The 54277-nt window shown below is 66.8% G+C and carries 59 protein-coding genes, 1 tRNA gene and 1 pseudogene (1 of these 61 cut by a window edge); 24 read left to right on the top strand and 37 right to left on the bottom strand.

Going from position 1 to position 54277, the window contains the following annotated elements; translation table 11 throughout:
• Positions 1-115, top strand: partial view of a hypothetical protein gene (locus tag WOA58_RS00300; RefSeq protein WP_340602127.1) — the 3' portion only. The gene continues 77 nt to the left of window position 1, outside the view; only the last 115 of its 192 coding nucleotides appear in the window; the start codon falls outside the window, past its left edge; its stop codon occupies positions 113-115.
• Here WOA58_RS00300 and WOA58_RS00295 read toward each other — a convergent pair whose 3' ends face one another.
• The 7 genes from WOA58_RS00295 to radB all read right to left on the bottom strand — a co-directional run bounded on the left by WOA58_RS00295 (position 116) and on the right by radB (position 4606).
• Positions 116-646, bottom strand: a complete 531-nt coding sequence (locus tag WOA58_RS00295; RefSeq protein WP_340602126.1) for an XTP/dITP diphosphatase — start codon at positions 644-646, stop codon at positions 116-118.
• A gap of 43 nt (positions 647-689) precedes the next feature.
• The gene (locus WOA58_RS00290; RefSeq protein ID WP_340602125.1) at positions 690-968 is read right to left on the bottom strand and encodes a DUF5808 domain-containing protein; all 279 of its coding nucleotides are present in this window, start codon (positions 966-968) and stop codon (positions 690-692) included.
• 46 nt (positions 969-1014) lie between these two features.
• Positions 1015-2628, bottom strand: coding sequence for a bifunctional N(6)-L-threonylcarbamoyladenine synthase/serine/threonine protein kinase (locus WOA58_RS00285; RefSeq protein WP_340602124.1), 1614 nt, complete (start codon positions 2626-2628; stop codon positions 1015-1017).
• A 20-nt stretch (positions 2629-2648) separates the two neighbouring features.
• Positions 2649-2783: a 30S ribosomal protein S27ae gene (locus tag WOA58_RS00280; RefSeq protein WP_340602123.1), complete on the bottom strand. Its 135-nt coding sequence runs from the start codon at positions 2781-2783 to the stop codon at positions 2649-2651.
• Positions 2783-3106: a 30S ribosomal protein S24e gene (locus WOA58_RS00275; protein WP_340602122.1), complete on the bottom strand. Its 324-nt coding sequence runs from the start codon at positions 3104-3106 to the stop codon at positions 2783-2785. Before WOA58_RS00275 ends, WOA58_RS00280 begins: the two co-directional genes overlap by 1 nt.
• A gap of 349 nt (positions 3107-3455) precedes the next feature.
• Positions 3456-3851, bottom strand: a complete 396-nt coding sequence (locus WOA58_RS00270; RefSeq protein WP_340602121.1) for an SHOCT domain-containing protein — start codon at positions 3849-3851, stop codon at positions 3456-3458.
• A 50-nt stretch (positions 3852-3901) separates the two neighbouring features.
• Positions 3902-4606: a DNA repair and recombination protein RadB gene (gene radB, locus WOA58_RS00265; protein ID WP_340602120.1), complete on the bottom strand. Its 705-nt coding sequence runs from the start codon at positions 4604-4606 to the stop codon at positions 3902-3904.
• Between the two features lie 77 nt (positions 4607-4683).
• Between radB and WOA58_RS00260 the strand changes: the two genes are divergently transcribed.
• Positions 4684-5409 (top strand): hypothetical protein, encoded by a 726-nt coding sequence (locus WOA58_RS00260; RefSeq protein WP_340602119.1) that lies wholly within the window; start codon positions 4684-4686, stop codon positions 5407-5409.
• A gap of 2 nt (positions 5410-5411) precedes the next feature.
• Here WOA58_RS00260 and WOA58_RS00255 read toward each other — a convergent pair whose 3' ends face one another.
• Complete coding sequence (locus tag WOA58_RS00255; protein ID WP_340602118.1) at positions 5412-5540, bottom strand: hypothetical protein; 129 nt, start codon at positions 5538-5540, stop codon at positions 5412-5414.
• Positions 5541-5617: 77 nt separating this feature from the next.
• The gene (larC, locus tag WOA58_RS00250) at positions 5618-6892 is read right to left on the bottom strand and encodes a nickel pincer cofactor biosynthesis protein LarC (RefSeq protein ID WP_340602117.1); all 1275 of its coding nucleotides are present in this window, start codon (positions 6890-6892) and stop codon (positions 5618-5620) included.
• Between the two features lie 173 nt (positions 6893-7065).
• Between larC and WOA58_RS00245 the strand changes: the two genes are divergently transcribed.
• The 6 genes from WOA58_RS00245 to WOA58_RS00220 all read left to right on the top strand — a co-directional run bounded on the left by WOA58_RS00245 (position 7066) and on the right by WOA58_RS00220 (position 13134).
• The gene (locus WOA58_RS00245) at positions 7066-9291 is read left to right on the top strand and encodes a CDC48 family AAA ATPase (RefSeq protein WP_340602116.1); all 2226 of its coding nucleotides are present in this window, start codon (positions 7066-7068) and stop codon (positions 9289-9291) included.
• An 88-nt stretch (positions 9292-9379) separates the two neighbouring features.
• Positions 9380-9727: a P-loop NTPase family protein gene (locus WOA58_RS00240; protein ID WP_340602115.1), complete on the top strand. Its 348-nt coding sequence runs from the start codon at positions 9380-9382 to the stop codon at positions 9725-9727.
• On the top strand, positions 9728-11296 hold the full coding sequence (locus WOA58_RS00235) for a bacterio-opsin activator domain-containing protein (RefSeq protein WP_340602114.1): 1569 nt from the start codon (positions 9728-9730) through the stop codon (positions 11294-11296). It begins immediately after the preceding gene.
• A 73-nt stretch (positions 11297-11369) separates the two neighbouring features.
• Positions 11370-11678, top strand: a complete 309-nt coding sequence (locus WOA58_RS00230) for an MTH1187 family thiamine-binding protein (RefSeq protein WP_340602113.1) — start codon at positions 11370-11372, stop codon at positions 11676-11678.
• Between the two features lie 41 nt (positions 11679-11719).
• Entirely contained in the window at positions 11720-12652 is a 933-nt protein-coding gene (gene mch, locus WOA58_RS00225; protein WP_340602112.1) for a methenyltetrahydromethanopterin cyclohydrolase, read from the top strand.
• Entirely contained in the window at positions 12649-13134 is a 486-nt protein-coding gene (locus WOA58_RS00220; RefSeq protein ID WP_340602111.1) for a hypothetical protein, read from the top strand. Before mch ends, WOA58_RS00220 begins: the two co-directional genes overlap by 4 nt.
• Here WOA58_RS00220 and WOA58_RS00215 read toward each other — a convergent pair.
• The 6 genes from WOA58_RS00215 to WOA58_RS00190 form a co-directional block, all read right to left on the bottom strand.
• The gene (locus WOA58_RS00215; RefSeq protein WP_340602110.1) at positions 13109-14725 is read right to left on the bottom strand and encodes a GTPBP1 family GTP-binding protein; all 1617 of its coding nucleotides are present in this window, start codon (positions 14723-14725) and stop codon (positions 13109-13111) included. The genes WOA58_RS00220 and WOA58_RS00215 overlap by 26 nt on opposite strands.
• 83 nt (positions 14726-14808) lie before the next feature.
• Positions 14809-15291: a J domain-containing protein gene (locus tag WOA58_RS00210; RefSeq protein WP_340602109.1), complete on the bottom strand. Its 483-nt coding sequence runs from the start codon at positions 15289-15291 to the stop codon at positions 14809-14811.
• A 214-nt stretch (positions 15292-15505) separates the two neighbouring features.
• Positions 15506-16480, bottom strand: coding sequence for a phosphonate ABC transporter, permease protein PhnE (gene phnE / locus WOA58_RS00205; protein ID WP_340602108.1), 975 nt, complete (start codon positions 16478-16480; stop codon positions 15506-15508).
• A complete protein-coding gene (locus WOA58_RS00200; RefSeq protein WP_340602107.1) occupies positions 16477-17247 on the bottom strand; it encodes a phosphonate ABC transporter ATP-binding protein in 771 nt (256 codons plus the stop codon). Before WOA58_RS00200 ends, phnE begins: the two co-directional genes overlap by 4 nt.
• A gap of 49 nt (positions 17248-17296) precedes the next feature.
• Complete coding sequence (locus tag WOA58_RS00195; RefSeq protein ID WP_340602106.1) at positions 17297-18319, bottom strand: PhnD/SsuA/transferrin family substrate-binding protein; 1023 nt, start codon at positions 18317-18319, stop codon at positions 17297-17299.
• A 78-nt stretch (positions 18320-18397) separates the two neighbouring features.
• The gene (locus WOA58_RS00190) at positions 18398-19195 is read right to left on the bottom strand and encodes an inositol monophosphatase family protein (protein WP_340602105.1); all 798 of its coding nucleotides are present in this window, start codon (positions 19193-19195) and stop codon (positions 18398-18400) included.
• 65 nt (positions 19196-19260) lie between these two features.
• Here WOA58_RS00190 and WOA58_RS00185 point away from each other — a divergent pair, with 65 nt between their 5' ends.
• Complete coding sequence (locus WOA58_RS00185; protein ID WP_340602104.1) at positions 19261-20451, top strand: HD domain-containing protein; 1191 nt, start codon at positions 19261-19263, stop codon at positions 20449-20451.
• On the opposite strand, the gene pyrF is transcribed toward WOA58_RS00185, so the two are convergent.
• Positions 20423-21247 carry an orotidine-5'-phosphate decarboxylase gene (pyrF, locus tag WOA58_RS00180; RefSeq protein ID WP_340602103.1) on the bottom strand — a complete coding sequence of 275 codons (825 nt, stop codon included), beginning with the start codon at positions 21245-21247 and terminating at the stop codon, positions 20423-20425. The two genes, WOA58_RS00185 and pyrF, sit on opposite strands and share 29 nt — an antisense overlap.
• 77 nt (positions 21248-21324) lie before the next feature.
• On the opposite strand from pyrF, the gene WOA58_RS00175 reads away from it, so the two are divergent.
• On the top strand, positions 21325-21981 hold the full coding sequence (locus WOA58_RS00175; RefSeq protein ID WP_340602102.1) for an HAD family hydrolase: 657 nt from the start codon (positions 21325-21327) through the stop codon (positions 21979-21981).
• Here WOA58_RS00175 and WOA58_RS00170 read toward each other — a convergent pair.
• On the bottom strand, positions 21969-22367 hold the full coding sequence (locus WOA58_RS00170; protein ID WP_340602101.1) for a hypothetical protein: 399 nt from the start codon (positions 22365-22367) through the stop codon (positions 21969-21971). The two genes, WOA58_RS00175 and WOA58_RS00170, sit on opposite strands and share 13 nt — an antisense overlap.
• A 24-nt stretch (positions 22368-22391) precedes the next feature.
• The gene (locus tag WOA58_RS00165; protein ID WP_340602100.1) at positions 22392-22844 is read right to left on the bottom strand and encodes a DUF2240 family protein; all 453 of its coding nucleotides are present in this window, start codon (positions 22842-22844) and stop codon (positions 22392-22394) included.
• A gap of 79 nt (positions 22845-22923) precedes the next feature.
• Here WOA58_RS00165 and WOA58_RS00160 point away from each other — a divergent pair, with 79 nt between their 5' ends.
• Positions 22924-23295 carry a 30S ribosomal protein S8e gene (locus tag WOA58_RS00160; protein ID WP_340602099.1) on the top strand — a complete coding sequence of 124 codons (372 nt, stop codon included), beginning with the start codon at positions 22924-22926 and terminating at the stop codon, positions 23293-23295.
• Between the two features lie 39 nt (positions 23296-23334).
• On the opposite strand, the gene WOA58_RS00155 is transcribed toward WOA58_RS00160, so the two are convergent.
• Positions 23335-24333 (bottom strand): PhoU domain-containing protein, encoded by a 999-nt coding sequence (locus WOA58_RS00155; protein ID WP_340602098.1) that lies wholly within the window; start codon positions 24331-24333, stop codon positions 23335-23337.
• Between the two features lie 184 nt (positions 24334-24517).
• Here WOA58_RS00155 and WOA58_RS00150 point away from each other — a divergent pair, with 184 nt between their 5' ends.
• Genes WOA58_RS00150 through phoU form a run of 5 tightly spaced genes read left to right on the top strand, consistent with a single transcriptional unit; the run spans position 24518 to position 28889 of the window.
• Positions 24518-25513 carry a PstS family phosphate ABC transporter substrate-binding protein gene (locus WOA58_RS00150; protein ID WP_340602097.1) on the top strand — a complete coding sequence of 332 codons (996 nt, stop codon included), beginning with the start codon at positions 24518-24520 and terminating at the stop codon, positions 25511-25513.
• The gene (pstC, locus tag WOA58_RS00145) at positions 25510-26424 is read left to right on the top strand and encodes a phosphate ABC transporter permease subunit PstC (protein WP_340602096.1); all 915 of its coding nucleotides are present in this window, start codon (positions 25510-25512) and stop codon (positions 26422-26424) included. Before WOA58_RS00150 ends, pstC begins: the two co-directional genes overlap by 4 nt.
• A gap of 55 nt (positions 26425-26479) precedes the next feature.
• A complete protein-coding gene (gene pstA, locus WOA58_RS00140) occupies positions 26480-27391 on the top strand; it encodes a phosphate ABC transporter permease PstA (RefSeq protein ID WP_340602095.1) in 912 nt (303 codons plus the stop codon).
• The gene (gene pstB / locus WOA58_RS00135) at positions 27388-28206 is read left to right on the top strand and encodes a phosphate ABC transporter ATP-binding protein PstB (protein WP_340602094.1); all 819 of its coding nucleotides are present in this window, start codon (positions 27388-27390) and stop codon (positions 28204-28206) included. Before pstA ends, pstB begins: the two co-directional genes overlap by 4 nt.
• A gap of 2 nt (positions 28207-28208) precedes the next feature.
• Complete coding sequence (phoU, locus tag WOA58_RS00130) at positions 28209-28889, top strand: phosphate signaling complex protein PhoU (protein WP_340602093.1); 681 nt, start codon at positions 28209-28211, stop codon at positions 28887-28889.
• Positions 28890-28990: 101 nt separating this feature from the next.
• Here phoU and WOA58_RS00125 read toward each other — a convergent pair whose 3' ends face one another.
• The 7 genes from WOA58_RS00125 to WOA58_RS00095 all read right to left on the bottom strand — a co-directional run bounded on the left by WOA58_RS00125 (position 28991) and on the right by WOA58_RS00095 (position 34186).
• On the bottom strand, positions 28991-29218 hold the full coding sequence (locus WOA58_RS00125) for a hypothetical protein (protein ID WP_340602092.1): 228 nt from the start codon (positions 29216-29218) through the stop codon (positions 28991-28993).
• Between the two features lie 243 nt (positions 29219-29461).
• Positions 29462-31042 carry a hypothetical protein gene (locus WOA58_RS00120; protein ID WP_340602091.1) on the bottom strand — a complete coding sequence of 527 codons (1581 nt, stop codon included), beginning with the start codon at positions 31040-31042 and terminating at the stop codon, positions 29462-29464.
• Positions 31043-31127: 85 nt separating this feature from the next.
• Positions 31128-31212: transfer RNA gene (locus WOA58_RS00115), tRNA-Leu, on the bottom strand.
• Positions 31213-31506: 294 nt separating this feature from the next.
• Positions 31507-31656, bottom strand: coding sequence for a 50S ribosomal protein L40e (locus WOA58_RS00110; RefSeq protein ID WP_340602090.1), 150 nt, complete (start codon positions 31654-31656; stop codon positions 31507-31509).
• A 70-nt stretch (positions 31657-31726) separates the two neighbouring features.
• Positions 31727-33187: a sodium:solute symporter family protein gene (locus WOA58_RS00105; RefSeq protein WP_340602089.1), complete on the bottom strand. Its 1461-nt coding sequence runs from the start codon at positions 33185-33187 to the stop codon at positions 31727-31729.
• Entirely contained in the window at positions 33184-33396 is a 213-nt protein-coding gene (locus WOA58_RS00100) for a DUF3311 domain-containing protein (protein ID WP_340602088.1), read from the bottom strand. Before WOA58_RS00100 ends, WOA58_RS00105 begins: the two co-directional genes overlap by 4 nt.
• Before the next feature lie 283 nt (positions 33397-33679).
• The gene (locus tag WOA58_RS00095; protein WP_340602087.1) at positions 33680-34186 is read right to left on the bottom strand and encodes a DUF367 family protein; all 507 of its coding nucleotides are present in this window, start codon (positions 34184-34186) and stop codon (positions 33680-33682) included.
• A 76-nt stretch (positions 34187-34262) separates the two neighbouring features.
• Between WOA58_RS00095 and WOA58_RS00090 the strand changes: the two genes are divergently transcribed.
• A complete protein-coding gene (locus tag WOA58_RS00090; RefSeq protein WP_340602086.1) occupies positions 34263-34580 on the top strand; it encodes a nuclear transport factor 2 family protein in 318 nt (105 codons plus the stop codon).
• Here WOA58_RS00090 and WOA58_RS00085 read toward each other — a convergent pair.
• Both WOA58_RS00085 and serS read right to left on the bottom strand, forming a co-directional pair.
• Positions 34568-35716, bottom strand: a complete 1149-nt coding sequence (locus tag WOA58_RS00085; RefSeq protein WP_340602085.1) for an MFS transporter — start codon at positions 35714-35716, stop codon at positions 34568-34570. The genes WOA58_RS00090 and WOA58_RS00085 overlap by 13 nt on opposite strands.
• A 68-nt stretch (positions 35717-35784) precedes the next feature.
• Positions 35785-37164 carry a serine--tRNA ligase gene (gene serS / locus WOA58_RS00080; protein ID WP_340602084.1) on the bottom strand — a complete coding sequence of 460 codons (1380 nt, stop codon included), beginning with the start codon at positions 37162-37164 and terminating at the stop codon, positions 35785-35787.
• 93 nt (positions 37165-37257) lie between these two features.
• Between serS and WOA58_RS00075 the strand changes: the two genes are divergently transcribed.
• The 6 genes from WOA58_RS00075 to WOA58_RS00050 all read left to right on the top strand — a co-directional run bounded on the left by WOA58_RS00075 (position 37258) and on the right by WOA58_RS00050 (position 43452).
• The gene (locus WOA58_RS00075; RefSeq protein ID WP_340602083.1) at positions 37258-38157 is read left to right on the top strand and encodes an MBL fold metallo-hydrolase; all 900 of its coding nucleotides are present in this window, start codon (positions 37258-37260) and stop codon (positions 38155-38157) included.
• Between the two features lie 81 nt (positions 38158-38238).
• Positions 38239-38610, top strand: coding sequence for a sensory rhodopsin transducer (locus tag WOA58_RS00070; RefSeq protein WP_340602082.1), 372 nt, complete (start codon positions 38239-38241; stop codon positions 38608-38610).
• Between the two features lie 51 nt (positions 38611-38661).
• The gene (locus WOA58_RS00065) at positions 38662-39930 is read left to right on the top strand and encodes a D-arabinono-1,4-lactone oxidase (protein WP_340602081.1); all 1269 of its coding nucleotides are present in this window, start codon (positions 38662-38664) and stop codon (positions 39928-39930) included.
• On the top strand, positions 39927-40334 hold the full coding sequence (locus tag WOA58_RS00060; protein ID WP_340602080.1) for a sensory rhodopsin transducer: 408 nt from the start codon (positions 39927-39929) through the stop codon (positions 40332-40334). The genes WOA58_RS00065 and WOA58_RS00060 overlap by 4 nt, the downstream gene beginning before the upstream one ends.
• Positions 40335-40412: 78 nt before the next feature.
• Complete coding sequence (locus WOA58_RS00055; protein WP_340602079.1) at positions 40413-41321, top strand: AEC family transporter; 909 nt, start codon at positions 40413-40415, stop codon at positions 41319-41321.
• 130 nt (positions 41322-41451) lie between these two features.
• Positions 41452-43452: an AMP-dependent synthetase/ligase gene (locus tag WOA58_RS00050; RefSeq protein ID WP_340602078.1), complete on the top strand. Its 2001-nt coding sequence runs from the start codon at positions 41452-41454 to the stop codon at positions 43450-43452.
• 133 nt (positions 43453-43585) lie between these two features.
• Here the strand turns inward: WOA58_RS00050 and WOA58_RS00045 are convergent, their stop codons facing one another.
• The 6 genes and pseudogenes from WOA58_RS00045 to WOA58_RS00025 form a co-directional block, all read right to left on the bottom strand.
• Entirely contained in the window at positions 43586-44077 is a 492-nt protein-coding gene (locus WOA58_RS00045) for a hypothetical protein (RefSeq protein WP_340602077.1), read from the bottom strand.
• The gene (locus WOA58_RS00040) at positions 44074-44733 is read right to left on the bottom strand and encodes a nucleotidyltransferase domain-containing protein (protein ID WP_340602076.1); all 660 of its coding nucleotides are present in this window, start codon (positions 44731-44733) and stop codon (positions 44074-44076) included. The genes WOA58_RS00045 and WOA58_RS00040 overlap by 4 nt, the downstream gene beginning before the upstream one ends.
• A gap of 111 nt (positions 44734-44844) precedes the next feature.
• A pseudogene (locus WOA58_RS19035) lies at positions 44845-45036 on the bottom strand (hypothetical protein); the annotation flags it as partial.
• Between the two features lie 5 nt (positions 45037-45041).
• Complete coding sequence (locus tag WOA58_RS00035) at positions 45042-46385, bottom strand: hypothetical protein (protein ID WP_340602075.1); 1344 nt, start codon at positions 46383-46385, stop codon at positions 45042-45044.
• Positions 46386-46391: 6 nt separating this feature from the next.
• Complete coding sequence (locus tag WOA58_RS00030; protein WP_340602074.1) at positions 46392-47918, bottom strand: AAA family ATPase; 1527 nt, start codon at positions 47916-47918, stop codon at positions 46392-46394.
• Between the two features lie 318 nt (positions 47919-48236).
• Positions 48237-49235 carry an agmatinase family protein gene (locus WOA58_RS00025; RefSeq protein WP_340602073.1) on the bottom strand — a complete coding sequence of 333 codons (999 nt, stop codon included), beginning with the start codon at positions 49233-49235 and terminating at the stop codon, positions 48237-48239.
• Positions 49236-49475: 240 nt separating this feature from the next.
• Between WOA58_RS00025 and WOA58_RS00020 the strand changes: the two genes are divergently transcribed.
• Entirely contained in the window at positions 49476-51146 is a 1671-nt protein-coding gene (locus WOA58_RS00020; RefSeq protein WP_340602072.1) for an aldehyde ferredoxin oxidoreductase family protein, read from the top strand.
• Positions 51147-51194: 48 nt separating this feature from the next.
• Here the strand turns inward: WOA58_RS00020 and WOA58_RS00015 are convergent, their stop codons facing one another.
• Genes WOA58_RS00015 through WOA58_RS00005 form a run of 3 tightly spaced genes read right to left on the bottom strand, consistent with a single transcriptional unit; the run spans position 51195 to position 54041 of the window.
• A complete protein-coding gene (locus tag WOA58_RS00015) occupies positions 51195-52493 on the bottom strand; it encodes a TRAP transporter large permease (protein ID WP_390220488.1) in 1299 nt (432 codons plus the stop codon).
• Positions 52490-53038 (bottom strand): TRAP transporter small permease, encoded by a 549-nt coding sequence (locus tag WOA58_RS00010; RefSeq protein WP_340602070.1) that lies wholly within the window; start codon positions 53036-53038, stop codon positions 52490-52492. Before WOA58_RS00010 ends, WOA58_RS00015 begins: the two co-directional genes overlap by 4 nt.
• Positions 53031-54041, bottom strand: coding sequence for a TRAP transporter substrate-binding protein (locus tag WOA58_RS00005; protein ID WP_340602069.1), 1011 nt, complete (start codon positions 54039-54041; stop codon positions 53031-53033). The genes WOA58_RS00010 and WOA58_RS00005 overlap by 8 nt, the downstream gene beginning before the upstream one ends.
• Positions 54042-54277: the final 236 nt, after the last annotated feature.

Here is a 54277-nt window from a genome sequence, read left to right as displayed (position 1 = left end):
GCTCGTGGCCGTCGCGATCGTCGGGCTGATCGGCATCGGGATCGGGAGTTACGCCGGCCCGCCCATCGCCATGGGCGGCGCGCTGATCGCCGCGTTCGCGCTGACGCTGGAGTGATCAGCGCTCGGCGAGCCAGTCGCCGAACTTCGCGAGCGCCCGCCCCCGGTGGGAGACGGCGTTCTTCTCCTCGGTGTCCATCTCCGCGAACGTGCTCCCGCGGTGTTCGAAGATCGGGTCGTAGCCGAAGCCACCCGAGCCGCGGGCGGGGACGATCCGGCCCCGGACGGCGCCCTCGAACGTTTCGATCCCCTCGCTATCGGCGTACGCGACGACCGCCCGGAAGCGCGCCCGCTGGCTCTCCTCGCGCTCGGCGAGCGCCTGGACGCGCTCGATCCCGAGCTTCCCCTCGACGTACGAGGAGTAGGGCCCCGGGAAGCCGTCGAAGGCGTCGATGAACAGGCCGGCGTCGTCGACGAACACCGGCTCGCCGAGCTCGCGGTAGGCGTCGCGCGCGCCCGCCGCGGCGACCTCCGCGAGGCTCTCCGATTGGATCTCGGGGTAGTCGTAGTCGACCCGTTCGACCTCGCTGGGGAGATACTCGCGGGCCTCGCGGGCCTTGCCGGGGTTGCTCGTCACGAAGCGCAACATACCGAAACGGGGCGGCGAGAACGGAAATCGGCGTCGATCGGGCTCAGTCGTCGACGACGACTTCGACGGGTTCTTCCTCCTCGTCGGCCTCCTCGACCTCCTCGGTGCCGCTTCGCTCGTTCATGAGCAGGGCTGCGGCGACCAGGAGGACGATCCACGAGCGCCAGCTCGCGAGGTTCAGCGTGTAACCGACGCCGAAGGGCTTCTCGACGAGCATTCCCTTGCCGGGCTGCCAGTACGCCGCCAGCAGTCGGCCGACGCTCGGTCGCTCGAAGTTGTACGGCAGTCCGAACAGCGTTCCGGAATCCGGTTTCTCAGCCATGTCTCGACAAACGGTCGCCTATCTTATAAAGCCTCAGGCCGCGCCGCTACCGATAGCGGCCCCGCCCCTCGATCTCCCGGAGGCGCTCGAGGACCGCCGGCTCGCCGTCCTCGCGGTAGCCGGCCTCGACGGCCTCCCGGCAGGCCTCGAAGTCGGCCGCGGTGCCCGCGAGCGAGCGCTCGAAGACGTGGAGGTCCATCGCGTGGTCCTCGGCCTCGTCGGTGTGATAGCCGAGCCCGAAGTCGATGCAGTAGAGCCGATCCTCTGAAAGGCGGGCGTTGCGCGGCGTCGGGTCGCCGTGGACGAACCCCGCCCGGTGGAGGGTCGCGAGGTGGCGCCCGAGCTCGCGGACCCGCTCGGGGGTGAGCTCCGCGCTCAGATCCGCCCGCCCTACCCGTTCGAGAGTGAGGGTCCCCTCCCGGGGATCGACGTCCCGGACGACCGGCGTCGGAACCCCCTCGCGGCGCGCGAGGCTCGTCAGGCGCGCCTCGCTCGCGGTGCGCTCGCGGCGCAGCCGCTCGTCGAGCGCGGGGTGGCGATACTCCTTCGCGAGCCGGCGCTTTCGAACGACGTCGCCGATCTCGACGACGGCCTCCGCGCCGACCACCTCGCCGTCGCCCGCGGGCCGGGAGACCGACTCCTCGCCGCGCCAGGTCACGTCGACCTGGTCGGGCCGGAAGTTCGAGTCCACGCGCGAGTCCTCGATCGCGAGGGTGTCGCCCGCGGCGGCCATCTTCGCGCCCAGCACCGCGATCATGCCCGCGTTGTCCCGCAGGAAGCGGGGCTCGGGGGCGAAAAAGGACGCCCCGCGGGCCTCGCACATCGTTTCGAGCATCCCGCGCAGCCGGGCGTTCTGGCCGACCCCGCCACCCAGAACGAGCTCGTCGCTTCCGGTCAGCGAGAGGGCGCGCTCGGCCACTTCGGTGAGCATCGCGAAGACGGTCTCCTGCAGCGAGAAACAGACGTCCTCAACGCGCTCGCCCGAGTCGACGGCGTCACCGGAACTCTTCGAGTCCCGGTTGCCAGTCGAAGGAGCTTCGACGGCGGCCTTCGCGGCGCTCATGATCCCCGAAAAGGAGAAGTCCATCCCCTTGACGACGTACGGCAGTTCGACGTACTCGCCCTCGCGAGCCGCCTCCTCGACCTTCGGCCCGCCCGGATGCGACCAGTCGAGGTGCCGGGCGAACTTATCGAGGGCGTTACCGACCCCGGTGTCCATCGTCTCGCCGAGCACCTGATACCGGCCGTCGTGATAGCCAAGCACGTGGGCGTTCGCACCGCTCGCGTTCAGACAGACCGGGTTCGCGAACCCCGACCGGTGGCGCCCGATCTCGAGATGGGCGACCATGTGGTTCACCCCCACCAGCGGCACGTCGAGGCTCTGGGCCAGCGCGCGGGCGGCGCTGGCGACGATCCGCAGGCAGGGACCCAACCCGGGTCCACGGGAGAACGCGACCGCGTCGACCGACTCGGCCTCCACGAGCGCCCGCTCGATCACCTCGGGGATCGCCCCGGCCATGTGTTCGGCGGCCTCGCGGGGGTGGATGCCGCCGCTTGCGGGCTGATAGGGGTCGGACTCGATGAACACCTCGTCGGTTTCGGAGTCGAAATACGCGGCGCTGGCTGCCCAGGCGGTGCCTTCGATTCCGAGAACGCGCATTTCGTGGTTCTACCGCGGCGTTACTGCCACTCGGTGTAGCTACAGCGCCCGCAGTGCATGCGGTCGCCGTAGTCGCCGAGGAACGCGTCGCCACAGCGGGGACACTGCTCGCGCTCGGTCGAGCCGTCCTCGCCGTAGAGCTCGTGTCGGGCCATTATGCCCCCTCACCCTCGTCGGCGCCCTCGCCCTCGGCGTCGCCGGCGGTGATCTTGTTGCGCTCGAGCATGTGCTCCTGCTCGACGTCGCGCGCGAAGTCGGGGCTCTCGTAGACCTTCGCGTAGCCGACGGTCGTGCGCATCCCGAACTTGGTGTTCATCTCGCGGATGACGACCTCCTCGGCGTCCTTGTTGAGCTTCGCCGCGAGGCTGTCGCGCACGGAGAGGCGCTCGGGGGTGGCCTCGTCGTGGGTGATATCGAAGGTCACGTCGGTGCGGTGCAACATCGGGTTCTCCTCCTCCGAAACGATTTCGATGTCCATGATACTCAGTTACCTCATACTTCCCGCTGAAGCGCGTAAAAGGATTTCGGGACGCACCTTTTGCGCTGTCGTTCGAGAGATGCGGAGCATCTCTCGTAATGACGAGATGGCTTTGCCATCTCGAACCACGTTCGCGGTCCTTCGGACCGCTCACTCGGCAAAAGCTGTCTTGCGGGACCGTAGGTCCCGCGCGTGCCGCAGGACGCGAGGCGTCCTGCGAGCCACCAAAAGCGCGCATCGCTCCTTACAGTCGCTCCGCGCTACCGCTCGCAGCTTCGCTGCTCGCGGTCCGCACCATCTATCTGGCCGACACTTCGCCGCGGAACGCTCGCTCGCGGTTCGCTTCTCCTCACCAGCGCTCACGCTCGAACTCGTGGTCCTCGTCCGGCTCCGAAGCCGCCCCGACGTAGCGCTCGGCATCCGCGGTCGTCTCAGTTTCGAGCAGCGTTTCGAGCTTCCGTTCGAACTCCGCCTCCGTGATCTCGTCGCGGGCGTATCGCAGCCGGAGCGTCTCGAGGGCGTCCTCGGCGACGGAGTCGGGGTCCGCGTCGCGACCGAGGGCTTCCTCGAGCTGGTGGTAGATGCTCTCGTAGGCTATCGCGACGACGAACAGGACCACGAAGAGGGCCATGGCCGCGCTCCCGGTCCCGAAGGCGGCGGCCAGAGCCGCGAACGCGACGCCGAGGACGAGCGTGGCGGCGACGGCACCGCCGAAGCTGAGGGCGCGCAGTCGGGCCTCGTCCATGGTCGAACTGGTCGAACGGTCCACAAAAACGTTCGCCCCTGGACGACCGATCAGTCCCCGACCATCTCGTCGATCTCCTCCAGCCCGTCGTCGGTGATCCGGAACTGGACGCTCTCGCCGGCGGGCTTCGCGCGGTGTTTCTCCAGCGTCGCGCGTCGCTTGCCTCCCCGGAACCGGTCGATTCGCAGCACCGTTCCGGTCCAGTGTTCGAGCGTGTTGCCCCCCAGCGCGCGGGTCATGTCCGCGTCGGGGTCCGAGAAGACCTGGTTGGTGATCGCGACGGCCAGATCGTGTTTCCGGGCGAGCGCGAGCAGGTGGGTGATCTGGCGGGCGACCGCCCGCAGGGCGTCACCCTCGCGCTCGTCCTCGGTGCGCTGGAGCCTGTAGAAGCCGGTGGCGCTGTCGAGGACGATCAGCGAGACCCCGCTCGCGAGCTCCTCGACGTCCCGCACCGCTTCCTCCTGTTCGTCGAACGTGTGGGCCTCGCTGATCACGATCCGCGAGGAGAGGCTCTCGATCTCCTCGTCGCCGGCGTTCGCACGAAGCAGCTGCTCGAAGCGGTCGGGCGAGAGCCCCTCGGTGTCGATGTAGGCGACGCGCTCGCCGGCCGCGGCGCACTCGACGGCCGCACACAGCGCGAGGTTCGTCTTGCCGGCGGCGGGGGGGCCGTAGAGCTGGGTGACGGCCCCGCGCTCGAGACCGCCGCCGAGCAGCTCGTCGATCGGGGGGCAGCCGACGGGGATGGCGTCGTTCACGCCGGGGAGTCGGACGATGGGGCCAAAAACGCCCCGGTCCGCGAAAGCGTTTAGCGAGCCGGCCGCGAACCCCCGGCGTGATCGTCGTCGCCACGGGGGACTTCGAGGTCTATCACGGCGTCGTGGGCGAGCTCCGCGAGCGCGGGGTCGCGTTCACGACGGTCGAGCCCGACGATGAGCTGCCCGAGGGTACCGAGACCGTCATCACCGGGCCCGAGGACGACCCGCCGACGGGCGTCGAGTACGTCCGGGCCGATCCCGAGAACCCCCGTGAGGCCGTCGAGACAGCCCTCTCGACGCTGCGGGCGGGCGACGGCCGGACGGTCGTCGGCGTCGATCCGGGCGACCGGCCGGGGATCGCGATCCTGTCGGGCGAGACCGTCGTCGCGGCGTTCCAGGTGCCGCTCGCGGAGGCCGCCGACGTCGTCCGCGAGGAGGTGGCAGGGGGCGTCGATCCCGTCGTGCGGATCGGCGACGGGGCACGCCTCAAGGGCGCGACGATGATCAACGCCCTCGAGGACGCCCGGGTCGAGCTCGTCGACGAGACCGGTACGACCCCCTCTCTCGGTACCGGCACCCGCGGCATGGGCGACGTGCTCGCGGCGGTCAACATCGCCCGGATGGAGGGCGAGGCGGTCGAGAGCCGCGAGATCGAGCCCACCGAGGGCGAGCTCACCGTAATAAAGCGCCGCTCACGCGAGCGTTCGCCGGAGAACCGGGAGATCGACGCGGGGCTGGCGAAACGGGTCGCCCGCGGCGAGCTCACCGTCGAGGAGGCGCTGGAGGAACACCGCGAGGAGTGAGCTCAGACCCCGCAGTCCGGACAGTCGAGCAGCCCCTGAACGTTGATCGCCACGCCGCCACAGGCCGAGCAGATGCCGCGCTCGGTGGCCGTCCCCTCGATCGCCGCCGATGGTTCGTGCGTCGCCGTCATTGCCCGTATCGAACTTCCCGGTCCGTATAACCGTTCTCCTGATATGAATATGACTGTACCATGTGTTTATACGGGTACTAGCCGCCGTTCGCGTCCCGCCACGCCGACTCCGCGAGCGATGCTACCTCCCGGATCGCCAGCCCGGCCTCGCCCGCGGCGGCCGCCGCGTCGTCGTACTCGGCGCTGACGTCGTAGACCGCGCCCGACTCGTCGCTCGCGACCTTCACGTCGATCTCGTGAGTCCCGTCATCGAGTTCGAGGGTCACGCTCTCGATCTCCCGGCTCGCGACCCAGCGGTGGGTCCCGGGGACCGAACGGACCCCCAGGGTGCCCGTCTCCTCGGCCAGCCGGCGGGCCACCCGTTCGGCGTCCTCGGGCCGACAGATCACCTTCACGAGGTGGCCCGGCCGGGACTTCTTCATCGTCGCCGGCAGCACCGTCACGTCGCGAGCACCGACCTCCGCGAGGGTGGTCTGGAGCCCGCCCAGCACCTCCGGGGCGACGTCGTCGACGTTGGTCTCGAGAACGACGATCTCCTCGCGCGTGAGCCCCGCTTCCTCCCCCAGGATCGCCCGGAGCACGTTCGGGCGGTCCGCGAGGTCGCGGTCGCCCGCGCCGTACCCCGAGCTCGTCACCCGCAGGCCGGGAAGCGTCTCGACCCCGTCGGCGACGACCGCGAGGATCGCCGCCCCCGTCGGGGTGAGCAGCTCGGCCTCGACGGGCCCGCCCCGGATCGACCAGTCGGCGCGCTCGGCGATCTCGACGGTCGCTGGCCCGGGAACGGGGTAGGTGCCGTGGCTCATCTCCACCGTGCCGCCGCCGGCCGAGAGCGGCGTCGTGACCACCCGGTCGGGGTCGAGATCGGCGAGCAACAGCGCGGCGCCCACGACGTCGGCGATGGCGTCGTCGGCGCCGACCTCGTGGAAGTGGATGGAGTCGAGCTCCTCGCCGTGGACGCTCGCCTCGGCCTCGCCGAGAACGGTAAAGGCCTCGACGGCGCGCTCCTCGACCGCTCCCGGGAGTCCCATCGACTCGACGAGCTCGCACACCTCCCGATAGGAACGGTGTGGCCCCGCGCCCTCGGCGTGCGTGTGGTCGTCGTGGTCCTCGTCGTGACCATGACTCGCCTCACCGTTCCCGTCGCGATCGTGGTGGTCGTGTTCGTCGGCGAGCAGCACGTCCACGCTGGTCGCCCGGATCCCCCGCTTCACGACCTCGCTGGCCTCGTAACGCACGTCGAGCGCGTCCTCGGCCGGGACGAGCGCGTCGGGGTCCGCGCCGGCGGCGAGAAGCGCCCCCAGGATCATGTCGCCGCTCGCACCGAGCCGGCCGTCGAACGCAAGCGTCCTCATACCCCATCCCTCGCGCTCGCGGGCAAAAAGCGCACGATGTTCCCAAGCAATAGGGTTTTGTATCCCCTCGTACGTAGCATACCATGCGAAGAAATGACACAGTAGCCCGGTAGGGGTAACACAAGACCTATCGGCGCTGCAATCGGACACACAACCATCCCCGCAGCCCCATCATGAACGAAGTACAACTCGAGGTGGCGAAAGCCTACCCGAACGACTCGGGGAGAGGCATCGCCCGCCTCGACCCGGACACGTTGTTGCACCTGAAGCTGAGCCCCGGAGACATCATCGAGATCGAGGGCGGCGACACCACCGCCGCGAAGGTCTGGCGCGCCGACCGCCAGGACTGGAACACCGACACCGTCCGCATCGACGGCTTCACCCGCCAGAACGCCGACGTCGGCATCGGCGAACGCGTGACCATCCGGAAGGCCGAGGCGACGAAGGCCGAGAAGCTCGTCCTCGCGCCCCCGGAGGAGGCGTCGGTCCAGTTCGGCTCGGACGCGGCGGGCATGGTCAAACGCCAGATCCTCAAGCGCCCCGTCGTCGAACGCGACATCGTTCCCGTCATGTCCTCGACGAACCACCCGTTCATGCGCTCGCCCGGCCAGGCGATCCCCCTCATCGCCGTCGAGACCGAGCCCGAGGGGGTCTGTCTCATCACCGAGGACACCGACGTCGAGCTGCGCGAGGAGCCCATCAGCGGCTTCGAGAAGGCCGGTTCGGGCATCACCTACGAGGACATCGGCGGCCTCCAGAACGAGATCCAGCGCGTCCGGGAGATGGTCGAGCTGCCGATGAAACACCCCCAGATCTTCAAGAAGCTGGGGATCGAGCCCCCGCAGGGCGTCCTGCTACACGGCCCGCCCGGCACGGGGAAGACCCTGCTGGCGAAGGCGGTCGCGAACGAGACCTCCGCGAGCTTCTTCTCCATTGCGGGACCGGAGATCATCTCGAAGTACTACGGGGAGAGCGAACAGCAACTCAGGGAGATCTTCGAGGACGCGAGCGAGGAGTCGCCCGCGATCATCTTCATCGACGAGCTCGACTCGATCGCGCCCAAACGCGAGGACGTCACCGGCGAGGTCGAACGGCGCGTCGTCGCCCAGCTGCTGACGATGATGGACGGCCTCGAAAGTCGGGGCCAGGTCATCGTCATCGCGGCGACCAACCGGGTCGATTCGGTCGACCCTGCGCTGCGCCGCCCGGGCCGGTTCGACCGGGAGATCTCGATCGACGTGCCCGACGAGACCGGGCGCGAGGAGATCCTCCAGATCCATACCAGAGGAATGCCGCTGTCGGACGACGTGAGCCTCTCGGAGCTCGCCGACGACACCCACGGCTTCGTCGGCGCGGACGTCGAGAGCCTCACCAAGGAGGCGGCGATGCGCGCGCTCCGGCGCTACCTCCCCGAGATCAACCTCGACGAGGAGGAGGTGCCCCCCGAGCTGATCGACCGGATGATCGTCAAGCGCGGGGACTTCCGCGGGGCGCTCGGCGAGGTCGAGCCCAGCGCCATGCGCGAGGTGCTCGTCGAGCTGCCGAAGGTCTCGTGGGACGACATCGGCGGGCTCGAGGACGCCACCGACGACGTGAAGGAGAGCGTCGAGTGGCCGCTGACCAACCCCGGCCGGTTCGCCCGGCTGGGGATCGACCCGCCGGCGGGCGTCCTGCTCTACGGCCCGCCCGGGACGGGCAAGACGCTGATGGCCAAAGCGGTGGCGAACGAGACCAACGCCAACTTCATCTCGATCCGCGGGCCCCAACTGCTCTCGAAGTGGGTCGGCGAGTCGGAGAAGGCGATCCGTCAGACCTTCCGGAAGGCCCGGCAGGTCAGTCCGACAGTGATCTTCTTCGACGAGCTCGACGCGCTCGCGCCCGCGCGGGGCGGCGAGGTCGGTTCGAACGTCTCCGAGCGGGTCGTCAACCAGCTGCTGACGGAGCTCGACGGCCTCGAGGAGATGGAGAACGTGATGGTGATCGCCGCGACCAACCGGCCGGACATGATCGACCCCGCGCTGCTTCGCTCGGGACGGTTCGACCGGCTCGTGATGGTCGGCCAGCCTAGCGAGGAGGGCCGCGAGGAGATCCTCCGCATCCACACCGGCGACATCCCGATTGCGGCCGACGTCAGCCTGCGCGAGCTCGCCGAGATCACCGACGGCTTCGTCGGCAGCGACCTCGAATCGATCGCCCGCGAGGCGGCGATGACCGCCCTCCGGGAGGACCACGAGGCCGATATCGTCGAGATGCGCCACTTCCGCCAGGCGATGGACTCGGTCCGACCGACCATCACCGACGACATCCTCGACTACTACGAGCAGATCGAGGACGAGTTCGCCGGCGGAACGACCGAGCCCAACCGCGGGCGCCAGGGCAGCCGGATCGGCTTCCAGTAACCCCGGCCGCTCGTTCTTCGTATCGCTTCTTTTCAGTATATTATATATGCCACAGAAGTTATGTACAGGTAGGAAGAGGTGAAACCGTATGGAGACCGAGGAGGCAACCGGAGAGCGGGTTTCTACCGGCGTCGACGGGATCGAGCTCGGTCCGGACTCGGAGTCCTTCTCACGGGACCTCTCGGACGACGTCTTCAGCCCCGACGAGGTCGAACAGGAGTCGCTCACGGCGGCGGTCGCGGATCGCGTCGAGACGCTGATGCCCGACCGGGCGTTCGTCGACCCGCTGACCCAGCTGCGAGCTCTCGCGCCCGACGGCTACCAGTTCCGAAAGCAGGTGCGCCGACGGCAGGGACGCGGGGGTCGAGCGGTGATGAGCCGCCCGTCGGAGCCCCGACGGCCGGGGCGGGCCGGCGTTCCGATCGGGGCCGGGTAGATGGCGGAGATCCTCCTGCTGATCGATCGCGAGGAGAACCGGCGGCTGCTCGACGAGTGGCTGTCGGACGGACACGAGGTCGTCGGATCGATCCCCGACGACATCCGGTCGCCGGACCTCTGTATCATGGACCAGTGCTCGCTCCAGCGCCACGAGGCGGCGCTCGCGAGCCGGAAGGACGCCGTGGAGCCGGTCTTCCTCCCGTTCCTGCTCGTCGTCTCCCGACAGCAGCTCGGGGAGATCAGCACGGAGGTCTGGTCGCGGGTCGACGCCGTCGTCCAGGAGGGCGTCGACGAGCTGATCACCGCCCCCGTGAAGAAGACGGAGCTCCACGGCCGGATCGAGAGCCTGCTTCGGACCCGCGAGCTCTCGCTCGATCTCCGGGACAGGAACGACGAGCTGCGGACGCTCAACCACATCAACGCCGCCATCCGGTCGGTCAACGGGGCGCTCGTGACCGCCGTCACCCGCGAGGGGATCGAGCGCGAGGTCTGCGAGCAGCTCGCCGAGGCCCCGCCGTATCGTTTCGCCTGGATCGGCGAGCGCGCGGTGACGGGCGGGGCGATCGAGCCCCGGACCGCCGCGGGCGTCGAGGAGGGGTATCTCGACGCCCCGGTCCGCCTCGACGGGACGGAGCCGACCGGGGCGGCCCTCGCCGACGGCGAGGCGCGGTTCGTCCGTCCCGATCGGGCCGACGGGGAGTGGGGCGGGGCGGCCCTCGAACGGGAGTACCGCGCGGTCGCCGCGATCCCGTTGACGTACGGCGAGACGGTCTACGGCGTGCTGGGCGTCTACTCGGACCGCGAGGGGGCGTTCAGCGACGGGGAGCGGGCGGTGCTCGAGGAGCTCGGCGGGACGATCGGCCACGCGATCGACGCCGCCCGGAGCAAGCGGGCGCTGTTCGCCGACACCGTCACCGAGCTCCGGTTCGGGTTCGACGGGACGCCCGCGCCGCTGGTCGCCCTCTCGAACGACGGCCACGACGTCTCCTTCGAGGGGACCGTCGCCGACAACGACGGCGACCTGCTCGAGTTCTACGGGATCGAAGGGTTCGACGAGGCCGTCCGCGACCGGCTCGCCGACGACCCGGCGATCGGCGGGCTCAGGGTCGTCGGCGACGACGACGGGGCGACGCTGGTCGAGCTGCGGGTCGCGGACTCGCTGCTCGCCGAGTTCGCCGACCAGGGCGCGACCGTCGAGTCCCTGGAGATCAGCGGGGGCGAGTGTCGGGTCGTGGTGACGCTGTCACGTTCGGTCGCGGTCAGGACGGTGGTCGAGGGGATCCTCGCGGGCCATCCCGACGGGGAGCTGCGTGCACAGCGCCAGGTCGAGCGTTCGGGGACGACCCGCCGGGCGTTCCGCGCGGCCCTCGAGACCAACCTCACCGAGCGCCAGCGCGAGGTGCTGCGGGCGGCGTACCTCTCGGGCTTCTTCGGCTGGCCCCGCGAGAGCACCGGCGAGGAGGTCGCAGAATCGCTCGGGATCACCCCCTCGACGCTCCACCAGCACCTCCGGGTGGCCGAACGGAAGCTGCTCGACGCGTTCTTCGATCACGAGACGAACGCCTGAGGCCAGCGTCACCGGCTCGGGGCTTTCGTGATCACCGTCCGGTTTTAGGTGGCTGGATCGTCTCGAACCGGGCATGACAGTGATCGCGCTGCTGAGCGTCGCGCCAGTCACCGAGGAGGGCATGGCCGACGAGGTCGCGAAGGCCGTCGAGGCCCTCGAGGAGTTCGACGTGAGCTACGAGACCAACCCGATGGGCACCGTCATCGAGGCCGAGACCACCGACGAGCTGTTCGCCGCCGCGCAGGCGGCCCACGAGGCGGTCGACGGCGACCGGGTGAGCACCGTGCTGAAGATCGACGACAAGCGCTCGAGCGACGCGAGCGCCGACCAGAAGGTCGCGGACGTCGAGGAGGCGCTGGGCCGCGAGCCCCGGGGCGACTGACGACCGTCACGACCAAGGGGAACGGCCGCGCAGTCGGGGGTATGGACAGTCTGAACCGCATGTCGCTGGAGCTCGTCGACGAGGCGATCGACTTCGCCGACGAGCTCGACGTCTTCGTCTCGGAGCTCGACACCGAAACCACGGTCCTCGACTTCGGCGTGGAGTCCGACGGCGGGCTCGAGGCCGGCCTGTTGCTCGTCGAGATCCAGACGGCGGGCCTGGCGACCGTCCAGACCCGCATGGACGAGGTCGGGGGCGTTCCGATGCCCTTCGTCGAGTTCTCGACCGACCAGCCCGAGCTGGCGGTGCTCTGCTCGCAGAAGGCCGGCTGGGAGCTCGGCGTCGAGGACTTCGAGGGGCTGGGCTCAGGACCGGCCCGCGCGCTGGTCGCCGAGGAGGAGGAGTTCGCCCGCGTGGGCTACGAGGACGTCTTCGAGTTCGCGGTGCTGGCCGTCGAGAGCGAGAACCTCCCGACCGCGGCCGCCGCAAAGCAGGTCGCCGAGCTGACCGGCGTCGACCCCGGCGCGGTCTTCCTGCCGGCGTTCTCGACGGCGAGCCTCACCGGCAGCGTCAACATGGCCGCCCGGGCCGCCGAACTCGCGGTCTTCCGGCTCTCCGAACTGGGCTACGACCCGCTCGACGTCGTCAGCGCGAGCGCGAGCGCGCCCGTCGCGCCCGTCGCCGGGAGCGAGGAGGCCGCCATCGGTCGGACCAACGACGCGCTGGCCTACGGCGGCCGGGCCCACGTCGTCGTCCGCGAGGAGTTCGACCGCTTTTCCGAAGTGGCCTCGACCGCCTCCGAGGAGTACGGCCGGCCGTTCGTCGAGATCTTCGACGACGTCGACTGGGAACTCTACGACGTCCCCGAGTCGATCTTCGCGCCAGCGGAGGTGACGGTCGACGTTCTAGGCGGCGAGACCTACCACTACGGCGAGCGAAACGAGGAGCTCCTCACCAGTAGCTTCGGGCTATGAGGGTCAAGTCGGTGCCCGAGCCGCCCGGCTCGATCGACGCCCTCGGGGCGATCCGGCGGGCCGTCCCGCTGGTTCCCGAACCCGAGGCGAGCTGCTGTGACCGGCTCGCGGCGAGCACCGCGATCGATCCCGAGGCAGCGAGCGACTGGCTGACGTTTCTCAAGGGCCTGGAGCTCGTTCGGGAAAGCGAGTCGGGCTTTCACCGGACGCGCGAGGATCCCGATCTCGGGGAGGCACTGCTCTCGGGCGTCTACGGCGCCCGCGAGGTCCGGGAGATCCTCGAGGAGGCCGGGGAGGTGCTTGCCGCCGAGGAGGTCGCCGAACGCTTCGACGCGATACCGCGCTGGGAGCGCCACCACCACCGCGACCCCGAGGCCGTCTGGCGCGAACGGGTCGAACGGCTGCTCGACTGGCTGGTGCTGGTCGGGCTGGCGGAGCGTCGGGACGGGGAGTACGTCAGTCGGTCGGGTTCACGCCGGTGACGGTGCCGACGCCCTTGCTCTGGCCCTCGCGGAAGACGAAGCGCTGGCCCTCCTCGACGAGGTAGGGCCGGAACTTGAAGCGCACCCGCGTGGTGCCGGTATCGCCCGGGAGCAGGCGTCCCTCCGAGGGCGTGAAGACCCCCGCCTCGCTGATGGTCTCGAGGTGGATCACCGGTTCGTAGCCCGTCCCGATCCGGGTCGGGTGGTTGAGCACCATCACCTCGGCCTCGAACTCCCGGACGGGTTCGGGGTCGGCTTCCCGAGGGAGGAGCACCATCCCCCGTTCGATGTCGGCTTCCCTGACCCCCTTGAGCGCGATCCCGACGATCCGCCCCGAGCGGGCCTCGTCGACGCGGTGGTAGTGCATCTCGATCGATCGGGCCTCGACCTCCGCGAACGAGCCGTCGGCCAGCGGACCGAGGAGGAGCTCGTCGCCGGCCTCGACGACGCCCGACTTGACGGTGCCCGAGGCGACCGCGCCGACGCCGGTGACGGAGTAGGTGCGGTCGATGTACATCCGGAACTCGCCGTCCTCGCTCGCGCGCTTGGGGAGCCGTTCGAGGATCGCGTCCATCGAGTCGATCCCCTGGCCGGTGACGGCGCTCGTCCGGAGGATCGGCACGACCGTCTCGTCGATCTCCTCGAGGGCCGCGCTCACGCCGTAGCGTGCCACCGGCAGGGGGGTACGCCCCACGTCCCGGAGCAGGCGCTCGACCTCGCGGGCCACCTCGTCGAGGCGCTCCTCGTCCACCAGGTCGGCCTTCGTGATCGCGACGATCGTCGGCAGGTCGGTCGCCAGCAGGACGCCCAGATGCTCGCGGGTGGTCCGGGTGGGCCCGTCGTCGGCCGCCACCGTCAGCAGCCCGTAATCGAGCTTCTGACCGACCAAGCCTCGAATCGTGGTTCGGAGCCACGGCTCGTGGCCCACGGTGTCGACGAACGAGACCAGCCGGTCGGATTCCCGAACGACGTTCGCGCGGTCGTCCTTGCGGTGGGGGTTGTCCATCCGGACGGGCTCGCCGTCGCGAAAGCCGTAGACGGCATAGGAGAGGTCCGCCGAGAGGCCGCGCTCGACCTCGTGGGGCTGGACGTCGAGGAAGCCGCGGGTGCTGCCCTCGCCGTCGTCGCGCTGGCCGGTCACCAGCGACCCCACGAGCGTGCTCTTGCCGTGGTCGACGTGGCCGGCGGTGCCGATCACGACGTGGTCGTCGTCGGTCTCGAGCATCGCGCCGTTTCGGAGGGTCGCGACTCCCACGAGTCCGTCCCCGCCGTCCGCGCTGTCCACCCCCCACGTCTGGACGTCGTGGATGTGGGCGCTCGCCTCCTCGGCGAGCAGCGAGAGGACGTCCATCGACTCGGAGAAGGCGTCGGGGCTGATGCCGGCGATCCCGCCCGCGTCGGTGACGCCGACGACGTAGGTCGCCTCGCCATCGCCCGACAGCACGCGATGGCGCAGCTGTGCGGCCAGACTCTCCATTCGGCCTTCTTGGAGGTGCTCGGTCCGGGTGAGCCGTTCCTTGAACTCGACGCGCCCACCCTCCCTCTCGCCGTGTTCGATCGCCTCGCGCAACACGGCTCGGTCGGGGCTCATGGACAGGGGTTAGCGGGAGGATGACAAAAACTACTCGCTTCGTGGTACCATTGCACACAGTACCGGTTCCGTGACGTCCATACTCAGTCGGTCAGCCGGTCGTAAGCGTTCGAGACCTCCTTGAACGCCTCCTCGCTGCCGCCCCGATCGGGATGGGTGGCCTTGACCTTCTCGCGGTAGGCGCGCTTGATCTCGCCCTCCCCGGCGCCGGGGTCGAGGTCCAGCGTTCGGTAGGCCTCGCGGCGGGTCGGGCCCGAGGAGGTGGGGGGAGCACGCCCGCGGCCCCGGCGAGAACGGGCACCGCCCCGGGCTCGCTGGCGGCCGGCGGCACGCTGGTCCGCCCCCGTCCGGGCTCGGCTTCGGTCGTCGGGCCGGCTGGCGCGTTCGCGCATCCGGGCGGCGAGCCGGCCGGTTCCCTGGTACCACAGCAGGTAGCCGGTTGCGCCGAAGGGCAGCGCGATCGCTAACGGAACCGGCGTCCGGTAGGCCGACGACAGCACGACCATGACGACGGCGGTCCCGGCGAACACCGAGGCGAGCCCGACGAGCAGCCGCGATCCGGTCACGGATCAGTTAGGGAAGCGGGCACCGTAAACGTCCCGCCGGGAGAGTAAAGGGTCCTCCCGGCAGAGGGGGAATATGAGCCAGTCGGGTCTCTGTCAACACTGCGAGAGCGCACCCGCGAGCCACACTTGTCCGAACTGCGGGAGCCTCGTCTGTGAGCGCCATTTCGACCGGGGTAGGAGGGAGTGTGCGAGCTGTTCGGTCGGGATGGGGTAGCTACTTCGCGAGCGACTCGGCCATCCGCCGCGGGAAGCCCTTGAGCAGCTCGAGGAGCCCCATCGGCTCGTCGTCCGCGCGCAGGTGCGAGCGGATCCGCTGGCTGAACATCTCGACGGAGATGATCAGCACGAGGATCACCAGGATCGTCGCCATCATGTTGGTGTAGTTGAACAGCCCCTGCTGGACGGTCAGGATCTCGCCCAGGCCACCCCCGCCGATGATCCCGAGGGTGACGGCGATGCGGACGTTGATCTCGAAGATGTAGAGCGTCCAGGCGATGAACGGCGTCGAGACCTGGCTGAGCATCCCGAAGGCGATCGTCTGGCGCTCGTTCGCGCCGGTGGTCTGGATCGCCTCGATCGGGCCGTCCTCGACCTCCTCGAGTTCGTCGGTGAAGAGCCGCCCCAGGTTGCCGATCGTGTCGGTCGCGATCGCGAGCGTCGCCGTGAAGGGGGTGATTCCGCCGAGCGGGACGTAGATCAGCGCCCAGACCAGCGCGGGGATCGCGCGGATCGAGGACATGACGCCCCGGAAGATGAAGTTGAAGGGGAACGGCGTGACGCGCTCGCTGCCGAGCACGCCGAACAGCAGCGCGAGCGGGAACCCGAGGATCGTCCCCGCAAAGCCCATCGCGAGCGTGATCCCGGCCTCACCCAGGAACGGCACCTCGCCGCCGTAGCCGCCGTAGATCAGGTTTCGGTCGTCGATGAACTCCCAGTAGGCGCCGACGTCGATGAACGGGATCCCGTAGTAGGTCGTCACCGGGAAGTACTGGTTGAGCGCCTCGGCGAACGTCGGGAGGTAGTAGAGCAGCTCGCCGACCGAGAAGCCCACGTCAGAGAGCGCCCGGCTGAACAGCAGCGCGACGACCGCGATCAGGACGCCCGCGCCGGCGGCGCGGATCCGGCGGGCACGTTTTATCTCCTCGTACTTCTCGAGGACGCGGTCGCTCGCGGCGGTGTCGGTGCTCACGAGGTGACCGCCTCCGAGGCGTCGTCGGAGTCGCTGATCAGGCTCTCGGTGTCGATCTCGCCGTAGATCCGGTCGATCTCGTCGACGGTGAACTCGTCGCGGTAGCCGTCGAAGACGAGCTCGCCGTCGGAAAGTCCGATGAAGCGCTGGCCGAACTGCCGGGCGAGGTTCACCTGATGGAGGCTCACCAGCGCGGTGAGCCCGCGCTCGGTGGCGGCCGTTCGGAGGTACTCCATGACCGTCCCCGCGCTCGCGGGGTCGAGGCTCGCGACCGGCTCGTCGGCCAGCAGCGTCGAGGACTCCTGGACGAGCGCGCGGGCGATCCCCACGCGCTGTTGTTGCCCGCCGCTCATCTGGCGGGCGCGTTGGCGCGACTCCTCGAGCAGCCCGACGGTCTCGAGGGCCTCGAGCGCGCGGAGCTTGTCCTCGCGGCTGTTCATCTGCAGGAGGCTCCGGAGGAAGGGCGTCCGCGCGAGCGAGCCCGTCAGCGCGTTGCCGTAGGCGCTCATCTGGCCGATGATGTTGTGCTGCTGGAACACCATCGAGACGTCCTCGCGCGGTCCGGTCACCGGCTCGTCGCCGATGAAGATCTCGCCCTCAGTCGCCCGCGTCAGCCCGTTCAGACACCGAAGCAGCGTCGACTTCCCCGACCCCGACGTCCCGAGGACGACCACGAACTCGCCCTCGGGGATCTCGAAGGAGACGTCCCGGAGCGCGACCGTGTCGCCGAACCGTTTGGTCAGCCCCTCGACCCGTATCGAACTCATTGGCGTGATCCTCGCATGGCGGTCCTAAGAATGGGTTGATTTCGGTCGACTACTCGATGTCGCCGAACTCCAGGTCCAGCGCGTCCATCACGTCCTGGATCGGCTCGTAGTCGTCGATGGAGCCCTCCTCGACGCCGGTGAACCAGAGCTGTTCGTCCTCCTCGGCGTCCTCGTCGATGAGGTCCTCCTCGGTCGCCGAGAGCAGCGCCTCCTCGACGTCGTCCCGGAGGTCGCCCTCCCAGTCCGAGCGCGAGAGCAGCGGCGCGCGGGGGATCGGATCGCTCACGTCGAGCAGCCGGAGCTCGGCCTCGTCGACGGCCGTGCCGGCGTTGTCGGCCTCAGCGGAGATCTCCATGAACTCGTCGGGGAACTGCTCCTCGGGGATGTGGGGCGTCAGCGAGAACGCGCCCACCCCCGCGGCGGCGACCTCGTCGCGGTTGATCAGCGTCTCGCGGGCCTGGTCGTGGTCCGAGTACTCGGCGGTGAAGTCGACCGGGTCGCCGTCGGGGGCGTTCCCGACGTCGAGGCCGCCCTCCTGGAGCATGGACAGCGGGAAGAGGCTCCCGCTGACCGAGAGGTTGTCCGCGAAGCCGACGTTCTCGCCCTCGAGATCCGACAGCTCCTCGATCCCGCTATCGGGGGTCGTCCCGATCAGCGAGAAGTACCGATCGGCGCCGTAGGCCACCCGAATCCCGATCACGTCGACGATGTCGCTGCCGGCGATCGCCACCGAGGGCGAGGCGTCGGCGATCTCGCCGTGGCCGTCGCGGATCGCCGACAGCGTCGCGCTGTAGCTGCTCGTCAGCGTCGAGTCGACCTCCGCGCCGGTCTCCTCCTCGAGGTAGTCGAACAGCGGCGCGTACTGCTGTTCCATGTCCACGTCGGACTCGGCGGGGTTGAGGATGAACCGGATGACGTTGTCCTCCTCCGGGTCGGCGTCCTCGTCGACGCCGTCGTCCCCGCCGTTTCCGCCGTCCTCGCCGCTACAGCCGGCCAGGCCGGCGATCCCGACCGCCCCCGCCGTTTTCAAGAACGCCCGTCGCCCCCGTCCGTCGCCGCTGATCTGACGCATTACCCCCATGTCCGTTTCGGCGGGTAATATTCTTTCTATGAACAGCTACTATCGGTATATACTGACAAACGCCCTCTCCTAAGGATGACTGACGGCGCGAACGGCTTCGAGAACGGATTCGTGTACACGACCGTTCGAGACGACGAGCCCCTGGCTGTCGTGGCGCCAGCGCTCGCCCTCGACGTCCGTGGCTTTCCCGCCGGCGTTCCGCACGAGGTGGACGCCCGCGACGGTATCCCAGGGGTTCGGACGGATGTCGCTCAGCGTCCCGTCGAGCGCGCCGGTCGCGACCATGCCCAGGGTGGCCTGCGCACAGCCGAAGCGGCGCATGTCGCCGAAGCGCTCGACGATCGCCCGCACCGCGTCCGCGTAGTCCTCGCGGTGGTCGAAGTCCCACCACAGCGTCGGCGAGACGGTGGCGGTTTCGGGGTCGGTCCGGTCGCTGACGCTCACGGGCTCGCCGTTCAGTCGGGTCCCCTCGCTGTCGGCGACGTAGTAGTCGTCGAGCGCGGGCATCGCGTTGGTCGCGGCGACGGGCTCGCCGTCGATCGTCGCGGCGACGCTGGTCGCCCAGACCCGGATGTCCCGCACGAAGTTGTTGGTGCCGTCGATCGGGTCGATCACCCAGGCGGGCCCCTCCTCGGGCACTTCCTTGAGCTCGTCCTCCTCCTCGCCGACGATCGCGTCGTCGGGGAACTCCTCGCGGATCACCTCGATCACTTCGGACTGGGCGTCCCGGTCGGCCTGGGTCACGACGTCGGTCTTCCCGTCCTTCGTCTCGACGGCGATGTCGTCGCGAAAGCGCGAGAGCGCGAGCTCGCCGCCGGCGCGGGCGGCGCGTTCGGCGACTTCGGCTCTGCGGGTCAGGTCGTCCATACGGGCACGGGCGCGGCGATCACCATAATCAGCCCGCTTTTGTCCGCGGGCGCGAACCCCGGGACATGCAGGCGATCAAGGACGGCATCCACGACTACATCGAACTCGACGGGCTCTCCCGGGAGCTGCTCGACACCGCCCCCGTCCAGCGGCTCCGCCACGTCCGCCAGCTCAGCACCGTCTCGCTGGTCTACCCCTCCGCGAACCACACCCGATTCGAACACTCCCTGGGGGTGTACCACCTCGCACGCGTCGCGGCCGACCGCCTCGGGCTCGACCCCGGGGACGCCGAACGGGTGCGGGCCGCCGCCCTGCTGCACGACGTCGGTCACGGCCCCTACGGCCACCAGACCGAAGGGGTGATCGAGCGCCGGCTGGGCCGACACCACGACGAGGTCGGCGACCTCCTGGCGGGCGAGGTCGGCAAGGTCCTCGAGGCTCACGGGCACGATCCCGAGGGGGTCGCGGCCCTGGTCGCCGGCGAGGGACGGTACGGGGACCTGATCTCGGGCGATCTGGACGTCGATCGCCTCGACTACCTGGTGCGCGACGCCCACCACACCGGCGTCCCCTACGGCACGATCGACCACGGGCGGGTGCTGCGGGCGCTTCGCTTTCGCGACGGCGACCTCGTGCTCGCGGCGGGGAACCTCCGGACCGCCGAGAGCGTCCTGATCGCGCGCACCCTGATGACCGCGACGGTCTATTGCCACCACGTCTCGCGGATCGCGGGCGCGATGCTCGACCGGGCCTCGGAGGGGCTGCTCGAGGCGGGCGCGTGCGACCCCGAGCGGTTCGCCCGCTTCACGGATCACGAGCTGCTCGACGCGCTCGCGGCCCGCGGGGAGACGGCCGGGTTCGCCCGCCGGCTGCGCGGGCGCGACCTCTATAAGCGCGCGCTCTGGCTCGACTGGGAGGCGGTCCCCGGCGAGCTGGTCGACCTCGAGTACGGGACGGTGCGGGAACTCGAGGGCGAGATCGCGGCGGCTGCCGGCTGTGACCGCCGCGAGGTGATCCTCGACGTCCCCGCCCGGCCCTCGATGCCCGAGGCCGGGATACGCGTCGTGGTCGGCGACCGGGTCGAGCCCCTCTCGGATGCCTCCTCGCTGGTCTCGGGGCTCGACGCCTGCGTCCGCGACGGCTGGCGCCTCGGCGTCTACGCTCCCGAGGGCGAGGTCGGGGCGGTCGAGGCGGCCGCCCGGCGCGTCCTCGGGATCGACGAGGGGGCTACCGGTAGCGGTTCAGACGCTTTTTGAGGCGTTTCGCGGCCTCGCCGGCGGCCTTCTCGAACCCCTCGTCCTCGTTGGGCCCGCCCTCCGCCGCGAAGATGATCCCCCGCGAGGAGTTGACTAGCCCCACCCCCTCAGCGAGCCCGAACTCGACCGCGGCCTCTGCGTCCCCGCCCTGCGAGCCGACGCCGGGCACGAGGAAGGGCAGGTCCGGAACCTGTTCCCTGAGTTCCTCGAGCTCCTCGGGTGCGGTCGCGCCGACCACCAGCCCGACGTTGCCGTTGCCGTTCCAGAGGTCCGCGAGCGCGGCGACCCGCTCGTAGACGGCCTCGCCGGAGGCCAGTTCGAGGTCCTGGAGGTCGCTCCCCCCGGGGTTCGAGGTCCGACAGAGCACGAACACGCCCGCACCCTCCCGCGAGAGGAACGGCTCTAGAGAGTCGCGGCCCATGTAGGGGTTGACGGTGATGGCGTCCGCGGCGTGGGCGCGGTCGCCAACGAGCCCCGCGTACTGACGGGCGGTGTTGCCGATGTCGGCGCGCTTGGCGTCGAGCACGACGGGAACGCCCTTGCCGTGGGCGTAGGCGATCGTCTCGGTCAGCGCGCGCCATCCGTCGTCGTCCTCGTAGAAGGCGGCGTTGGGCTTGTAGGCGGCGGCGTGCTCGTGAGTCGCGTCGATGATCCGGCGGTTGAACGCCCACCGGGGCAGGTCGCGGTCCCGGAGATGGTCGGGGAGCCTGCTCGGGTCGGGGTCGAGGCCGACACAGAGGACCGAATCGCGCTCGCGGATCCGCTCGCCGAGCCGGTCGAAGAACGTCGCGGTCATACCTCGCGCCTCGCGGGGCGGCGACTACAAGCTTCCCGTTCGGACACGCTCAAATGCAGGGGGCCCATATGGGTGATATGGCACTCAGAGCGGTCGTGTTCGATCTCGATTACACCCTCGCCGTGGTGTCTCGCGACCGGTCGACGCTGCTGGCGGAGGCCTCGGAGACGACCGGGATCCCCGTGGGGTTCTCCCGGGAGGAGTACGGCGCGGCCCACCAGCGGGCCCACGCCCACGAGACGCGCGGCCCGATCTTCGCGGAGCTGCTCGGGGAGGGGGAGTCGGGCGAGGCCCTCGCGGAGGCCTACCGGAACGCGATCGCCGACTGCCTCGAGCCGATCGACGGGGCCGAGTCGCTGATCGCGGAGCTCGGGGAGCGGTACGCGGTCGGCCTGCTCACCAACGGGCCGATCGAGGCCCAGCGCGACAAGCTCCGGACGCTCGGCTGGGAGGGGTTGTTCGACGCGGCCGTCATCACGGGCGAGCTCGAGGAGGGCAAACCCCACCCGAGGGCGTTCGAGGCGATCCTGGAGGCCCTGGAGGTCCCGCCCGAGGAGGCGGTCTACGTCGGCGACAGCGTCGAGGCCGACGTCGCCGGCGCCGCCGAGGCCGGCATCACCGTCGTCCAGGTGCTTTACCCCGGCGGGCCCGACCCCGACCCGCGCGCGGACGCCCACGTCGACCGGGGGGACCTCGTCGAGGAGCTCCCCGAGGTCGTCGCTCAGTTCGACTGAGCCGCCCACCCGACGACCGACACGGCACGCTTGACCTCCGCCCCGTTCTCGACGAACACGAGCGTCTTCGGGGGGCGAGTCCCCTTCGGCCGCACCCGCAGTCCCTCATCCTCGGCGACTTCCACGACTTCCTCGCTCGCCGCGAGCTCGACGTGCGCGCGGTCGGGGTGAACGTAGACCGAACAGAGCTGGCGGTCGTCGCCCGGCTCCCCCTGTTCCTGCCCGAACTCGATCGCGTAGGCGAACGCCCCCTCGGCGGTCGGCTCGACGTCGTGGTTCGCCTCGACCACCGAGAGGGAGGCGAGCGGCCCGTCGTCCCGGCCGTCGAGTTCGCTCGCGAGCAGCTGGGCGATCCGGGTCCCGCTCTTCAGGCGTTCCTCGACCATACCCGACGTACCGTCGCAGGCGGGTTAGCCCTCCCGGTTCAGCGTCGCGCGGATCGCGGGCAGCTCCTCGCTCACGTCGATCCCCTCGCGGCGCGCGAAGACCACCGCCGCGACCTCGATGGTGACCCCGAGCTCGCCCTGGAGCTCGTTGATCCGGGCGACGGCGGCCCGTTTCTCGACGCCGCCGGCGACGACCCGTTCGAGGACGCGCTCGAACGGCGATCGCTCGACGAGCACGTCCTCGTCGGGCGCGAACCCCTCGGGCACCTCGACGTCCTCGACGGAAAAGGTGGCCGCCAGCTCGCCGTCGTCCCGTTCGAGCAGCCCCTCGCTCACGGCGACGTCGATCAGGCGTTTGGCCTGATCCGGCGAGAACCAATCGCGATCCAGCGAGAGGGCGACGACGAAGCGGCTCTCCTCCATCCGGCCCGTCCCGGCGCCCTGGAACGGCGCGGCGACGGCGACCCGCAGACTCATTTCCCGACGGTGGCGCGGCGAGGGCCCTAAGCGGTTCGGATGCGATCCACTTTAGTAGCCACCGGCTGTTCTCCCATCCATGAACGATCACGGCCGTTCGACGCGGAAGCGGACCGGCGGGCGACTGCGACCGATGAAGAAGCGAAAGAAACACCAGATCGGGCGCGGCCCCACCGAGACGCAGGTCGGCGAGAAGAAGTTCAAGACCATCGACGCCCGGGGCAACAGCCGGAAGGTCCGCGCGATCGCGACCGACGTCGCGAGCGTCTCGGTCGACGGCGAGGTCCGAAGCGCGTCGATCCAGGACGTCGTCGAGAACCCCGCGAACCCCAACTACGTCCGCCGGAACATCATCACGAAGGGCGCGCTGATCGAGACCTCGGAGGGTCCCGCCCGCGTCACCTCCCGTCCCGGCCAGGACGGCCAGGTCAACGCCGTCCTCGAGGAGTAGTCGCCCGTTTCTGCGATCCGATCCTTCTTCGCCCGTCAGCTACGGCCGCGGCGCGGCCTTCTGGAGAGCCGTCTCGGCGATGTTGCCCCCGTAGTCCGCCGTTCTGGAGAGCGAGTCGACGACCAGCCCGAGGAACTGCGCCTGGTGGGCGTCGTCGAGCTCGCGGATCTCGTCGTCGACCGTCCGGGTGTGTTCATCGAGCGCCTCGACGTCCTCGCGGGCCTGGTTCGCGAGCCGGGTCGCCCGCCCGCTGTCGTCCTCGAGGAAGGCGTCCATCGACTCCTCGACGACGGCGACGCTGTCCTCGTGCAGCGCCGTCAGCGCCTCGGCGACCTCCTCGGGGATCTCCCCGAGGTCGAGCGCGATCGTCGCGATCTTCGAGGAGTGGTCGGCGATCCGCTCGAGCTGGCGGGCGCTCGAGTGGTAGTCGAAACACGCCTCCCGGCCGAGCCCGATCTCCGCAGCGGCACCGGGGTTTCGGAGGGTGGAGCGGAAGACCCGCGAGACCATGAACCAGAGCCGGTCGACGTCGTCGTCGCGCTCGATGACGTCGGCCGCGAGCTCGTCGTCGTCCTCGATCAGCGCCTCGACGGCGTCGGCGAGCATCGTCGTCGCGATCAGGCGCATCCGCGTGACGGCGTTGTGCACCGAGAGCTGGCCCGAATCGAGCAGGTCCTGAAGCACGACGTTCTCGCCGGTCTCCTCGACGACCTCGAGGCCGACGAGCGCCTGGGTCGCGTCGCGGACGCTGCGCCGTTGGTCGGCCGTGATCTGGTCCGTCTCGAGGTGGATGACGTCGAAACCGCTGACGTACATCGTCACTACCGCCCGCGTGAGGTCCCGTCCGTGGAGGTCGCCGATGTCGAGCGAGCCCTCGACGGCCTCGTCGCCCCGGCGCGGCGAGAGCAACAGCGACTCGCCGTCGGGGTAGAACGCGACTTCCGTCCCCGCCTCGACGCCGTTCTCGGTCGCCCACTCCTTGGGGATCGAGACGGTGAACGTCGACCCCCCGGTGACCTGTACCTTCCTCGTATCCATACGGACCCCTCGCGGCCACAGCACAATAAACACACCAGGAGCTATAGATCGGTACCGAGTCGCCGGCCCGACTATGGGTTTCGTTCGCATCTCCGGCGGGTGTGGCGTGTCGATCCCCACAATACATATCACTATATATCGATCATAGTAGAGTATTTAGAGGTATGTCGGCTCCTAGCCGATGATGGCGGAGTCCGCATGGCACGAACGGGGGGTGACACGTCGGGCGTTGCTTTCGACCGTCGGGGTCGGGCTCGCCGGCTCGGCCGGCTGTCTCGCGCGCGGCGAGGACAGCGGGCTCGAGGGCGAGATCAACATCGACGGGAGCAACACCGTGTTGCCCCACAGTGCCGCCGTCGCCGAGGAGTTCCAGTGGCAGAACAACCGGGTCCAGATCCCGGTCCAGGGTTCGGGGACGGGCGCCGGCTTCCAGCGGTTCTGTACCGGCGAGACCGACATCCAGAACGCCAGCCGGGAGATCCTCCCCGAGGAGGAGGAGCTGGCGGCGGAGAACGGCATCGAGTACCTCGAGATCGAGGCGCTGCTCGACGGGATCGCGGTCTGGGCCAACCCCGAGAACGACTGGTGTGACTGTCTCACCGTCGAGGAGCTCAACGCGATCTGGGAGTCCGGCTCGACCGTCGAGACCTGGAGCGACGTCCGCGATGAGTGGCCCGACGAGGAGATCGCCCTCTACGGGCGGGACTCGGCGTCGGGCACCTTCGACTACTTCACCGAGGCGATCAACGGCGAGTACGGGAACATCCGGACGGACTACTCCGAGAGCGCCGACACCAACGTGATCGTCCGTGGGGTGCGGGGCAACCAGTACGCGCTCGGCTTCGGCGGCGCGGGCTACTACTACGAGAACGAGGACGACCTCAAGCTGCTGGGCGTCGACGACGGCGAGGGCTGTGTTCGACCCACCACCGAGAGCATCGAGGACGAGAGCTACACGCCGTTGAGCCGGCCGATGTACGTCTACCTCCGACGAGATCAGCTCACACGCGAGGAGTTCCGGGCGTTCGCCCGGTTCTACTTCGAGGAGGACGAGACCGACGACGAGGGGCTGACCTACACCCAGACCGCCGCGCGGAGCGTCGGCTTCTACGCGATCCCCGAGGAGACCGTCGAGGAGAGCAGCCGGGAGCTCGAGGACACGATCGAGGAGGTCCAATGAGCGGCGCGGACCTCACTCGCGGGGGGAGCGACATCAACAGCCGGCGGAACGACGCGGTCCGCTGGGTGTTCTTCGCGTGTGCGGCGCTGTCGATCCTGACGACGTTCGCGATCGCGCTCGTGCTGATCGAGGGCTCGATCGACTTCTTCGGCGACGTCTCGATCGTCGAGTTCTTCACCACCACCGAGTGGTCGCCGATCATCCAGCCGAGAAGTTACGGAATCCTCCCGCTGATCTGGGGCACGCTGATCATCACCGTCGGTTCGGCGCTGGTCGCGATCCCCGTCGGAACGGCGACCGCGATCTACCTCTCGGAGTACGCGAGCTCGCGGGTCCGCTCGATCGTCAAGCCCACCCTGGAGATCCTCGCGGGGATCCCGACGATCGTCTACGGCTTCTTCGCGCTCTCCTTCATCACGCCGCGGCTCCAGGGCGTCTTCCCCCAGACGGGGACGTTCAACGCCGCCGCGGGCGCGATCGTCGTCGGCGTGATGATCATCCCGATGGTCTCCTCGCTGTCGGAGGACGCCATGAGCGCCGTCCCCGACTCGCTGCGGGAGGCGGCCTACGGGCTGGGCGCGACCGAGTACGAGGTCTCGACGCAGGTCGTCGTGCCCGCCTCGATCTCGGGCGTGCTCGCCTCCTACGTGCTCGCGATCAGCCGGGCGATCGGCGAGACGATGGCCGTGACGCTCGCGGCGGGAATGAGCCCGAACATCACGTTCAACCCCTTAGAGCCCATCCAGACGATGACCGCCTACATGGTCCAGGTCGGCATCAGCGACGTCTCGGTGGGCTCGATCGGCTACCAGTCGCTGTTCGCGGTCGGCATGACGCTGTTCGTCCTGACCCTGTCCATGAACGTCTTCAGCATGTGGGTACGCTCGCGCTACCGGGAGGAGTACCAATGAATTCCGTCGTACGGAACGACGCCCAGCCCACGCGGATCGCACAGGGGGGGTTCGAATGAGTACGGACACCGGCTCCGAGAGTCCCTTCGCCTCCGCCGGCGACGTCGACCGCAAGCACCTGATCGGGCGGGTCTTCGTCGGGATGTGCTTCCTCTCGACGCTCGTGGGCATCGTCGCGCTCGGGTTGTTGCTCGCCGACGTCGCCTACGAGTCGTGGGGCTGGGTCACCTGGGAATTCCTGACCTACCCGCCCTCGCGCACCATCGAGAACTACCTGCCCGGGGGACGCGGCGCGGGGATCTTCCCCGCACTGATCGGCTCGATCCTCCTGATCGCGCTGACGGCGATCTTCACCGTCTTCCTCGGCGTCGGCGCGGCGGTCTACCTCGAGGAGTACGCCCCCGACAGCCGCTTTACGAGCTTCATCGAGGCGAACATCTCGAACCTCGCGGGCGTCCCCTCGATCGTCTACGGCCTGCTGGGACTGGCGATCTTCGTCCGGGCCTTCCAGCTGGGCTCGAGCCTCATCGCCGGGGCGCTCACCCTCACCCTGCTGATCCTGCCGATCGTCATCGTCTCGGCCCAGGAGTCGCTGCGGGCGGTGCCCGACTCCCAGCGCCGGGCGGCCTACGGCGTCGGCGCGACCCAGTGGGAGGTGATCCGCGACGTGGTGCTCCCGTCGGCGATGCCCGGCATCATGACCGGGACGATCCTCGCCCTTTCGAGGGCCATCGGCGAGACCGCACCGATCCTGATGGTCGGCGCGGCGACCTCGATGTTCACCGCACCGTACAGCCTGACCGGCCCGTTCAGCGCGATGCCGATGCAGATCTTCGACTGGGCGCGCCTGCCACAGGACGACTTCCAGCACGTCGCGGCCGCCGGGATCGTCGTCCTTCTCACCGTGCTGCTCGCGATGAACGCCGTCGCGATCTACATCCGCCACCGCTTCGAGACCCAACTATGAGCGACACAGACACCCCCTCGATCGATACCAGCATCGACGCCGAGACCGACCGCGCCACTGGCGACACGACGGTCGTCGAGTCCGACGAGCTCGCCGTCTACTACGGCGACGAGCAGGCGCTCCAGCCCACCTCGATGGAGATCCCCGAAAAACAGGTCACGGCGATCATCGGGCCCTCGGGCTGCGGGAAGTCGACGTACCTCCGGTGTATCAACCGAATGAACGACCTGATCGACGTCGCACGCGTCGAGGGCGAGATCCGGTTCAAGGGCAAGAACGTCTACGACGAGGACGTCGACCCCGTCGCGCTGCGCCGGAAGATCGGGATGGTCTTCCAGAAACCGAACCCCTTCCCGAAATCGATCCGGGACAACGTCGCCTACGGCCTGAAGATCCAGGGCAAGGACGACGACGTCGACGCGCAGGTCGAGCAGGCGCTCAAGCGGGCGGCGCTGTGGGACGAGGTCAAGGACAAGCTCGACACCTCCGGGCTCGACCTCTCGGGGGGCCAACAGCAGCGTCTCTGTATCGCCCGGGCGATCGCGCCCGACCCCGAAGTGATCCTGATGGACGAGCCCGCGAGCGCGCTCGACCCCGTCGCGACCAGCCAGATCGAGGACCTGATCGAGGAGCTCTCGCGGGACTACACGGTCGTGATCGTTACCCACAACATGCAGCAGGCGGCGCGGATCAGCGACAAGACCGCCGTCTTCCTCACCGGGGGCGAGCTCGTCGAGTTCGGCAACACCAACACGATCTTCGAGAACCCCGAGAACCAACGGGTTGAAGACTATATCACCGGTAAGTTCGGATAAGAATGCCACGCAAGGAATACCAACAGAAGCTCGACGAGCTGCGCGAGGACGTCCTCTACATGGGCGAGGTCGTCCAGGAGCGCCTGCGGATGGGGCTCGCGGCCCTCGAGAGCAAGGACGACGAGCTGGCCAACGAGGTGATCGAGCGCGACTACGAGGTCAACGAGATGTACCTCGAGCTCGAGCGGAAATGTACGGACCTGATCGCGCTCCAGCAGCCCGTCGCCGGCGACCTGCGCTTCATCGCCGCCTCCTTCAAGATCATCACCGACCTCGAACGGATCGCCGACCTCGCGACCAACCTGGGAAACTACACCAAACAGGCGACCCGCGACCTCTACCCCGACGTCGACGTTCAGGGGATCGGCAGCGTCACCCTGGAGATGATCGAAAGCGCGCTGGCCGCCTACGCCGACGAGGACGTCGAGGCCTGCTATGCGATCAACGACCGGGACGACGACCTCGACGAACGGTGTGAACGCGCCAGCGAGATCGTCGTCCGGGACCTGATCGAGACCGAGCTCGGCAACGGCACCGACGAGACCGAGGTCGAAAACATGCTCCAGGACGTCTCGCGGCTCCTGTTGACGATCCGTGATCTGGAACGTGTCGGCGACCACGCGGTCAACATCGCCGCACGCACCCTGTATATGGCCGAGAACGACGACGAACTCCTGTTCTAGGGCCTTTTTACAGGAGGTCCTCGCTCACTCCGTTCGCTCGAACCCCCTACAAAAAAGCCGGCGCGGCGAAGCCGCGCCGGTCCGCCACGTGGTCGGGCCGATCAGTCGAGGCGAGCGGGGCGTTTCGAGAGGTAGATCCCGAGGACGAGGAGCCCCGGAAGCACGCCCAGCAGGAAGCCCCAGAAGACGCCGGAGCCCCACCACGGCGCGCGGTCGACTCCCCGATTGGCGCCGTCGATGTAGGTCCAGTAGCCCGTCGAGCCGGCGAGCAGCATGAGGACGAACACGCCGACGAAGGTGTAGGTGCCCTCGACCTGGAGTAGAAACACAATCTATATTTTGGATCTAGTATTTAATGCCTTCTGTAATATGTTGAAGAACAACTAACGTAGATTATCAATAGAAATATTTCCATCATCTGTGTCATCTATAAGCTCCAAAAGATCATCTTTATTGTCAACAACTTCTAAATTAGATAGATAAATAATAGTCGTATAAATAGGAATGAGGAATTGTTCAGTTTTTATTCTATTATTTCGGTGGTTTTTCTTCGACACTTCGTATAATAAATCTCAGATATGTGGTAAAAATAGAGTAGGAACTACGTTAGAATTGTTTGTATAGTTTGGTTGTAGTGCTACCATAGGTTCTGATAGATCCCTTCCGATCAATTCAAATCGATCCATACACTCTTTCAAACGTAGCTCGTTATCTTCGTGTATGCATTCAATTCCAGTTTTTTTGATCCTATAGAGGACTGTCTCTAAGTTTTTCCTAGGGATATTAATGCTTTGTAACGATTGACAGGAGTCATACTTTATAAATCCGATATCTCTTTCTTTAACATGCTTATCTGCTCCTATGCGAAATACAGGGTCGTTTGGAGAACTAATTCGGCTGCCGATTGAGATATCCCAATCTGTAATAGTGATCTCTTTCGGCAAATTAGAGAGATCAATATCAGTGATATAAACATTATTTTTTATTCCAATATTTTTTGCTCGTACTATATTCGATGTATCATTGTCGTGTTTATTTGTTTTCTTATCTAAAATTTCTCGTGAAATATTCCTGCGTAACTCGTTCATTATAAATTCTGTTGATGATTTCCGGACAATTGTAGTTTGTAAACCAAGAGGGTCTTTTAGTCCTAACCCCATCGATCTTTCAATAAGGATGAGGGAGAGAATAATAGATATCCCGGCAAAAAAGGCTATGAGTAGAGCCAGTAGCTCTTCAGCTATCCCTTCTAAAGCCCCGAAGGCTGCAACTATGAGACCCAAAACAGAAGTAATCAGTATAGACCTCATTAAAAACACATTTATCGAAAGGTACTCAGAAACCTGCCCAGTTCCCACATTATTGTTTAGCTGATTTATAAGAAATGTATATACGGCTGTACTGATAGTTATTATCCCAATAAATACAGGTATAAAAGTATTTACCTCAATTATGTCTAAAGAAGCATCTTCGCTAAAGAAACCAAAAGTGATTGCAGCAACCAATAATAATATAATTGGTAAATAAGCGTATGAGATTATTCCTAACGAGGGGAGCCTCCTGGCAGCTCCCTTACCAGATGCATAGATACCGATAAGTAATCCAGAAAGTCCGAATTGGAAAATAGTTCGTAATAATATATACCATGACCGAAAGTGTAGAGAATTAACAGGGTTAGTGACGAGCCTTGTGCTTTGGCCCCAAGTTAAAAGCCAAATAGGAAGTATGAATACTAAGAGTGAAACAACAAACATAGCAAAAATGATGAATAAAATATGAATGATATCAAATATATAAAGGAGATCTAAGAAGAGAGGTTTATATCCTACAAATAGTATGACAAAGATCACAATCAATAATCCAGACCACACTAAAGCCCAATATCCTAGCCGATCTAACAAGGCAAGAATTCGTTCTTGAATGTTATTCCCAGATAACATTGATATATAAATTAATATAAAACCGATAATATTCAGATATCTATTACTATCTCCGTAAATGGAAAAAGAGAATGATAGGAGACCAAGTAATCCAGATACAAAATAGACCCACCAGTATAGATGGAGGCGTTTAAGGATCACGTCAAGTACTAATAAAATAGACAGTACAAAGGGTATAAAAATGGCCAAGAGAGCTAATAGTGTATAGATCATAGGTAGAATTGAGCCACAGTTGTCTTTATAATTGTTACTAACTGTAGTCTATTTTCTAAATAATTATTATCTGGTAGTTCAAAAGTGCGAGGGAAGGGATTTGAACCCTCGAACCCCTACGGGAGCGGGTCTTAAGCCCGCCACTTTTGGCCAGGCTCAGCCACCCTCGCGCATACTGTCCTCTCTCCGTCGTTCAAAAGTGCGTTTCGGTCCGTGAATAGAGGAAGCGACGGCTACCGACCAGACAACGGGCGGACTGGCGCGGCTCCGCCGTGCCAGCCTTTTTGTCGCCAGAAACCGCCGGTTTCTGGCTGCTAACCAGAACGCTTCGCGTTCTGGTGATGTAGTCAGAGCAAAGCTCTGACTGCCTGCCGGACGTAGTCCGGCAATGGAGGAGATTTTTCGAGGAGTGGTGCCCGCAGCGCCCGAAGGGCGCGAGGACACCCGACGACGAAAAAGGTCCCTCAGACGGAACGGCGTTCCTTGGCCTTGGGCCGGAGGTTGCCGTAGCCACATTTCCGGCAGCGCTCGGCCTCCCGGGAGTTGCGCGCGTTGCACTTCATGCAGATCTGTCGCTCGAGCATACGCCGTTCCGCGGTCTCGAATGATGCCATACCCCCCGTTTCCCCGCCGGCGTAGTTAAGGCTTCTCTCCCCGCGGTGTCGACCCGGATCGGCCCGACGGTCAGTCCGCCAGGTCGAAGTAGACCGCCCGCTCCTCCCCGTCGGCGGGCGTCGTCGCCCACGAGACCCCGAGCGTGAGGACGAGCCCGATCGCCATCCCGAACAGCGAGGCCCCCCAGCCGGCGTACGAGCCGGGCACGAACGGGAGGAAGACGCTCGCCAGATAGAACAGCTGGGAGCCGGCGATTCCGGCGGCGATCCCCGCCCTCGTCGTGCCCGTCCAGTAGAGCGCGACCATCACGGGCAGCGCGAGCTGGGCGAACCCGCCGAAGGCCGTCGAGCCGACCTCGAGCAGGCTCGCGGGCTGGAGCAGGCTTGCGAGGAACGACCCTATCGCGAAGACCACCACACCCACGCGGCCCAGCAGGTCCTCGCGGCGCTCGCTGGCCGTGGGGTTGACGAACGGTCGATAGACGTCCCGGGTGAAGTACGACGAGCCCGACAGCAGCATCGAATCCGAGGAGGACATCATCGCGGCGACCGCGCCGGCGATCACGAGCGCGGCGAACCAGACCGGCGTGTACTCCGCGAGCAGCAGGGGGAGGACGTTCGCGCCCTCCGCTGCCTCGACCCCCAGCCCGCGGGCCCACGCGCCGAGCATGAACGCGGGGACGAACAGCGCGAGCACGAGCACGGGCCACAGCGCGAACGTCCGTTTGAGCACGGTCTTCGACTGGGCGACGAAGAAGCGCTGGTTCACTTGGGGAAACATCGCCACCCCGAAGGCGATGGCGACGGCCTCAGTGATGATGAACGCCGGGGTGTAGTAGTCGTCGCCGAGCGCGAGGAAGTCGGGATCGGCGGCGAGCCCCTCGGTTGCGGCCGACGGCCCGCCGACCGAGACCATGATCCACAGGAGGGCGATCCAGACCATGACGAGCATGAATGCCCCCTGCAGGGTGTCGGTCCAGGCGATCCCGCGCATCCCCGCCAGCACGACGTAGACGATCATGAAGACCGTGATCAGCCCCGCGCCGGCCCAGTAGGGCAGCGCGCCGTTGGTCAGCGCCTCCAGGGCGGTGCCCGCGCCCATCTGCTGGAGCATCACATATGGGAAGAGCCAGAAGAGACTGATCCCGGCGACGAGCGCCCGCAGACGGGGCGAGCCGAAGCGATCGCCGAGCATCTCGCCCAACGTGAGATAGCCCCGGTCGCGCCCGATGAGCCACTGTTTGTAGCCGATCAGGTACCAGAGGACGGCAAAGAGAATCCCGTCCATCACGCCCATGACGAGGATCCACTCGGGTCCCTCCCAATACGCGGTGTTGGGGCCGGCAAAGAACGTGAAGGCCGAAAGCAGCGTCGCGAACGTCGTAAAGAGGAGGACGACGGTGCCGAAGGTGCGGCTCGCGAGGTAGTAGTCCTCGGCGGTGCGGTCGGTCAGGCGGTAGGCCGCGACCCCGATCAGCAGCGCCAGGACCAGGTAGCCGACGATGATCCCGAGCTGGATCCCGAGGCTCATGGCGTCCCCTCGATCCAGAGCCCCCAGGCACGCCGCGAGAACAGCCAGAAGACGAACGAGGCCAGCACCATCCAGCCGATATGCCACCACAGCCAGACCGGCAACCCGGCGACCACCGTCGAGGAGCCCCAGAGGAACCACGGGACCGCGAAGACGATCAACAGAACGAACACGATACCCCACGTGTATCGCTCGTATGTCGACACCATCGTTGGTTGTTCGACCGACTACTCGGTTATAAGAGTTACTAACACCTTCTATACACTATATTGAATAGATTTTTTCTTCATAGGTGGATCGGCGGCGGGCTACCGATCCGCTCCGGGGAGGGGGTCGAGGAACGCCGGGCTGCGGTCGAGCTTCGAGGGGGAGCCCAGCCGGCGACCGAGCGGGATCCGTTTCGGCTCGCTCACGCTCCGGCTCCGGATTCGACTGTCATACCTCGCTCTCGACGCGAGGGGGAATAAATCGGGCGGCCGGGCGACGTGGCGATCAGGCCTCCTCGCCGCGGTCGAGGTACTCGCCCTGGACCTCGACCACCTCGCTCGAGTCCGCACAGTCGGCGTAGCGCCGGAGGGGTTCGTCGTTGAGTTCGAGAAAGGTGTGGCCCCACCGGAACTTCGCGAGGATCGCCTCCGCGTGCTCACGCTCGCCGAGGACGATCAACCCCGCCGCGAGCGCCTCGACGGTCGTGAGCTCGAACGGCCGGCCGAAGTTCACGGGGTTGGCGGCGACCAGATAGGGCAGTGCGCGGTGCTCGCCGGCCATCGAGAACAGCGCCTCGCCCGCACTCTCCCACGAGCAGTCGAGCGCGACGAGCCGGTCGGTTTTCCCGCGGTCCGCGGGCGAGAGCGCCCGCTCGGCGTGGGGGTTGAGGACGATCCCGTAGGGGGTCGCGCGGTCCGAACGGTGGAGCTCCGCGAGGTCGAAGCGCGCGAGCTTGCGGGCCGTGCATTTCTCGGGATCGTCGTCGCCCTCGTAGCGGACGTGAATCTGCACTACCGGGGGGAGGCGGCCGGGAGTCAAAAGCCCCTCGTCCCGACACCCTCTTTTCGCGCCGCTGCGAGGACGGGGTATGGACGCCGCCCGCGAGTACTACCGCGCGATCGACGCCCACGCCTACGACGAACTCGCCGCGCTGCTGGCGCCGGGGTTCACCCACCACCGCCCCGATCGGACGATCGAGGGCCGCGAGGCGTTCGTCGGGTTCATGCGCGATGACAGGCCGATGACCGACACCAGTCACGAGGTCGGGGCCGTCTTCGAGTCCGAGGCGGGCGTCGCCGTCCGGGGACGGCTGCTCGACGCCGACGGGGAGGAGCTGTTCGGGTTCGTCGACGTCTTCGAACTCGCTGACGAGGGGATCGCGGCGATCCACACCTACACCCGCTGATCGGCGAACCAGGTCGCCGCGATCAGGAGGGTCGCCCCGACGACGAGGGCGACCGGGACGAGCATCGCGACCCCGATCCCGTAAGCGCCCACGATCACGCCCATGACGGTGGGAACGACCGCCATCCCGACGTAGATCGCGCTCGTCGAGATCGCGTTCACGGGGCCGCTGTACTCGCTTGCGGCCTCGACGCCGACCGCCGACAGGAGGGGGAACTGCCCGGACATGAACAGCCCGAGGACGAACACCGCCGCGAGCATTGCGTACCCCTCCGTCAGGACGAACGCGACGTACATCGCCGGGATCGCCGGCAGGACGAGGGCGAGCGAGAGGCGCGCGTAGCCCACCCGCTCGGCGAGCACGGTGTAGGCCACCCGGCCGGGGACGTACGCGAGCAGGTACGCGGAGAGGGCCAACGGCGCGAGCGCCGCCGGCAGCGACGTCCCGGCGTAGTAGGGCAGCCAGGTGAAGACCGCGCCCTCGATCCCGCCGACGAGCAACAGCGCGCCCGCCATCCCGAGGATCGTCGGATCGCGGACCAGGTCGGCGGCCCCCTCCAGGGAGATCGGGCGCTCGTTTTCCATGCGCTCGGGCAAGTCGAGTCCCCGGATCGAGAACGCGATCGGGAGAAACGCGAGCCCCAGCAAGGCGAAGACGACCCGCCAGTCGGCGAACGCGACGACGAGCGCCGCGAACGCCGGCCCGGAGACGGCGCCGATCGCCCACGCCAGCGAGTGCAGCGTGAACAGCCGGCCACGCCGGTCGGGGTAGAGGTGGCTCAACAGCGCGCGATCCAGCGCGCGAACGCCGCCCAGCGAGAGCCCGTGGAGGAACAGCGCGCCCAGGAAGAGGGGATAGACCGGCGCGCCGCTCATGACCAACAGAAATCCCCCCGATCCGAGGACGGCGATCAGAAGCGTTCGATGGACTCGGATCCGGCCGGCCGCGAGCCCGACCACGAGGACGGTGAGGAAGAGCCCGGCCGTGCCCGCGGGCGCGACCAGCCCGAGCAGGCTCGGCGAGACGTCGAAGGTCGCCTCGAACTGCGGGAGGAGCGCGCCCCGTATCTGCAGGCTCGCGGCGTCGAGCGCGACGAAAAGGAATATCGCGGCCGTCCATCGGGTGCGACGCTCCATATGCCGGGCCACTGATCCAGGGGCTAAATAGCTCCGCGTCGCGATCGATTCGTCCGGTTTCGTTCAGCTCACTCCCCGTCGCCCGTCCCGAGCGCGCTCTCGCCGACGGGGTCGTGGCCCTCGATCAGTTCCTGGCCGCCCATGTAGGAGCGGAGCGCCTCGGGAACGGTGACGGTGCCGTCGTCGTTCTGGTAGTACTCGAGGATCGCGACCATCACGCGCGGGACAGCTACTCCAGAACCGTTGAGCGTGTGGAGGTACTGGGCGGACTCGTGGTGCTCGGGGCGGAACTGGATGCCCGCACGCCGGGCCTGGAAGTCCTCGAAGTTCGAGACCGACGAGACCTCGAGCCAGCGCCCGCCCTCCTCGGGGCCCTCGTCCATGTCGTCGCCGGGCGCCCACACCTCGACGTCGTACTTCTTCGCCTGGGTGAAGCCCATGTCGCCGGTGCACATGTCGAGCACGCGGTAGGGCAGCTCCAGACGTTCGAGGACCTCCTCGGCCTCGTTCAGGAGGCTCTCCAGGCGCTCGTAGCTCTCCTCGGGCCGGACGAAGTTGACGAGCTCGACCTTGTTGAACTGGTGGACCCGGACGTACCCGCGGGTCTCGGTGCCGTGCTCGCCGGCCTCCCGGCGGAAGTTCGGGGTGAACGCCTGGTGTTTGAGCGGGAGGTCCTCGTTGAGCAGGATCTCGTCGCGGTACATGTTCGTGACGGGGACCTCCGCCGTGGGGAGCAGCCAGAGGTCGTCGTCGTCGTACGCGTCGTCCTGGCGGGCGCCGACGCGGTAGGCGTCCTCGGCGAACTTCGGGAGCTGGCCGGTGCCCCGCATCGAGGCGCTGTTGACCGGGATCGGCGGGAACACATCGGTGTAGCCCTGCTCGCGGTGGACGTCGAGCATGAACTGGACCAGCGCGTGTTCGAGCCGGGCGCCGTCGCCCTTGACGAACTGATACCCCCCGCCGGTGACCTTCGCGCCGCGCTCGAAGTCGAGCAGGTCCATCTCCTCGCCGATGTCGTAGTGGGGGACGACCTCCTCGGGGAGTTCGCGGAGGTCCGAAAAGCCCTCGCGGTAGCGCTCGACGTTGTCCGATTCGTCGTCGCCGACGGGCACCGAGTCGTGGGGGATCTGCGGGAGCTCCAGAAGCGCCTCCTCCAAGCGTTCCTCGAGCTCGTCGGCGCGCTCCTCGAGTTCCTGGAGTTCGGCCTTCAGCTCGCTCGACCGATCGATCGCCTCCTGGGCCGCCTCCTCCTCGCCCTCCGCCTTGAGCTGGCCGATCTCGCTGCTGACCTCGTTTCGCTCGTGGCGAAGCGAGTCGCCCTCGGCCTTCAGTTCGCGCCACTCCTCGTCGACGGCGAGGACCTCGTCGAAGTCGACGTCGACGCCCTTGGCGTCGAGCGCCCACCGCACCGTCTCGGGGTCCTCGCGGAGAATCGTCCGGTCGAGCATTCTTGGCCCCCGCTTCTGCGCCCGGGGAGAAGAGCGTATCGGCCTCGGGGTCGGATGATCAATCCCTATTAGCCCTCGGCTCGCGGTTCGGGTATGGCAATCGGTGACTACCGTCCCGTCGAGAGCTGTCCGGACTACTACTACCTCGATACCGGCATGTACGACACCGCGGGCTACGGCTCGGTCTATATCGTGGACGCCGAGCGCCCCGCGGTGATCGACACCGGGATCGGGACCAACTACGAGCGGATCCTGGAAGCGCTCGAAGGGACCGGCATCGCTCCCGAGGAGCTGGAAGTCATCGCGCCGACGCACGTCCACCTCGACCACGCGGGCGGGGCGGGCTACCTCGCTGCGGAGTGCCCGAACGCCGAGGTATACGTCCACGAGATCGGCGCGCCCCACCTCGCGGATCCCGAGCGGCTGATCGAGGGGACCAAGCGGGCGGTCGGCGACCAGTGGCAGTACTACGTCGAGCCCGAGCCGGTCCCCGAGGACCGGATCACGGAACTCTCCGACGGCGACACGATCGACCTCGGCGACCGGGCGCTGGACGTCCACCACGCGCCCGGCCACGCGCCCCACCAGGTGGTCTACCACGATCCCGACGCGGGGGCGGTGGCGACGGGCGACGCCGGGGGGATCTGGGTGCCCGATCGCGGCGAGGTCCGCCAGACCTCCCCGCCGCCGAACTTCGACCTGGAGGGCTGTCTCGCGGACGTCGAGACGCTCCGGGCGCTCGGTCCCGACACCCTGCTGTTCGGCCACTTCGGGCCCGCGCCCGCGAGCGACGAGCTGCTCGACGACTACCGGCGAACCCTGACCGACTGGGTCGAACGCGTCGAGGAGAAGCGCGCCGAGCTGGACGACGACGAGGCGGTGATCGAGCACTTCGCCGAGGAGACCGACATGGCCGACGTCTGGGGCGAGCACAAGGCCCGCGCCGAGGAGCGCCTCAACGTTCGGGGCGCGCTCGTCTATCTGGGCTCCTGAGCCCCGACCCGGAGCGGGCCCTGCCTGCGGACACAGGCCGACGTCTTATGCGGCCGTCGGGCCTCGTCCGAACCGAGAACCATGGTCGGCAAACACAGCTGGGCGATCCCGGAGGGGTTCATCCCCGAGGGGAGCACCGGCCCCGAGCCCGAGATGACCAGCCACGGCACCGTCTGCGTGCTGAACACTCAAGAGGAGGACGCGACCGTCGAGATCACCGTCTACTTCACCGACCGCGAGCCGGTCGGCCCCTACGAGGAGACGGTGCCGGCCGAGCGGACCAGCCACATCCGCTTCAACGACCTCGAGGAGCCCGAGCCGATCCCGCGGGGCGAGGACTTCGCAACTGTGATCGAGTCGGACGTTCCGGTGGTCTGCCAGCACACCCGGCTGGACTCCCGACAGGCCGAGAACGCGCTGCTCTCGACGATCGCCCACCCGGGCGACTCATAGCGGACGGCGTCGACAGCGAGGACGAACGACCGTTTCCCTCAGGACTCTACTATGGACGAAGAACCACGCGACGAGGAAGCGAACGCGACGTGGACGAACTGGTCGGGGAGCGTCTCCTTCGAACCGGACCGGATCCTCGAACCCGAGAACGAGGACGAGCTCCGGGCGATCGTGCGCCGCTGTGCGGAGGAGGGGCGGACCGTCCGGGTCGCCGGCGAGGGCCACTCGTGGACGCCGGTCGTCGAGACCGACGACGTCGTCGTCTCGCTCGGGAACATGACCGGACTGGTCTCCTGTGATGCCGACGCGGGGACGGCGACGGTCCGGGGCGGGACGACGCTCGACGAGGCCGTGACGGAGCTCCACGAGCGGAACCTCGCGATGGAGAACCTGGGCGACGTGACCCTCCAGAAGGTCGCGGGCGCGGTCGGCACCGGCACCCACGGGACGGGGCCGGCGTTCGAGAACCTCGCGGGCTCGCTCGTCGGCGGGCGGCTGGTCACCGGGACCGGCGAGGTCCGCGAGTTCGACGCGGAAAGCGACCCCGACCTGCTCGACGCCGTGCGGGTGTCGCTCGGCTCGCTGGGGATCCTCACCGAGCTGCGCCTCGACGTGCGGCCGACCTACAAGCTCCAGCGCCGGGAGTACTGCGCACGCTTCGAGGACGCCTGGGGGCATTTCGAGGAGCTGGTCGAGGAGAACCGCAACTTCGACTTCTACTGGTACCCCCGATCGGACGAGGTCAAGCTCCGGCTGCTCAACCCGCCCGGCGGCGGCACCGACGCGTCGGACCTCGAGTACGCGACGCTCGTCGAGCTCGACACCAACTGGTGGCACGAGGCCATCCCCGCACACAACGAGATCGGCCGGAAGTTCGAGGAGATGGAGTACGCCGTCCCGCGGGAGGTCGGCGAGGAGTGTTTCCTCGAGGTGCGCGACCGGGTGAAGGAGCGCTGGCGAAGCGACGTCGGCTGGCGGCTGCTCGTGCGGACCGTCGCGGCCGACGAGACCTACCTCTCGACGGAGTACGACCGCGAGACGGTGACGATCTCCTGCATCCAGAACGCCGAGCTCGATCACGAGGAGTACTTCGAGGACATCGAGCCGATCTTCCGGGAGTACGACGGCCGGCCCCACTGGGGGAAGAACCACACGCTCCGGGCACCCGAGCTCAGCGAGCTGTATCCCGAGTGGGACCGGTTCCAGGAGGTCCGGCGCGAACTGGACCCCGAGGGCGTGTTCACCTCCGAGTACCTCGCCGATCTCCTGGGGGGCGTGGCGGCCGACCGAACGGCCCCGAGCGGGGGGGTCCGGGGATGAGCGACCCCGACGAGCCGATCGGGAAGCGACGCTGGGAGGTGCCCGGCGGGCACGTCCCGACCGACAGCACCGGCCCCGAGCCGGAGATGGTCAGCCACGACCGGCTCTGTCTGTTGAACGCCGGCGGGGAGATGGCGACGGTCGAACTCACGCTCCACTACGTCGACGGGCACGAAGCGGGGCCCTACCCGCTCACCGTCGCGCCCCGGCGCGTTCGACACGTCCGGATCAACGACCTCATCGACCCGTACGCGCCGCCGCTGGGCGAGGGCTACGGGGCCGTCGTCGAGTCGGACGTGCCGATCGTCGTCCAGTTCAGCCGGGGGGACAGCCGCCAGTCGGAGAACGCGACGTTCTCGACGGTCGCCTACGGCGAAAGCGGGGACGAGCGGGGAGGGGAGTGATCGCGATCGACCGCCGGGGTCGCGGGAACCCTCCCCACGGATCCGAACGGTAACGGACGCGAACACGGTACGATACCCATGGAGGTCCTCATCAGACTGTTGGCGCTGCTCGCCGTCCTGCTCGTAGGGGCGGGGCTGCGCTCGTCGGGCGTCCTCGACGACGAGCGGACCGAATGGCTCAACGCCGCCGCCTACTACGGCGCGCTCCCGGCGCTGATCTTCGTCTCGACCTACGACCAGGCGATCGGCGAGCTGCTTTCCGTGCGGCTGCTGGGCGGGCTGATGGCCGTGCTGTTCGCGACGGCCGCGATCGCCTGGCTGATCCACCGCGAGCGCTCCTCGACGGCCCGCCGGAGCGTCGCAGTCGTCCAGTCGTACCACTCGAACCTCGGCTATCTGGGCCTGCCGCTGGTCGCCGCGACGTTCGGCGCGGACGTGACCGCGGTCGCGAGCGTGATCCTCGGGGTGGTCTCGCTGGTGCAGGTGCCCCTCACCGTCCTGATCCTCGTCGTCATGAACGACGCCGACGCCGCGATCGCGGGCGAGCTGACGGGGCTGATCAAGAACCCCGTCCTGCTCTCGCTGTTCGTGGGGCTCGCGGTCGGCTCCTCGGGGATCGTCGTTCCCGGGACCGTCGCGGTCGGCCTCGACGCCGTCGGCTCGCTCGCGCTTCCCCTCGCCCTGCTCTGTGTCGGCGCCTCCCTGCAGGTCGACGCCTCGTCGATCGACTTCGGCGCGACGGGCTCGGTGATCGGGCTGAAGATCGTCTGCATGCCGGTTCTGGCCTGGATCGTCTTCTCGACGCTGGCGGTCGATCCCGCGACCTTCACCGCCAGCGTCGTGATGCTCGGGACGCCGACGGCCGTCTCGACGTACGTCTTCGCGACCGAGCTCGGGGGTGACAGGGAGTTCGCCTCGCTGAACGTCTTCGGGACGACGCTCGTCTCGGTCGCGACGCTGTTCGTGCTCATCACGCTGATCGGGTGACGGTAGCGCGCCGATACTGACGGGGTTTCGCTCGACCCGGTGCTGCCGTCGGTCGGTTCCGAATAAACTCCATGATCGATGTATCGAGTTAACGGCATACTTTTGCCGGCGCCCCGAGAACGGGTGGGGTATGCACTGGCGGGAAGCCGAACGCGAGTACACCGACGAGGTGATCGGAGAGTCGACGCTGCCCCGGGCCTTCGAGGAGAGCGTCGCCCGGAACGGCGAGGAGGTCGCCCAGCAGTACAAGGGCGGCGTCTACGATCGGTCGCTGACGACGGGCGTTATCCCGCGGGCCGGCGACGGCGAGTTCGCGGAGCTGACCTACGACGGGATGGCGTCGGTCGTTCGGAACCTCGCGGCGGGCTTTCGCGAACTCGGCGTCGAACGGGGCGACCGTGTGGGGATCTTCGCCGACACCCGCATGGAGTGGGCCCAGACGGACTTCGGGCTGCTCGCCGCGGGCGCGGTCGTCACGACCGTCTATGCCGGCTCCTCGCCCAACCAGGCCGAGTATCTCCTCTCCGACGCCGGCGCGAGGGGCGTCGTCGTCGAGAACGGAGAGACCCTCGAGCGGGTGCTCGCGGTCGAGAACGAGCTCGACCTCGAGTTCGTCGTCGTCATGGACCGGGTCGAGGGCTACGACGACCGGGAGGACGTCCTGACGCTCGCGGAGCTCCACGACCGGGGCGAGGCGGCGTTCGATCGTGAGGCCTACGAGGAGCGGATCGACGCGACCGAGCCCGAGGACCTCGCGACGTTGATCTACACCTCGGGGACGACGGGCCGGCCCAAGGGCGTCGAGCTCACCCACCGGAACCTCCGGGCGAACGTCAACCAGTGTCGCAAACGGTTCGGTCCCCGCCCCGACAAGGAGGCGGCGGGGCTGCCCTCGATCACCCCCGAGACGCGGGCGGTCTCGTTCCTGCCGCTCGCACACGTCCTCGAGCGGACCGCCGGCCACTTCCTGATGTTCGCCAGCGGCGCGTCGGTGGCGTACGCCGAGAGCCCGGACACCCTCCAGGAGGACTTCCAAACCGTACAGCCCACGACGAGTACGAGCGTCCCGCGGGTCTACGAGAAGATCTACGACGCGATCCGCTCGCAGGCGAGCGAGTCCGACGTCAAACGGCGGATCTTCGAGTGGGCCGTCGAGGTCGGCAAGGAGTTCCACCGAACCCCCTCGCCGGGGCCGGTTCTCAAAGGCAAGCAGGCGCTCGCCGACAGGCTCGTCTTCGGCCAGGTCAAGGAGGCGCTGGGCGGGGAGATCGAGTTCCTCATCAGCGGCGGGGGCAGCCTCTCCCCCGAGCTCTGTGCGCTGTATCACGGGATGGGGATGCCCATCCTGGAGGGCTACGGCCTGACCGAGACCGCGCCGGTGGTCTCGGTCAACCCGATCGAGGCCCCCGAGATCGGCACGATCGGCCCGCCGCTGCCCGACGTCGAGATCGCCGTCGACGAAGGGGTCGTCGGCGAGCGCCAGCGCCGCGAGGCCGCGGGCGAGGTCGGCGAGCTGCTGGTCAGGGGCCCGAACGTCACCCGCGGCTACTGGAACGACGAGGAGGCCACCGCGGAGGCGTTCGCCGACGAGGTGCCGGGGGCCGACCCGGAGGCGGGATCGGCCGGCGGCTCCGGGGACTCCGGGAAGTGGTTCCGCACGGGCGACGTCGTCGAGGTCCGCCCGGACGACTACATCGTCTTCCGCGAGCGCGCGAAACAGATCATCGTGCTCTCGACGGGCAAGAACGTCGCGCCCGGGCCCATCGAGGACGCCTTCGCCGCGAGCGAGGTCGTCGAGCAGTGTATGGTGATGGGCGACGGCCGGAAGTTCATCAGCGCGCTGATCGTCCCCAACGTCGAGGGCGTCCGCGAGTGGGCCGAGACGGAGGGGATCGACCTCCCCGACGAGGAGCGCGAGCTCTGTCGTGACGAGCGAGTCAAGGAGCGCATCGATGAGGAGGTCGAGCGCGTCAACGAGGGCTTCGAGTCCCACGAACGCATCAAGCAGTTCCGCGTGATCCCCGAGGAGTTCACCGAGGACAACGACATGCTGACGCCGACGATGAAGAAGAAACGCCGCAACATCCTGGATCGGTTCGCCGACGAGATCGAGGCGATCTACGGGGAGTAGCTCCGGAGAGGACTGCTCGGCGCCCGACCCCTCTCGAACAGGACATCGAGGTCGCGGTGAGCCGCCGCCACGTCGCACTCGCGAGCGGTGGGAACCCTCTGTCTCGCTGACGAAGACCGTCCCCGTTCGATGGTTACAGTGTTCCCTCACAGAGACAGTCCCGCGTTCTCGTGAGCGCGACGACTTCGTCGTGAACGGCTTCGGCGACGTCGTACATCGTGGTCGCCCGATACTCACCGGCGATCCCGGTTCGATAGTACGACTCGGAGCGGTTCTCCGTCCAGAGCGTTTCGAGCCGATCCGCGATCTCCTCCGAGAACAGTCCGGTCCGTACCCCAAGTTCGTACACTTCGGTATGGCGCTGCCCGGCGACGTCGTGGCCCTTCTCTTCGACATAGAACTGTATCGATCGTTCGATCGCAACGAACGACGTCTCGATAACGACGGTGAAATGCCCGTTCCGATCGAGGAGAAACCGCGCCGCATCGAGGAGTCGACACGCCTTTCGGAGCTGGAGAACGGCCGGGTCGGTGATATGTTCGAGTCCGGATTCGGGGTTCTCCGGGGTTCGCTGAAAGGCGTCCTCCGCGTCCGCGAGCGCGGCGTCGAGAGGCTTCGACGTCACGCCGTCTCACCACCGAACAGCTCCGCCGTCACTCGTCGGAAGGCGTCGGTTTCGTAGAGGACGACCCCCCCTCCGAGGATCGGGAGGAGGTCCTCGCCCCGACGACGGGCGCTCTCGACGGACTCGACGAACACCTCGAACTCGTAGCGCTGGCCGTCGATCCGTTCCGATTCGAGGTCGCGCTTGATCTCGGCGATCGATCGCCGTGCGCTCACCAGCGTGTCGTCCTCCTCGACGAGGACGAACACGTCGAGGTCGCTCGCGCGATCGGCCTCGCCCCGTGCGACGCTCCCGAAGCAGACGATGCCGACGACCATCGGCACGTTCTCGCGGATCCGCTCTGCGAACCGTTCGAGCGGCGTGCGAAACTCGGCCTGTGGGATCGCGAGAAACGGATCCTCGGGGTCGTGGAGCCGGCGCTCGTCGATCCGGTAGAGCGACTTCGTGCTGGTGTCGCGCCTGTGGAGAAGCCCCATCGCTTCGAGCAGCGAGAGGGCTTTGCTGACGCTCGGACCGCCGAACCCCGTGAGCGACTGGAGGTCACGGTTCGAGAACTCCGTCGTTGGGTTCGTCGCCGTGATCTCAAGGACGTCGTCCATCGCCTCGTACCGGAAGACCTGCTCGTCCGGGAGCGGGAGCCGTAGTTCGACGTACATCCGTTACACCTGGTATAACGCGTTATACAGCATATAACAGTTGTGTCCCTCGCCACTCCGTTCCTCGCTCGCGGGAGCAACACGTGGCCCACCACCGCGCTCGAATCCACTCTACGGCTTCGGCCCTTCCTCGGCCAGTGCGTCATAGTTCTCCACGACGAGGTCGAAGTAGTCGTCGGTCATCAATCGAGGATTCTGAACCCGGTGGAAATCGTCACAAACGAACCGCGTTTCCTCACTATCCAGCCCGTAGGCGTGGAACGCCGCCGCGTCGATCTCCGCCTGCAGGCGCTTTCGCTCCTCGGGGTCTATATCGCGACGTTCCGGAGGACCTCTTCGAGTCGCTCCTGGACTTCGCTTGCCTGTAGGATTCTGATCGACCGTTGGTTTTGGAGGTCTCTCGTCTCTTCCTCGATGTCCTGAACCACCAGAAGACCGTTCCAGCCAGGACCGAAGTAATCGGTGTCGTCCTCGTAAACGAACTCGTGATCCTGTTGGAGGAACGCGAGATATTCGAGCGTCTCCTCGATTCCCTGTTGAATCGTCTCCCGTCTCGAGGAGTTCTTGATCTCCGTGATCAGGTACTCCGTTCGGTCGCCCCCCTGAACCTCGAGAACGATTACATCGGGCCGCTTCGTCCACACTGACGAAACGTCCGTCCCGAAATATTCCGCTGCCACCTCTCGTGCCTCCCGCTTCACCATCTCTGCACGAGAGAGGCTCGAACGTTCCTTGTCCGGTTCGGATGGTGCAAAACGAAGCCCGCGGTCGTAGGCGGAGTTGTCGTGGTACAGGACGACCTCCGCGTCCTCGCCTCCCATCCGGGCGACCTCCTGGGAACCCGACTCGATCGTTCGAAGACGAAACTCGTCGCCACGGAGATCTTCTATCGTGGAAATGAAACGGAACAGAACGAACAGTTCGAGCAGCGTCTCCTCGTCGTTCGGTGTGATAGCCGTCTCATCGAGTAGCTCCCGAATCGCTGCTTCCTCTCCGGCGAGACTGCTTCGATACGTCCGCAGGAGATCTACCGCTTCCCGATAGATCGGTTCCCTGGAGCCAGCAGTACGCTGCAGCATCCGTTCGGTCGGCTCGTACTCCTCCGGCTCCCTAATCCTCGTGACGTGTACGTTTCGTTCGAACAGGTCGGTCATGGTATCGACCAGTTCGAGGTTCTCCCGCCAGCGGTCGGTCACCCACTCGTACTCCCGTTTGAAGTACTGCTCGCAGTCGATCAGCGTCGTGTAGATAACTGAGAGGAGCTGCTTCAGAACGACGTTCTCATCGGTGTCGTAGCTCTCCGATCGGTTCTGGCAGACGAATAACGACGTGTCACGAGGGTTTCTGGAGTTGCGCTTCCGAACCGTCGCGGACCAGTCGATACGTCCGTCGACTCGGCCACGACTCGTTCTGGTTGTGTTCTTCGTCTGAGTCTTCACGCTACGCAGACGCTGGGGCAGCGATTCGACGAAATCGACGACGTCCGGTTGGAGGACGAAGTGAAGTCGGATCAAGCTCTCGTAGTCATCGAACCGTTCGTCTAAGCCGTCGGGTTTGATCTCGCTGGCCAGTCGGTCCTCGGAGAACCCGCCGTGCATCACGTACGCGAGAACGTCCTGAGTCAGCTGGTCAAGGAGTTCCTGCCTATCCATTCCAGATCAAACCCCCAGTACGTCGCGTCCCAGTCGTTCCAGCCGCGTCTCGTCGATCCCGTCGACCCTCGCTATCTCTGTGACGATCTGTTCTCGTTTGGGGACGCCCTCCAGTTGAGGGAACACGTAGTTGGTCACGGCCTGCGTACTCGCCGCTTCGACCCCGGCATCGGAGCCGAGAACGTGAGCGAGTATGTCCCGTACGATCGCAGGGCCTATCTTCCGACCGTCGATGGTCGAGTTGGTCGCCCTCCATACCCCGCCAACGATTCGGAGGGTCTCTTCGTCCGGTTCGAGTTGCCACATATCGGCATATCTCTGCAGCAACTCGAGTCGCTGATCCGGTTTCTCGGGTATGTCGGGTGCGTCAACGTGGATGAATGCGAATCGACGCATGAACGCATACGAGAGCTCGTAGAGCGAGGTTTTATCGTAGCTATTCATCGTCGCCAGGATCCGCCACGACGTCGGCATGACGTACTCATGAACACTCGGCTCCCCTTCGGTTCGATCCGCCGGCAAGATCTCGATTTCCTCGCCTCCACGCTTATATGGCAGTTGAACCGCTTGCCCCGAAAGCAGCGTGAACAGCTGACCGAACGATTTGTCGATATCCGCGCGATTGATCTCGTCGACGATCAGCAGTTCGTTTCGTTGTTCACCACCTCGTTTGAAGCGTCGAAGAACCTGTCCGGGTTCGAACGATAGGTCGCCGTCGCCCGTCTCTTCGGGCATGTACCCGCCCACGGTTTCGAACGTCGACCAGTCGGCCGTCGCCGTCGTGAGCTGGTAATCGGTGTAGAGGTCGCCGTGTTCGTCGACGAGGTGTTCGGACACCCGGCGGGCGATCTCCGTTTTTCCAGTCCCGGGAGGTCCGGTGAAGACGAGATGTTTTCCCGCGTTGATCGCGGCGTTGATCTGTTCGACGAGTTCTGCCGCCCCATCGTTGGGAAAATACAGTTCCGACAGGGCCGATTCCGGAACGTTCGCCCGTACCTGCTTTCGAGGATCGAGAGCCGTTCTACCGGATTCGGGCTCCGATCCGTGAACGAACTCCTCCACCGAACCGAACTTCCCCCTGATGCCGCCGATCCCCATCTCGTTCAGCGGGCTGAACCCCATCGGGTAGTCGATGTCGTAACCGGCGAGGTCGTGAACAAGACTTGAATCGATACCGAGCTCGATCGGTTCGTTGAGATAGATGATACAGATCCATGGGCTGCCATCTCCGTGGTTCGGCCAGACGGCTCGCCCGAGCGGTTCGTTCTCCTCGGTAGCGACGACTTCTACCGCGTATTCGTACGTACCGTTCCGGTAGAAGATCAGGAAGTCGCCCGGTTCGATCCCTTTCCACTTCCCTCGAACAGTCTCCTTCGTGCCCCAGAGTCGAGCTCGATCGGTCTCGAAGCTCCGATCCGTATACTGCTCGATCTGGTCCACCGGAATACCGTCGATAACAGTTCTCCGAAAGTTCTCCAGTGCCGCCTTGTTCCCGTACGGCGCTTGAAATATCCGGGGACCATCGTAGGACATGTCCTTTCAATTCTCTCCTCGACACGGTGCCTTTAGCTTTCCTCTACTCTCGTCCGAAGTTTTAGAAGTGAACAGGGGACCAGAAGTTCCGATGTACCTCTACCGACACGAATCTGCACGTTGTCCTCGGTGTAACGAGCGAATCTTATACGGCCTGAAAGACGAGGCATCCGGCTGGAAAGTCGTTCTCGAGTGCGATCGCGATACAGGGTGCGGTCGGCAGTTCTCCAGCCGCTGGATCCGTTTGAGTGATGTCGATAGCTTCGACGACGCCTATGAACGAGCGACCGCGATCGTTGTCGAAGAAGTATCGAGCGTTTAGGCGAACTTCCGCTCCAAAAATCGAACCAACAGATACGCTGCCAGTCGCCCGGTCCCCTCGGTCGGGTCGTAGGTCGGCGCGACCTCCATCAGGTCGACCGCCCCGACCGCATCGCTGCTCCCGAGAACGTCCATCGTCGAGAGCGCCTGCTCGGCGGAGAGCCCGCCCGGAACCGGCGTCCCCGTCCCGGGAGCCACGGACGGATCGACCGCGTCGATGTCGAAGGTGACGTAGACGGCGTCGGTGCCCTCGGCGGCGGCCGCGACGGCCCGTTCGACCACGCGCTTGATACCGTCCTCGCGCACCTCGTTCATCGTGAAGAGGTTCAGGCCCACCTCGTCGGCAAAGTCGAAGAACGCGGGGCTCTCGTAGCCCCGGATCGCGACCTGACTGACGTTTTCGTACTCCGCGTAGGGGGAGTCAGCGATGTGGTGGGTGCTCGAGCCGTGGAAGTGTTCGCCGAAGACGGCGCTCTCGGAAACGGTGTCGGTGTGGGCGTCGATCTGGACGAGCCCAACCGAATCGGCGTCGATCCCCTCGGCGAACCCCCGGACGGCGGGGTACGTACAGTAGTGATCACCGCCCAGCACGACCGGGAACGCCCGCTTGGCGACCGTCGCGACGTGGGCGGTGATGCTCTCGGCGGTCGTCTCGCGGTCCATCGGGAAGACGGGAACGTCGCCGCAGTCGGCGATCGAGATCTTCGAGAAGTCCACTTGTTCCCCGGTTCCCATGTTCGTCAGCCCGCCCTTGTAGCCCGAGAGGTACGCCCACCAGGCGCTGGCCCGGCGGATCGCCTCGGGGCCGTAGCGCGCGCCCGGGCGATTGCTCACCGCGCCGTCGTAGGGCGCGCCGAGCACGCCGACGTCCGCTCCCGAAAGCTCCTCGACGTCGCATGGCTCGCCCTTGAGGAAGGTGTTCAGCCCGGCGTAGGCGAGCTCGACGTCCGATTCGGGCACCCGTTCCCGGAACCGCGCGGCGGGGGTGTCGCTCATCGCTCGGCCTCCGTCCTGCCGTCGTCGGGTTCGTGCATGTCTGATTCGATGACGGGCATCCAGTTATACGTTCGACCGTTTACGGGCTGCGACGAGCCTCGTCCTCTTCGTCGGCGTGGGCCTCCTCACCGGCCCGCCGCCGCAGGAGAAGCTCGAGCAGTGGCTCGCCGACACGTCCCCGGAGCCGACCGTCGAGTAGGCCTGCGTATCTTTATTGGTGAGGGTGCCGAACCCCGGGACATGCTTCACGCAGAGGGGCCGCTGCTGTCGGTCGACCTGACCGAGCAGACCCACGAGACCGAGGAGATCGACGACGCTCTCTCGGAGTTCATCGGCGGGCGGGGCGTCGGGACGAAGCTCGCCTTCGAACGAACGCCGTTCGACGCCGACCCGCTCGGACCCGAGAACCGACTGTTCTTCACCACCGGCCCGATGCAGGCCAGCCGGATGAGCTACACCGGGCGGACGAACGCGACCGCGCTCTCACCCTTGACTGAGGGACTGGTCTCCTCGAACGCCGGCGGGTTCGTCTCCCGGAACCTCGCCGGGACGGGCTACGGCGCGATCGAACTCAAAGGAGAGAGCGACGAGCCGGTCGCGATCCACATCACCGATGAAGGAATCGAGTTCGATCCGGTCCCCGATCTGGAGGGCGCGCTCGTCTCCGAGGTAACGGAGTACGTCGAGGACGAACGCGACCTGAACGAGGAACACGCCGTCGCGATCGGCCCCGCCGGCGAGAACCTCGTGCGGTTCGCCTCCATCATGACCACCGAGTCCCGCGCGTTCGGCCGGGGCGGGCTCGGTGCCGTCCTCGGCTCGAAGAACGTCAAGGCGATCACCTTCGACGGCGATTCGCATCCCGAGATCGAGATCCCCAACGTCCAGAACGACGTCCATCGCGAGGCCGCCACCACGGATCACATCATGAAACGCCAGGGTACCACCTCGGTGACGGACCTGGCGAACGAGGTCAACGGCCTTCCCACTCGATACTTCTCCGAGCAGCAGTTCGAGGGCGCGGAGGGGATCAACGGCGACCGCGTCGAGGAGAAGAAGTTCAAGAAGGGGACCTGTTCGGCGTGTGCCTTCGCCTGTAAGCTCCCGACGAAGGACGAGGAGAGCGGCCTCGAGACCGAGGGTCCCGAGTTCGAGACCGTCATGGCCTTCGGCTCGAACTGCGCGATCGACGACATCGTCGACGTGATGCAGTCGAACGAGCTCTGTGACGAGCTCGGCATGGACACCATCTCGTGTGGCAACACCGTCGCCGGCTATCTCGCGAGCGAGGACGCCTTCGGCGACGCCGAGCTGATCCACGAGACGGTCGAGAAGATCGCCCACCGGGAGGGGATCGGCGACACCCTCGCCGAGGGGATCAGCCGCGCCCACGAGGAGCTCGGCGTCGGCAACTGGACGGTGAAGCACCTCTCCTTTGCAGGCCACGAGGGCCGAACCCTCCACGGGCAGGGGCTCGCCTACGCGGTCGCGAACCGAGGGGCGGACCACATGTACTCGACCTTTTACGCCTGGGAGTATCCGTTAGTTGGGAAGGACGACGCCTTCCCGCAGGGCGGCTTCGAGGGCAAGCCCGAGGCGATCGTCGAACAGGAGAACGCCCGCGCGCTGGAGGACTGCGGCATCGTCTGTCGCTTCTCGAGAGGCGTCATGAACCCCGAGCGCTACGAGGGCCTGTTCGGGGTCGACCACGAGGAGCTGCTCGAGGTCGGCGCGCGCGTGGTCGAGATGGAGCGCGAGTTCAACAACGAGCGCGGCTTCGACAGAAGCGACGACACCCTGCCGTACGCCGACCAGCTCGACGGGTTCGACGACGCCCTCACGGAGTACTACGCGGTCCGAGGCTGGAACGACGACGGCACCGTCTCGGCCGGCGCCTCCGCGGACGACTGAGACCGCGCGGGTGCGGGGAGCCCGTTCGATTCCCTTCCCGTTCCCGCCCTATCCGGGCATCAGCCCGGGGACGTAGGTCGCGAGCCCGGGGAACAGCACGACCAGCAGCAGCACGACCAGGATCGGGAGGTAGAACGGGATCACGGCGTACATCACCTCCTCGAGGCTGGCGTCGGTCACCTTCTCGAGGACGAACAGTATCACGCCGAACGGCGGGGTCAGGAGCCCGAGCATCAGCGTGAGGATCATCACGATCCCGAAGTGGACCGGGTCGATCCCCGTCAGCTCGATCACCGGCAGCAGGATCGGGACGAGGATCGTGATCGCGGCGATCGTCTCCATAAACGTCCCGACGACGAGCAACAGGAGCACGATCAACAACAGCGCCCCGACGGGGTCGGTCGTCACCGCGCCGATTCCCTCAGCTAGCAGCGTCGGCAGCTGGAGCTGGAGCGCGATCAGCCCGTAGAGCGCCGCGACCGCGACGATGAACGTCAGCGAGAACGTCTCGACGGCGCTGTCGCGCAGCTCGCGATACAGCCCGCCCGCGGTGAGCTCGCCGTAGGCGATCCCCACGAGGATCACGTAGACCACCGAGACCGCGCCGGCCTCGGTCGCGGTGAAGTAGCCCGAGAGGATGCCGAGCACGATGATCAGCGGCGTGAGGATCGCCGCGGCCGCCCCGATGAAGCTCTCTTTCAGCTCCTCGGGGTCGAAGGGCTCGCGCGCGTCGTACTCCCGGCGGACCACGAGGGCGTACACCAGCGCCATCAACAGCAGGCCGAGCAGCAGGCCGGGGACGATCCCCGCGAGGAACAGCTCGCCGATCGACTCCTCGGCGAGCACCGCGTAGATGATGATCGGGACGCTCGGCGGGATGATCGGGCCGATGATCGCCGACGACCCCGAGACGCCCAGCGAGATGCCCTTGTCGTAGCCGTGGTCGCGCATCGCGCGGTACTCGACGCGGCCCAGCCCGGCGGCGTCGGCAAGCGCCAGCCCGGACATCCCCGAGAAGATCATGCTGGCGAGGACGTTGACCTGTGCGATCCCGCCGCGGAACTGCCCGACGAGCGCGCCCGCGAACCGGAAGATGCGCTGGGTCATCCCGATGTGGTTCATCAGCCGGCCCAAAAGCAGGTAAAAGGGGATCGCGAGCAGCGTGAAGCTGTTGAGCCCGAACAGCAGCTGCGTGCTGATTAGCCCGTAGTTGATCCCGTCGCCGTACGGCGAGACCATGATCACCAGACAGGTCAGCCCCATCGCGACCGCGACGGGCATGCCCGCGGCGTACAGCGCGAGCAGCGTCCCCAGAAAGAGCAGGCCGATGATCGCGAGCTCCATCAGCCCTCACCCCCCAGTGCCCGCAGGCGATCGGCGAGGTTCCCCAGCTCGTAGACCAGCATCACCGCGAGGCCGCAGGCGATGCCCAGATAGAGCGTTCCGGCGGTGACGAAGCCGATGCCGCCGATCGAGGTCTCCCAGCCCGCCGCGGCGCTGCCGGCGGTGCCCCGCAGCGCGACCGCGACGAAGGTCGCGACCAGCGCCGCCACCAGCAGGTCCAGGACGCGCCGCACCCGGGGGTAGTGGTTCTCCAGGCGATCGAGCAGGAACTCCATCTTGATGTGTTCGCCGTTCCGGGAGGCGACCGCGGCCCCGAGGTAAGTCGCGACGATCAGCACGTAGCGCGCGGCGGGCTCGGTCCAGTGGGCCAGCCCGAACAGCTCGAGGCCGAACTGCCGAACGGCGACCTGCACCGTCGCGAGCGCGATCGTCGAGGCGAACAGCGCCGTGGCGGCGTAGAGGACGACCCGGTCGAAGAGCGAGTCGTCGTGCAGCGAGAGCGCCTGGTCGACCTGCATCGAGTCGTTGCCGCCGGCATCGCTACCCACGGATGCCCTCCCAGCTGCCCGCCCAGTCGGTCTCGAACAACTCCTCGATCGCCGGCCGCGCGGCCTCGCGGAACGCCTCCCGGTCGACGTCGTCGACGATCGTCATTCCCGAGTCGGCGAGCTCGTCGAGCAGCTCCTGCTCGCGCTCCATGGCCAGCTCGGTGGCCTCGACGGTCGCCTCGTGGCCGGCCTCGAAGAAGAGCTCCCGATACGCCTCGTCGAGCCCCCGGAAGAACCCGTCGTTGACGTAGAGGTTGCCGTTGGCGATCTGATGGGCCGTCATGCTCAGGTGGGTCTGGACCTCGTTCAGCTGGACGGAACTGATCTGGTCGGCGTCGCCCTCGGTCGCGTCGACGGTGCCGACCTGCAGCGCGCTGTAGAGCTCGTCGAGCGCGATCGGCGTCGGCTGGGCGCCGATCGCCTGCCAGATCGCGACCCAGGGGTCGAACTCGGGGAGCCGGAGGTCCAGCCCGGCGAGGTCGTCGGGCTCCCTGATCGGCCGGTTGGCGGTGGTGTGACGCTCGCCACGGTAGATCTGCCGGCCGATCGGGCGCTGGTTGCCCCGCTCGGCCAACAGCTCACGGGCCTCCGAGAACGCCTCGCCCTCGGTCAGCTCGAGCAGATGCTCGTAGTCGTCGATCACGAGCGGGCAGCCGAAGAACCAGTACTCGGGCGCGTAGAGGTAGTAGGGGACGCTACCGGCCGCGTGGGCCTCGACGCCGCCCTGGTTGACGATCTCGCTGATCTCGTCCTCGGAACCGTAGGCCCCGCCCGCGACGATCTCGATCGAGAGCCGCCCGTCGGTCCCCTCCTCGATCCGCTCGGCGAAGCGCTCGGCGGCGATGACGTTGACGTGGTCGGGCTCGAAGGAGCTGGCGATCGTCAGCTCGCCCGTTCCCTCGTCGGCCCCGCCGAGACAGCCCGCGAGGGCGAACGAGCCAGCGCTGGCAATGCCGGCACCGGCCCGCAGGGCCGCCCGCCGTGTGAGAGGTGGTCCTGTCATGGGTCGTGATCACGCGATCCGTGATGTCACGAACCACTTTCGCCGAAACGAAGCCCCGGCCGGCGATCGATGGGTATTGATAAGGAACGTTCCGGGTCGATACTAAACGATGGCGAGGAGAAAGGAAGACGCCCCGCCGGTCGCGGGGGTTATCGGGAGAACTCGATGGCCGCGCCCTGCCCGAAGCCGACACAGAGCGTCGCCAGTCCGCGTTCGGCGTCGCGCTCGATCAGTTC

The organism is Halalkalicoccus tibetensis (assembly GCF_037996645.1).
Taxonomy (GTDB): Archaea; Halobacteriota; Halobacteria; order Halobacteriales; family Halalkalicoccaceae; genus Halalkalicoccus; species Halalkalicoccus tibetensis.
The sequence above is the reverse complement of the archived record's forward strand: the minus strand, read 5'-3'. Positions and strand labels throughout refer to the sequence as shown.

Bases quoted from the DNA above. Each gene is read 5' to 3' on its own strand.
- WOA58_RS00295 (WP_340602126.1), bottom strand. From the start codon at position 646: ATGTTGCGCTTCGTGACGAGCAACCCCGGCAAGGCCCGCGAGGCCCGC.
- WOA58_RS00290 (WP_340602125.1), bottom strand. From the start codon at position 968: ATGGCTGAGAAACCGGATTCCGGAACGCTGTTCGGACTGCCGTACAAC.
- WOA58_RS00285 (WP_340602124.1), bottom strand. From the start codon at position 2,628: ATGCGCGTTCTCGGAATCGAAGGCACCGCCTGGGCAGCCAGCGCCGCG.
- WOA58_RS00280 (WP_340602123.1), bottom strand. From the start codon at position 2,783: ATGGCCCGACACGAGCTCTACGGCGAGGACGGCTCGACCGAGCGCGAG.
- WOA58_RS00275 (WP_340602122.1), bottom strand. From the start codon at position 3,106: ATGGACATCGAAATCGTTTCGGAGGAGGAGAACCCGATGTTGCACCGC.
- WOA58_RS00270 (WP_340602121.1), bottom strand. From the start codon at position 3,851: ATGGACGAGGCCCGACTGCGCGCCCTCAGCTTCGGCGGTGCCGTCGCC.
- WOA58_RS00255 (WP_340602118.1), bottom strand. From the start codon at position 5,540: ATGACGGCGACGCACGAACCATCGGCGGCGATCGAGGGGACGGCCACC.
- larC (WP_340602117.1), bottom strand. From the start codon at position 6,892: ATGAGGACGCTTGCGTTCGACGGCCGGCTCGGTGCGAGCGGCGACATG.
- WOA58_RS00245 (WP_340602116.1), top strand. From the start codon at position 7,066: ATGAACGAAGTACAACTCGAGGTGGCGAAAGCCTACCCGAACGACTCG.
- WOA58_RS00240 (WP_340602115.1), top strand. From the start codon at position 9,380: ATGGAGACCGAGGAGGCAACCGGAGAGCGGGTTTCTACCGGCGTCGAC.
- WOA58_RS00235 (WP_340602114.1), top strand. From the start codon at position 9,728: ATGGCGGAGATCCTCCTGCTGATCGATCGCGAGGAGAACCGGCGGCTG.
- WOA58_RS00230 (WP_340602113.1), top strand. From the start codon at position 11,370: ATGACAGTGATCGCGCTGCTGAGCGTCGCGCCAGTCACCGAGGAGGGC.
- mch (WP_340602112.1), top strand. From the start codon at position 11,720: ATGGACAGTCTGAACCGCATGTCGCTGGAGCTCGTCGACGAGGCGATC.
- WOA58_RS00220 (WP_340602111.1), top strand. From the start codon at position 12,649: ATGAGGGTCAAGTCGGTGCCCGAGCCGCCCGGCTCGATCGACGCCCTC.
- WOA58_RS00215 (WP_340602110.1), bottom strand. From the start codon at position 14,725: ATGAGCCCCGACCGAGCCGTGTTGCGCGAGGCGATCGAACACGGCGAG.
- WOA58_RS00200 (WP_340602107.1), bottom strand. From the start codon at position 17,247: ATGAGTTCGATACGGGTCGAGGGGCTGACCAAACGGTTCGGCGACACG.
- WOA58_RS00195 (WP_340602106.1), bottom strand. From the start codon at position 18,319: ATGCGTCAGATCAGCGGCGACGGACGGGGGCGACGGGCGTTCTTGAAA.
- WOA58_RS00190 (WP_340602105.1), bottom strand. From the start codon at position 19,195: ATGGACGACCTGACCCGCAGAGCCGAAGTCGCCGAACGCGCCGCCCGC.
- WOA58_RS00185 (WP_340602104.1), top strand. From the start codon at position 19,261: ATGCAGGCGATCAAGGACGGCATCCACGACTACATCGAACTCGACGGG.
- pyrF (WP_340602103.1), bottom strand. From the start codon at position 21,247: ATGACCGCGACGTTCTTCGACCGGCTCGGCGAGCGGATCCGCGAGCGC.
- WOA58_RS00175 (WP_340602102.1), top strand. From the start codon at position 21,325: ATGGCACTCAGAGCGGTCGTGTTCGATCTCGATTACACCCTCGCCGTG.
- WOA58_RS00170 (WP_340602101.1), bottom strand. From the start codon at position 22,367: ATGGTCGAGGAACGCCTGAAGAGCGGGACCCGGATCGCCCAGCTGCTC.
- WOA58_RS00165 (WP_340602100.1), bottom strand. From the start codon at position 22,844: ATGAGTCTGCGGGTCGCCGTCGCCGCGCCGTTCCAGGGCGCCGGGACG.
- WOA58_RS00160 (WP_340602099.1), top strand. From the start codon at position 22,924: ATGAACGATCACGGCCGTTCGACGCGGAAGCGGACCGGCGGGCGACTG.
- WOA58_RS00155 (WP_340602098.1), bottom strand. From the start codon at position 24,333: ATGGATACGAGGAAGGTACAGGTCACCGGGGGGTCGACGTTCACCGTC.
- WOA58_RS00150 (WP_340602097.1), top strand. From the start codon at position 24,518: ATGGCGGAGTCCGCATGGCACGAACGGGGGGTGACACGTCGGGCGTTG.
- pstC (WP_340602096.1), top strand. From the start codon at position 25,510: ATGAGCGGCGCGGACCTCACTCGCGGGGGGAGCGACATCAACAGCCGG.
- pstA (WP_340602095.1), top strand. From the start codon at position 26,480: ATGAGTACGGACACCGGCTCCGAGAGTCCCTTCGCCTCCGCCGGCGAC.
- pstB (WP_340602094.1), top strand. From the start codon at position 27,388: ATGAGCGACACAGACACCCCCTCGATCGATACCAGCATCGACGCCGAG.
- phoU (WP_340602093.1), top strand. From the start codon at position 28,209: ATGCCACGCAAGGAATACCAACAGAAGCTCGACGAGCTGCGCGAGGAC.
- WOA58_RS00120 (WP_340602091.1), bottom strand. From the start codon at position 31,042: ATGATCTATACACTATTAGCTCTCTTGGCCATTTTTATACCCTTTGTA.
- WOA58_RS00110 (WP_340602090.1), bottom strand. From the start codon at position 31,656: ATGGCATCATTCGAGACCGCGGAACGGCGTATGCTCGAGCGACAGATC.
- WOA58_RS00105 (WP_340602089.1), bottom strand. From the start codon at position 33,187: ATGAGCCTCGGGATCCAGCTCGGGATCATCGTCGGCTACCTGGTCCTG.
- WOA58_RS00100 (WP_340602088.1), bottom strand. From the start codon at position 33,396: ATGGTGTCGACATACGAGCGATACACGTGGGGTATCGTGTTCGTTCTG.
- WOA58_RS00090 (WP_340602086.1), top strand. From the start codon at position 34,263: ATGGACGCCGCCCGCGAGTACTACCGCGCGATCGACGCCCACGCCTAC.
- WOA58_RS00085 (WP_340602085.1), bottom strand. From the start codon at position 35,716: ATGGAGCGTCGCACCCGATGGACGGCCGCGATATTCCTTTTCGTCGCG.
- serS (WP_340602084.1), bottom strand. From the start codon at position 37,164: ATGCTCGACCGGACGATTCTCCGCGAGGACCCCGAGACGGTGCGGTGG.
- WOA58_RS00075 (WP_340602083.1), top strand. From the start codon at position 37,258: ATGGCAATCGGTGACTACCGTCCCGTCGAGAGCTGTCCGGACTACTAC.
- WOA58_RS00070 (WP_340602082.1), top strand. From the start codon at position 38,239: ATGGTCGGCAAACACAGCTGGGCGATCCCGGAGGGGTTCATCCCCGAG.
- WOA58_RS00065 (WP_340602081.1), top strand. From the start codon at position 38,662: ATGGACGAAGAACCACGCGACGAGGAAGCGAACGCGACGTGGACGAAC.
- WOA58_RS00060 (WP_340602080.1), top strand. From the start codon at position 39,927: ATGAGCGACCCCGACGAGCCGATCGGGAAGCGACGCTGGGAGGTGCCC.
- WOA58_RS00055 (WP_340602079.1), top strand. From the start codon at position 40,413: ATGGAGGTCCTCATCAGACTGTTGGCGCTGCTCGCCGTCCTGCTCGTA.
- WOA58_RS00050 (WP_340602078.1), top strand. From the start codon at position 41,452: ATGCACTGGCGGGAAGCCGAACGCGAGTACACCGACGAGGTGATCGGA.
- WOA58_RS00040 (WP_340602076.1), bottom strand. From the start codon at position 44,733: ATGTACGTCGAACTACGGCTCCCGCTCCCGGACGAGCAGGTCTTCCGG.
- WOA58_RS00035 (WP_340602075.1), bottom strand. From the start codon at position 46,385: ATGGATAGGCAGGAACTCCTTGACCAGCTGACTCAGGACGTTCTCGCG.
- WOA58_RS00030 (WP_340602074.1), bottom strand. From the start codon at position 47,918: ATGTCCTACGATGGTCCCCGGATATTTCAAGCGCCGTACGGGAACAAG.
- WOA58_RS00025 (WP_340602073.1), bottom strand. From the start codon at position 49,235: ATGAGCGACACCCCCGCCGCGCGGTTCCGGGAACGGGTGCCCGAATCG.
- WOA58_RS00020 (WP_340602072.1), top strand. From the start codon at position 49,476: ATGCTTCACGCAGAGGGGCCGCTGCTGTCGGTCGACCTGACCGAGCAG.
- WOA58_RS00005 (WP_340602069.1), bottom strand. From the start codon at position 54,041: ATGACAGGACCACCTCTCACACGGCGGGCGGCCCTGCGGGCCGGTGCC.